The following is a 57,671-nucleotide window of genomic DNA, read 5'->3' on the forward strand; positions in this document are numbered from 1 at the left end:
AACTACCTTGAAAAACGCCGGTTCCCTAAACCTATTTGATTCTATTCTTAATTTTGTTATAGATAACTCTTTTCACGTGAAAATATTATAGTAGTCATTGAATTGAATTTTTAAGACATTTTTCTTTTCAAATTTGGTATTTCTAAGCTTATTTGTCTAAGTTTATTTAATAATAAACAATTGTTTTAGGGTAAAAGCTTGGAATTTGCTTTGTTTTATCACATAGTGTACGGCCCTCAACTGCGGGAACCTTATTAATGTTCAGTAACTTAACTATAAAACAAAAAATTACATCTGGCTTTGCTGCGATAGGTATATTACTCCTTTTAGCATGTGCTCTTGGTTATGTCGCGCTCTCACAAATCAGTGACGCAAATGAAAAAGTAACAGAAGTCACATTACCCAGCCAACGCGCAGCAGATGCTTTACAGCTGCAACAACTCAGGTTGAGCAAGCAAATTGCCCAAGCGTTCAATTTGCAGTCTGTGAATGAGCTCACATTAGCCAAAAGAAGTTTTGAATCTGCGGCATTTGAACAAAGAAACTTAACTGCCCAGTTAAAAAGTACACTTGACTACACGCAATCATTGATGAACTCAGTGCCAGAAATCGAGCAGGTGATTAGTGCCATGGAGCAGACGGGGCATACGATGCTCAATCTTAAAACCAGTGCTTTGGTGGCACAACAAGATATTGGCAGACTTTTGAAGCAATTACTTGAAATAAAAGACAAAGCCAGTATTACTATGCTCGATATTGAACTACTAGAGGGAGTGCCAGGCCGTCAGCTTGAAGAGATGGTTGGAACAGGCATGCGTATTGATGACATGTTATTTAATTTAGAAACAAACGCAAAACAAATCCCCAATCTGTCGCTCAATGATATCTCTGCCCATAAAGATGATATGTCGTTTATTCTAGACAACATGAATAACAATTATGAATTTTTAAAGCGACAAGCGCAGGATGTCGATGCATCTGAAGTTTTTTCAGCGTTTGAATACTCAATGAATGATATAGACAGGTTATTAAAATCACCAGGAAAACTATATGAGGCACTTCAAACTCATCTTCAAGCACAAGCCGATGCTAAAAAAACATATCGTCGGGCTGAAGAGTATTCTGAAAATGTGTTACAAATTTTAAATACCATACAAAATAAAACGAATGCGTCATTTGAAGCGTCGCAGCGTTTTACACAAAATCGCATCGCGCAAGCACAAACAACAGCGATTACGCTGGCAATTATTTTTGTTGGTTTAGCGGCGTTCATTGCTTATTCAACAAGTCGTGCCATGTTATCACCGCTCAAAGCAGTAAATAAAATGCTTAATCACCTAGCCGAAGGTGATTTTTCAAAAAATATGAAAAAACGTAACGATGATGAATTTGGCACATTGATAGATAATATAAATAAAGTAAAAGACAGTCTGAGAAGTTTGTTAGAGGACATAAATACTAAAGTTCATGAATTAGATAGCGTTTCTGAAAGGTCGTTAACGGAGAGTCGATTAGTTGCAGAAACTGCCACTTCCCAGATGCAGAGAATGGATGATGCCACATTGATTGCACAGGGGGTTTCTGGCTCTGCCTTTAATGTCTCAGAAAATGCCAAACAGAGTTTAGACAGTTTATTACACGCTAATGATAGAAAGTCTGAAGCATCTAAATTGGTTATGGATAATCAATCACACATTGAGTCGCTGGATACTAAGATGTCTGAAGCAGTAGACATGATGACGCGCTTGACGTCCCATAGCAATAATATAGGCTCAATTCTTGACACCATCATATCTATTGCAGAGCAGACGAATTTACTCGCTCTCAACGCGGCAATCGAGGCTGCTCGTGCTGGTGAGCAAGGGCGAGGGTTTGCTGTTGTGGCGGATGAAGTGAGAACTTTAGCATCCAGAACACAAGACTCAACTGAAGAAATTAATAAGATGATATCTGCACTGCAAAAAGACACTAAACATGCTGCAGATGCCATTCATGTGGGCCAAACTGATGCTTCTGTGTGTGTTGAGCAAAGTCAGGCATTGGTGGCTGTGATGCAGCAAATTGAAGATGCATTGAATGAAGTGACTCACTTAAGTGAACAGGTAACTCAATCAGCAAAACAACAAGAAGGTGACTGTCAGCGAATTGGACATGTTATTCTTGAAGCTAAAGACTCTGCCAGCAATAACGCTACTTCTATGAAGCAAATGGCCAGTGGCAGTGAGTCGCTAAGCCAATTTGCACATAGATTAGCTGAGTCTGTTGAACGGTTTAAACTCTAATTCACAGCGTGTTGTCTCAAAATTATCAAGTCGTTTTAAACGGCTTTGATTTTTTATAAACCTCTTTACTTTCACAATTTACACCACTTAAATTTAAACTGATATATATGGACACTCCCTAAGCGAACGAGATCATGTTATTACGAAATGGCGAAGTTTCAAACCAGCAAGCTGTCCATTCAGTTACCTACCAATAATAACAAAGGTATTGATATCTGAGAGCTCAAAAATAAATAAGCCGATTAGGCTAGAAGTAATAGCGTTAGATCCAAATTAAGACCCGTTAACTTATTTATGGACTGTGTTAGCTGAAACCAGCGCTACTGCTACTTTGCATAAGGTGACGTTTAATGGTGAGTAAAAGCTGGATAGTATACACGGTAGAAGTACATGCTCATGACGGTAAGGTACAAACAATCTATCCGCATGCAACAATTGCGATTGTAAAAAAGAATTAAATATCACCGTGTTTTGTTTGTTGTAAAGATATATTTTTACAGCGTCATTCACGTCACAAAAAAAACCCCGTCAATGCGGGGTTTTTCGTAAAAGCATTCGTGCTTAGTAGGTTGCACTGCCTTTTGTACGAGGGAAGGCGATAACATCTCGCACGTTACCCATACCGGTTACGTATGCAACTAGGCGTTCAAAGCCTAAACCAAAACCAGAGTGTGGTACTGAGCCGTATTTACGTAAATCGCGGTACCAGCTGTAGTCTTCTTTGTTTAAGCCCATTTCTTCTAAGCGAGCATCAAGCACTTCTAAGCGCTCTTCACGTTGAGAACCACCAATGATCTCACCAATGCCAGGTGCAACAACATCCATTGCTGCCACTGTTTTACCATCTTCATTTTGACGCATGTAGAATGCTTTAATGTCACGCGGGTAGTTCTTAATTACAACCGGTGCTTTAAAGTGTTCTTCAGCTAAATAGCGTTCATGTTCAGACTGTAAGTCTACGCCCCACTCAACAGGGAACTCAAACTTTTTACCACATTGCTCAAGAATGGTGATCGCATCAGTGTAATCAACCTGTGCAAAATCTTTTTCTACAAACTCTTCTAGACGAGTGATGGCTGTTTTTTCAATGCGTTGAGCGAAGAATTCCATATCATCACGACGCTCAGTTAATACAGCATTAAATACATACTTCAGCATGCTTTCAGCAAGGTTTGCAACATCGTCTAAGTCAGCAAAAGCAACTTCAGGCTCTACCATCCAAAACTCAGCCAGGTGGCGAGATGTATTTGAATTCTCGGCTCTGAATGTTGGTCCGAATGTATAGATTTTTGACATCGCACTTGCGTATGTTTCGCCATTTAATTGGCCTGATACTGTTAAAAATGCCTCTTTACCGAAGAAGTCTTCACTGTAATCAACATCGCCTTTGTCTGTGCGAGGTAGGTTATTCATATCAAGCGTTGATACGCGGAACATTTCGCCAGCACCTTCACAATCACTTGCTGTGATAATAGGGGTACTGATCCACATGTATCCTTGCTCATGGAAGAAACGGTGTAACGCTTGAGACAAACAGTTACGAACACGTGTTACAGCGCCCATTACATTTGTACGCGGACGCAAGTGTGCATGCTCGCGAAGGTATTCGATACTATGGCGCTTTGCAGACATCGGATACGTGTCTGGGTTTTCTACCCAACCAAGTACTTCAACCGAGTTTGCTTGGATCTCGAAAGATTGTCCGTTACCTTCTGATTTAACTAAAACGCCAGTTACTTTTACAGAACACCCTGCAGTTAAACTAGTAACTTCGTCATAATTATTGAGCGAATTCGGCACAACAGCTTGAATAGGGTCAAAACAAGAACCGTCATGGACGGCTAAGAAAGAAATACCTGCTTTTGAATCGCGGCGTGTACGGATCCAACCTTTAACTGTTACTTGGCTGTCTACCGCAACGGTGCCTTTTAGTAGCTCCGTTATCGCTATGTGGCTCATCTTCACTCCAATGATATAAGTTACCTAATAATTAATCGAGTGTGCCCGCGAACGTTCGCAGGCACATAAACCATATCTTACCTTTGATACGCCAATAAAAAAACCGCCAAGAGCAACTCTTTTGCAACTTGTTCCATTTTTGTTGAAATCAACGAGTCATAGAGATGTGTTTGTGTGTATTTTGTTCAGTGATGCTTAATTTAATTTGCCGTACAGCTATAGTTCATGATTATTGATAAAATTTATGGCATTATGCTGACAATAATACTCACTTTATTTGCTCATGAGCATAGGTAATAACAATTGTCGATGAAACAAGTTTTTATCCTTCGGGGTTTGCCGGGAAGCGGCAAAAGCCATTATGCTGAATCTTTGTCTGATGAGATGGTTGCAGGTGACGAAAGCCAGTTTTTTATCTGTTCGACCGATGACTATTTTTATAATGAAGACGGTGAATATCACTTTCAAAAATTCAAATTACCACAATATCATAACTTAAACCTAGCCCGGTTTATTAACGCATTGGCGGAAGGGATCCCTTTAATTATTGTTGATAACACCAATATTCGTAAATGGGAATTTGTTGCCTATACCACTGCAGCAAACGCAATGGGTTATCAAGTTAAAGAAGTAATAGTTGGGGAAGTGAAAGATAAATCGCTGCAACATCTTTATGCTAAACGCAATACACATGGTGTTGCGCTAAAAACAATTAGTAAAATGGCATACATGTTTGAGTGGTAGCTGTACTTAAATAAAAGTTTGAAAAGCCAACACGCATGTGCTGGCTTTTTAATATAATAATCTCGTATTACCTTATTAATCTAAGGTGGCTAGCTGCATTCATAAACTACTTCTGCGTTATTAAAGTTGGATAATATGAGATCTTGTTTAGGGACATGTACATACAGTGATCCATCACCAACCGCGTTTTCTATATTTAAGTAATCAAGTTGCAGCACTAACATCATTTCATCTTCCTCAAATGGGTCTTGCACAGCAACTGAATATCCCCCGATTTTACTGTAGGAAGATAAACTGTCGAACTTCTCAATCACTTCTTCAAAGTCACGGTCGGTCATTTTTTGTTCTGTTTGGATCTTGTCTAATAGATCAGACATTGTGTCACACTCTGGTACATTAATAGTGGTGTTATTGAGTGAGTTACCAAAGTCATTTTGTCTTTTGAATCGCAGTTGATGTGTTGGCGTTGCTAAGTATTCATCTTGTGCGATCTCATCAATAAAAGAAAAGTCTGATATGGGGGCTTCTTGCATTTGCTGTGCAGAAATAAATTGAATCATTGCTGATTCATAGATCGTACAGTCATCACTTTCACTAAAAATTTGTAGCAGTCCCGCTGTTGGGAGCCCGTTCAGCTCTGGGAGTTCGCTAAAATTAATTTGTGCAATAAGGTACATAGGCTTTTTATTGTACTTACCAATTGGATAGGCAAGGCTACTAGGGATAAAAGGTTTGCCGCAAAACTTAGATGTAAAAAGGTCTAAAGTATCCTCTTTCAAATGACAGTCACGAGATATCATTTCGATACGAATTGCTTGCTTCTTAATTTGATTAAACTCGTATTTATACATTGAAAGTAAGTCAGATAAATTCATTGATATATTCCTTTAAAACGCCTGAAAATAGAGTGATTACATATAACTATAATTTTTTTATTGTAACATGGTTTATGTGTTGAATGGGAGTGGTGGGAATTTTTTAGTTGTATATTCGGGTTGTTTTTAGCTATTTTATTTTTTGACCGTCGTCTTTACACAGTTGATATGGCGACTATTTTTGTTAAGGAAATAAGAGTTAGCTGAATAGATTATTTTCTAACTTAAGCAGGCGCTTTTGTAGGGGGAGTTACGCTTGAATGCGTGTATCAATTGCTTTTCGTATTTATCGGAATCTAAAAGTCGCAAATATACATTTCTTAAATCAAATGAACCAAGGGGACATTGTACGTACAGTTGTTTAAAATATTGAAAGTATATATTTTCCACATAGCTTAGTCTTAATGGCGAAGATTTATTTATAAGTTAGTTCTTCAGATATAAGCTTTTGGATACAAGTAAAATCGACGAAGGCACAGTATATAAGGGAGATAAACATGCAGATAAGGGAAATACGAGAAAAAGATGCAGAGTATATCAGTATGATTTGCATGCGTTCATTTGAAACATCTATCGCGAGTAGTTTGCCGTGTGAGGGCGTTTTAACATTTACTAAAATAGCCAAGACCAGTGCTTTTTTAGAGAGGATGCAGCAAGATAATATCATACTGGTGGCTGTTGATAATCATCAGTTCTTGGGGGTTATTGAGCTCAAAGCGGGGCATCACATTGCGATGTTTTTTGTTGATCCAGACTTTCAAAATAAAGGTGTTGGTAGAGCACTATTTAGCGCGATATTGTCCCATGTACGCACAGATATTTTAACCGTAAGCGCGTCGCTATCATCAATTGATATATATAAAAAGTACGGCTTTGAATATGCAGGTGAGGTAGGGGAGTCTGTTGGGCTTGTATATCAACCTATGGAACTTGAAGTCTTTCGTTCGGAGTTACTGACATAAAATGCAATCGTTTTCACTTACGCTTGATTTATGTGTTGGTTAAATTAGGCCTCAGGTGGCTAATAAATATACAAAAAGGCTTGCTCGGTTACTAAATAAATTTATATAACCGAGCAAACCTTAATCAACACTAAAAAGCGTATCTGCTACGCTTTTATTTCAGTGGTATTAGCTAGCATCAACAACTTTTACAGGAACTGCTTTTTCAGCACTGAATTTAGTTGTCAGTTCTGCTTCTAACGGGGTAAATGCTGTTAGGTCAATACCATCAACGGCTGCTGTATACTCTTCAATTGTTGGGAAGCGACCCAATACTGTTGAAAGAACAACAAGTGGTGTAGAACCAAGTAGCGATTCACCTTTTTTCTCTGTCGTATCAGCAACAACACGGCCTTGGAAAAGACGCGTAGATGTTGCAATAACGGTATCACCAGGTTCTGCTTTTTCTTGGTTACCCATACATAGGTTACAACCAGGGCGTTCTAGATACATGATGTTTTCGTATTTAGTACGTGCTGCTGTTTTAGGTTTTTCGTCGTCGAATTCGAACCCTGCATACTTAGCAAGAATATCCCAGTCGCCTTCTGCTTTAAGCTCATCAACAATGTTATATGTTGGTGGCGCAACAACCAATGGCGCGTTAAATGTAATTGCACCATTTTTAGCTTCTAGATTTCTTAGCATTTGCGCGATGATCTTCATATCGCCTTTGTGCACCATACAAGACCCAACAAACCCTAAGTCAACTGGCTTGTCGTTGTAGAATGATACTGGGCGGATCACGTCGTGCGTGTAACGCTTTGACACGTCTTCGTTATTAACGTCAGGGTCGGCAATCATAGGTTCATTGATTTGGTCTAAGTCAACAACCACTTCAGCGTAGTATTTCGCAGCGTCATCCGGTGCTAACGCAGGGTTAGTACCTGAGTTAATTTCTTCGATACGCTTATCTGCTAAGTCGATAAGACCTTGTAGTGTTTTAGCTTCGTTTTCCATCCCTTTGTTGATCATGATCTGGATTCGGCTCTTAGCAAGCTCGATAGATTTGATCAGCGTTTCGTCATTTGAAATACAGATTGAAGCTTTCGCTTTCATTTCTGCAGTCCAGTCTGTAAACGTGAACGCTTGGTCAGCCATTAAAGTACCAATGTGTACTTCGATAACACGACCTTGGAAAACATTTTCACCGCTAAATTGCTTAAGCATTTGCGCTTGAGTTGAATGTACTACATCACGGAAGTCCATGTGACCTTTCATGCTGCCTTTAAAAGTCACTTTTACAGACTCAGGAATAGGCATAGCCGCTTCACCTGTAGCCAATGCTAGAGCAACGGTACCAGAGTCAGCACCAAATGCGACACCTTTAGACATACGAGTATGCGAGTCACCACCGATAATAATCGCGCGATCATCAATGGTAATGTCATTCAGCACTTTGTGAATAACGTCAGTCATTGAATGATAAATACCTTTTGGATCACGTGCTGTGATTAAACCAAACTTGTTCATAAACGCCATTAGTTTTGGAATATTAGATTGTGCTTTACTATCCCAAACTGAAGCCGTGTGACAACCTGACTGGTATGCACCATCAACAATAGGTGAGATCACAGAGGCAGCCATTGCTTCAAGTTCTTGTGATGTCATTGGGCCCGTTGTATCTTGTGAACCAACAATATTAACTTTAACACGTACATCAGAACCGGCGTGAAGAGCAGTCTCAGATGCAACACCTACAGAATTGTTGTTAAAGATTTTTTCAACAGCAGTTAGACCTTGATTCTCATGAGAGATCTCTTTTGATGCCGCATATACGGCAGGCGCTTCAATACCTAATGTTTCAGCTGCAAAAGTTTGTAGCTTTTTACCGAATACAACCGCATAAGAGCCGCCAGCTTTCATGAACTCAACTTTTTGAGGTGTAAACGCAGAAGACACATCTACAAGCTCTTTGTCGCCGTTGTATAGCTTTTTCTTTTTGGTATCGATTGTTAAAAGAGTACCGGTTGCAACAGAGTAAGCCTCTTCAAGTACGGGGTCGCCATTTGCGTCAGTGACATTGTTACCATTTTCATCTGTTTTCTTAACCCAGTTTTGAAGGTCAAGACCAATACCGCCAGTTACGCCAACCGTCGTTAAGAAAATAGGTGAGATACCATTTGTACCTGCAACTACTGGTGCAATGTTAATGAAGGGAACATATGGACTTGCTTGTTTACCCGCCCAAAGCGCCACGTTATTAACGCCAGACATACGTGATGAACCAACACCCATAGTGCCTTTTTCAGCAATAAGCATAACTTTTGCGTTAGGGTGTTCTTTCTGTAGCTCTACAATTTCTTGTTGTGCTTCAGGTGTGATCATGCATTTGCCGTGTAATTCACGGTCAGCACGAGAGTGGGCTTGGTTACCTGGAGAAAGTAAGTCAGTTGAGATATCGCCTTCACCAGCGATATACGTAACAACGTCAATTTTTTCTTCAATTTCAGGTAGTTTAGTGAAAAACTCTGCTTGTGCGTAACTTTCCAGAATGTCTTTTGCAATTGTATTGCCCGCTTTGAATGCAACTTCTAGACGTTCAGTATCAGCTTCATAAAGGAATACTTGTGTTTTTAATACGTCAGCTGCTGGTGCAGAAACAGCCGCATTATCGCTTAATGCTAAATCAAGCAGTACTTCAATAGAAGGACCACCTTTCATGTGAGATAGTAATTCAAAAGCGAAAGTAGACGTGATTTCCTCTACAACAGATTCACCAAGAATGATTTCTTTTAGGAATTTTGCTTTTACACCGGCTGCGCTGGTGGTTCCTGGTAGCGTGTTGTAGATAAAGAAATTTAATGAGTCTTCGCGATGCGCATGACCCGTATCTTTAATTTGACCAATAATTTCAGATAGTAAATCCGCACTATCAATTGGCTTTGGATTCAACCCAAGTTCTTGTTTACGGTTTTGGATTTCATCCATGTATTCTGTGTACAAACTCATAGAAACCTCTTTTGCTATACAATGCTCATATATAAAACCGACTTATTTTACCTGATTTGCCTCGCCGAGTAATCATTTAATTGAGGTGTACTGTAATAGTGACGGATTTGTTTATCAGTTACAGCTCAGTTTGATTATTTATCAATCAAGTCAAAAGCCCATGCTCGCTAGTGTTGAATTATAGACTATGAGAATGATTGATCACCGTGAAGTCTTGATATAGTGCGTGATGGCGTGGCTGTACAGTAGGGCACTTTTATAGGCCATTAGAAATGAACGTTAATAAAGTGGAATCGATTTGTATGTCGATGGTGAGTGAGCTTTAGACTAAAGTTTTAAGTGTGTCGACCGTAAGTTTGAGCCATTCAACTCAGTTTGAGCTAACTCCTCACTTGAATGTACTAAGGGCATGGTGCTTTCTCCATTTAGCACCATGCCCTTGATATTTTAACTAAGCTTAAAACTTGTATTTAATGTTTGCTGTTACAGTGCGGCGTTGACCATAAAAACAATCACCGCGATAAAGGCAGCTTGTTACGACTGTTTTATCAGTTAAATTTTTGATATTAAGATTAATATCTATATTGTCAAATTCATAACCAATCATAAAGTCAAATAGGGTATAACTATCGGTGACTTTACGAGTATTTATGGCTTGACTCATGAATGTGATGTCTCGACTGCCATCGTACGTTTCACCCACATACCTAAAGCCAGCACCTACTTTAAACCCTTCAAATGATTGCTCTGGTCTATATGTAACCCATGTATTCAGCATGTGTTTAGGTGTTGCTGACAGTGGTGCTGTATCGGTGAGTGCTTGGCTTAAATAACTTATTTGACCCGATGCATATAATTGTACAAGTTCCGCCAGTGTTTTATCGGATGTTTCTTGCTCAGATTTGGTATAGGCATAAGCAGAATATACATCAAATTGGTCAAACTCTAATTGTGCCTCTATTTCGAATCCTTCTATATCAACACTGCCATCTTGTACGGTGATCTCTGGCGAGACCACACGCTTTTTATTTTTATCCGTGATGTCAAAATATGAAGCTGTGATCAGGTGCTCAGTTCCTTGAGGTTGGAACTTAACACCAACTTCCACTTGCTCACCTTCTTGAGGCTTGAAATCTCCTCCTTGTGGGCGTGAACCATAAATTGGTAGAAAAGATTCTGAGTAGCTGGCATAAGGTGCGATACCATTTTCAAAACTATATAGGATCCCTAGGCGACCTGTTGTTGCAGATTGCGTAGCCTTAACTGAATCAGCGGCATCGCTTTTGCTTTTAACCTTGTCTCGACGCAGTGCGGCATTAAACACCCAGTTATCATATTTAATGGTATCTTGGATGTAGAAACCTAACTGACGATCGTTCTTCCCTGGCGTGTCTGGTATTAGGGCTGTGGTAGGTAAAAACCCTGTTTGACCATAGTCTGGGTTATACAAGTCCAGCGAAGTATTTACATCTAAACCTATTGCTGCTTTTATTGACGCAGGTGTGAGATATAAGCGGTCTGTATCTGTATCTGCGCTTTGATAATCAATACCTAGAACTAAGTTATGCTCAAGGTTTCCGGTATAGATGAGGCCATGAAGCTGCAGGTCAGATGTAATTGTGTCAGATGATGCATCTTGTAAACTGAAGTTACGTTCGATACTGCGCTTATCATCCTGAAGTTTTGGTGGCCATGCATACATGGTGCGGTAAATTGCCTCGCTCTCTAAATAACGCGATGACCAGCTTATTGAGAAGTCCTCATTTAGTGTGTGCTCTAAAATGAGCGTAACTGTATTTTGTTCTGTGTCATATTTATCCCAACCTGGCTCGCTCACAAAACGACGACTGTCGATTTGACCATGCTCTGCTGGTAAAAGTGTGCCTTCATGGGGAAAGAACTGCGTACTCGAGCCTGATTCATTTTTTTGAATATTAGCCAGTACGGTTAAGCTTGTATTTTCATTGATATGCCATGCTAAACTCGGCGCAAAGAAAGTAGCGTCATTATCAACAAAGTCAGTTTGAGTGCCACTTTCTCTATATAGCCCCACAAAGCGTGCTTCAACCGATCCGTCTTCGGTCAATGTTGTGTTGAAATCACCGGCTATTTGTTTACGACCAAAGTTACCGACCTGTGCGATGATTTCTCCTTCTGTTTGCGCATGAGGGCGCTTGGTGACCATGTTTATGATCCCACCCGTTGAACCTTGTCCGTAAAGCATCGATGAGGGACCTTTTAATATTTCAATCCGCTCCATGTTATAGGTATTTGGACGTGCATTATTGTAATAACCAAACATCAACTGCAGGCCGTCTAAGTATTGCACGGGTGCTACGCCTCGAATGTTGGCCCAATCGCCGCGCGTATCTACGCCATACGGGCCGTTAAAAACGCCCGCCACATAACCAATTGCTTCTTGGAGGTTTTCCGCGCCAAGATCTTGAATTCGTTCAGAGGTAAGTACTGAAACAGAGACAGGGCTTTCGATAATTGGCGTATCTGATTTACTTGCTGAGGCACTGACAAATGAAATAAGCCCCGTAGGGCTAACGGTAATTTTTTCAATGTCAACTTGTTTTATTTCATCGGCAAGCGTATTTCCTGAAAGTATGATAAGGGAAGCTGCGAGGACCTTGGGGTATTTTAATTTAAGTTTTTTCATCTATGAACCCAGAATATTAATGAGAGAGTAGGGATTTGATGCGAATTATATAGATAATGAGATGTATTCTCAATTGTGCCATTCAATAAAACGTAATACTGAATTCATGTTTTAGTAATATTTATTGATAGACGATGGTTTTTGGGCATGTAAAAATAGTAAGAATACACTGGCATATCAGAACTTTGATATGCCAATTAAAGTAAAAGGGATCACACTTTAAATTGTTCTAGCATATTTTCTTGATGTGCAATTTTGTCAACTTGACTTTGCATTGTTTCGTTTACTGTATTGGCTTCATTAAACACCATATCAGAGATGTTTCTAATTTCTAATGCATTATGGTTAACGTCATCTACCACTTGACGCTGTTCGTTTAGCATACTGGCTATATGTAAGTTTAAATCAACAATGTGCGCAATAGCACTACGTATTGTATCAAGGGATGATTTTGTTTCATCAGCTTTGCCAACCGTTTTTTCGACCACTGATTGGCTTTGTTTCATAACCTGAACTGCATTAACGGCACCAGACTGGAGTTGGTCAATCATGGTTTTGATTTCAGTCGTTGCTTCTTGTGTACGTTGTGCAAGAGTTCTAACCTCATCAGCAACAACTGCAAAACCTCGACCGGATTCACCTGCTCGGGCAGCTTCTATGGCAGCGTTGAGCGCTAAGAGGTTAGTTTGCTCTGCAATGCCATTAATTACAGATAATATTTTTTCAATTCCACTTGATGATACTTCCAGCTCATTTACAACATTAACTGCAGTGGTAATTTGCTCAGATAAATGGGCAATTGTATCCGTTGTTTCTGTGACAATTTTTTGCCCGTCTAATGCCGCGCTATCTGTACTTTGTATTGCTTGTGCAGCTTCTTGCGCGCTTGTTGCAACTCGCTGCTCTGTAGTTGACATGTTGTCTGTGGCTAAAGCAAGCGCACTAAGTGACTCTAGTTGTCGTGATATGGCAGTACTTGTATGATTAGCACCTGATGAGGTTTGTTTGGCATCAGCAAGGATCTCATGCCCTAATACTTGAATGTCAGCAATGAGTTGTTGAAGTCGAGTTGTGAATAAATTAAAGTTTTTCGCTAAAGACGAAAATTCTGGCTCACTGGCTGTATTTAGACGCACTGTTAAGTCTGCGTTACCTTGTGCAATATTGGCCATTGCATCGTTAATGTCTGCTAGGGGTTTCATAAGGAAGTTTATAACAATCGATAGCACGACAATACTGACAAGTACAAATAGCATGGTGAATACGACGGAGTCGTGGGTTAACGCATCAATAGCTGAAAATACGGTTTTCTTTTCAAGTGCAACGCCCACTAACCAGTCATATCCTTCTACTTCTTTAAAAACAATAATGTGTTCTTTATCGTTTAATCTTAGCGATTGAGTTTTTGTCGTATTAAATGCTAATGAGCCTAGAAACTGAGACGCATTTTGTCCGTTTAACTTAGTGTTTGGATGAGAGATTATGATGCCGTCTTGACTCACCATAAACGCGAAACCAGCATCAAATAAATTAAATGAGTTAATCATGTTGCCGAGCTTAGCCAAACTCACATCAAAAAATATAGCACCATGAAAGTTACCACTTTTCTTCACAGGAGTACCAATAGAGACAACTATTTCGTTACTTACTGAATCTGCGTAAGGTGCAGTCACAATGATTTGACCTGCATTTTTAGCATCAGTGTACCACGGGCGCTTGCGAGGGTCCCAAGTTGGCCCTGGATCCCAAGATGGATCACTCGCGACATATTTTCCTGTTTGCTCTTCTCCATATCCGATGAGAATAAACTGCTCTGTCAGTTTTGGTTGAGAAAGCAAAGGGGCTGCGTTAGGCAATGAGTCAATATTGGCCACTAGCCCGGTAGTTAGGGCCGCCAAATTTATACTGCCATCCATTTGAGCGGTAACTGTGTTACTCATTCCTTGGATAATTTCAGATACACTTTGGTTGACTTGCGTCTCAAGGTTATGTTTGATTGAGAAATATTGTTTTATTGAAAGAACACTCAACGCTAAAAAAAGAACGGCTGATGATACTAAGACAATTTTGTGTTTGAACTTCACGTGATATCTCCAACACTTTACATCATTTAAATGTAAAACATGATCAAAAACTTGCAATAATTAGTTGCGATTACTGTAACAGAGTTTATGAGTTAATTATTATAGTAGTTAATGTTAATCCGCAAAGTTTAGCTATGTAGATATGAAAAATTAGCATTTAATTGCATGTGAATGATCAATACAGCGAGATACAAAAAAGCCTGCTTTATAGCAGGCTTTTAAAAAAGACCGTTGCTTACGCGCTTTCTAGTGCAGCACGCGGGTCAACAAATTCCATGTCAAAGCCTTCTGCAACTTCTTTACATGTGATTTTACCATTAAGAACGTTTAGGCCATTCATGAAGTGTTGGTCTTCAAGAAGTGCGGCTTTATAGCCTTTGTTCGCAAGTTTAATGATATACGGTAACGTTGCATTATTAAGTGCAAACGTTGATGTACGTGGTACAGCACCTGGCATATTAGCAACACAGTAATGTACTACGTTGTCTACGATATAAGTTGGTTCAGCGTGCGTTGTAGCTTTTGAAGTTTCGATACAGCCACCTTGGTCAATCGCAACGTCAACAATCGCAGCGCCTGGCTTCATACGTTTGATATGATCTGCTGTTACAAGCTTAGGTGCAGCAGCACCTGGGATAAGTACGCCACCAATAACTAGGTCAGCTTCTAGTACGTGTTTTTCTAGTGCATCTGCAGTAGAGTAGATAGCCTTAACGCGGTTACCGAATTGAGCATCAACACGACGTAATACATCTGTATTACGGTCAAGGATAACCACGTCTGCACCCATGCCTACAGCCATTTGTGCAGCATTGTTACCAACCATACCGCCGCCGATAACCACAACTTTCGCAGGCTCAACACCTGGTACGCCTCCAAGTAACATACCGCGGCCAGCGTTTGACTTTTCAAGTGCCTGTGCACCAGCCTGAATTGACATACGGCCAGCGACTTCACTCATAGGTGCTAGAAGCGGTAATCCGCCACGAGGATCTGTCACTGTCTCGTAAGCGATACAGATTGATTTGCTCTTAACAAGGTCTTCTGTTTGTGGAAGATCTGGTGCTAAGTGAAGGTAAGTGAATAGGATTTGACCTTCACGCAGCATAGCGCGCTCAACAGCCTGTGGCTCTTTTACTTTTACTATCATGTCTGCCTTAGCAAACACGTCAGCAGCCGTGTCTAAAATTTCAGCGCCTGCCTGAATGTAATCTTCATTAGTGAAACCGATGCCAGTACCAGCATTCGTTTCTACAAATACTTGGTGGCCGTGGTTAATTAGTTCACGAACACTTGCTGGAACCATACCTACGCGGTACTCGTGGTTTTTTATTTCTTTAGGTACACCAATAATCATAATAAATCGCCTTTAATAGAACGGGATAAAATTTTCGACTATTATATTCAGTCTATTGCAGTGTGTCCCACCTTTTTAACTGTAAATAGTAGTGTTATACTCTGTATTAATTAAATAAACAGAATAAGTAACTAGTAAAATGCATCAACAATTAGACCGAATAGATAGAAGTATTTTAGTTGAATTACAAAAAGACGGCCGAGTATCTAATGTAGAATTAGCTAGACGCATTGGTTTAAGCGCAACGCCGTGCTTGGAGCGCGTTAAAAAACTGGAAAGAGAAGGCTACATTAGAGGATATAAAGCGGTAGTGGATCCTGCTAAAGTAGGGCAGGGCTTGTTAGTGTATGTTGAAATAACCATTAGTAAAAACTCTCCAGATGTTTTTGACAAATTTAATCAAGCAGTTAGGCAACATGACGAAATAATTGAGTGTCACCTGGTGTCAGGAAACTTCGATTTTTTGTTAAAAACCCGCGTAACAGATATGTCGGAATATCGTGGGGTATTGGGTGATATTTTGTTAAAATTACCTAATGTGAGTGAAAGTCGCACATATGTTGTTATGGAAGAAGTAAAAGGTGAGGAAGGTGAAATTGTAAAACCTTGTGCACCATAAAGAAATTCTTGCTAAGGTGTGGCATAGAATACAGAGTAAAAGAACAAAATAGAGGAATACGCTCTTATGCGTTTAAATGGTATACAACGCCTCCTTGAAACTGGTTTAATTATGAGCACAGCTGCTGCCATTTTCATTTTATGTGCGTTGGTCAGTTATGATCCTATCGACCCATCCTGGTCTCAAACCGGTGAATTTATTAAAGTTAAAAATATCACAGGGACCGCTGGAGCATGGGTTGCCGATATATTGCTTTTGAGTTTGGGCTGGCTTGCATTTTTAGTACCTGCGGTAATACAAACCTTTGGGTATTTGCTTTTTAAAAAGCCACACAAGATATTGCAATTAGATTATACCACTTTGGGCCTACGCGTAATTGGTATGACGCTGTTTATAGCCTCTGCTAGTGCAATAAGCAGTATGAACTTTGATGATATTTTTCAGTTTCCTTCTGGAGGGTTTGTAGGAGATGTAATCGCGGATGCCATGCTGCCTGCATTTAACTTTACCGGCACATCGATACTATTACTATGTTTCTTTTTTGCAGGTTTAACATTATTAACTGGCGTGTCTTGGGTTGAGTTCGTTGATTATATCGGTGAAAAGGTTGTTGCGTTTTTCCGTTGGGTATCTCGTAAAATTAGTGAAAGAACTGCGAGAGAGAGTTACCCGGTAGGCGATAACACCGGTGTATTAAACGAGCAAGTTGAAGATTCACGTGATGCAGTTCAAGATTTAAAGATTAACGCAACTGAACTGCCGGGGTCGTCACCAGAGAATATTAAAGAGCGGATCAAAGAGCACATTGAAGAGCCTGTTAAACCTATTTTCAGCGATGCCAAAGAGCCTGTAACTGTATCAAATACGCAAAAACTAAAAGATAAGTTATTCAGCAGCAAGCAGACGAACGTAGCACAAGACTCGAAAGCGTCGGCTCTTAGTGAGCCGGTGGTAGATATGTCAGCAGAGTCACCTGTGTTTGATGAATTGGATAATATATTAGAACAAGAGATTAACTTTTCCGCTATCGACGATGAAGGTTTTGATACCGCAGCGGCGCTAAATGCGCTGGATGAATCAGCGGCGCCAGTATTCACAATGGATGAGCAACCACGAGAAACCACCGTAGTTTCTCCTGCTAGGCCAATAAAATCGCAAGTAGGCGCTGACGAAAAAACATTGGTAAAACCTACTAGCACATACACACCACAGCCAACGGCGAAAGAACAGTTTGAAGCATTGCTTGAAGAACGCCCGCCAATGGCACCACTGCCTTCTTTGGAGTTGTTAGACCGACCAGACAAGAAAGAAAACCCGATTTCTCAAGAAGAACTCGATGCGGTTTCTCGGTTAGTTGAAGTTAAATTACTGGACTTTAATATTCAAGCGGCGGTTGTTGGCGTATATCCAGGCCCCGTCGTTACCCGATTTGAATTAGATTTAGCGCCGGGGATCAAAGTCGCTAAGATCACGGGTTTGGCCAAAGATTTAGCACGTTCGTTGTCAGCAGTGAGTGTTAGGGTTGTTGAGGTTATTCCTGGTAAAACCTATGTTGGACTAGAGCTACCTAACAAACACCGTGAGATTGTTCGGTTATCTGAAGTTATTGGGGCACCTAAGTTCACCGAAAATGCATCGCCACTCACGATGGTATTGGGTAAAGATATTGCGGGTGAAGCTGTTGTGGCTGACCTTGGTAAAATGCCACATTTACTTGTTGCAGGTACGACGGGTTCCGGTAAGTCAGTGGGCGTTAATGTTATGATATTAAGCTTACTGTATAAGTCGCCACCTGAAGATGTTCGGATGATCATGATTGATCCAAAGATGCTTGAATTATCTGTCTATGAAGGGATCCCGCATTTATTATGTGAAGTTGTGACGGATATGAAAGAAGCGTCGAATGCATTACGCTGGTGTGTTGGGGAGATGGAGAGACGCTATAAGTTAATGTCGGCGCTAGGTGTTCGAAATTTAAAGGGCTATAACCAAAAAGTTAAAGAGGCAAAAGAAGCTGGCTACCCAATTTTAGATCCTCTATTTAAAGATACTGATGGTATGGCTACCGAAGCTGAAGAATTAGATAAATTGCCAAGTATTGTGGTGGTAATTGATGAGTTTGCTGACATGATGATGATTGTGGGCAAAAAGGTGGAAGAGTTGATTGCGCGAATAGCACAAAAAGCGCGTGCGGCTGGGATCCATCTTGTTCTCGCGACGCAAAGGCCTTCAGTCGATGTTATTACCGGTTTGATAAAAGCGAATATACCAACTCGAATGGCGTTTCAGGTATCCAGCAAGATTGATTCACGTACCATTTTAGATCAGCAAGGTGCAGAGAACTTATTAGGCATGGGTGACATGCTTTATTTACCACCAGGGACCAGTGTACCAATCCGTGTTCATGGTGCATTCGTTGATGATCATGAAGTACACGCGGTGGTAAATGATTGGAAAGCGCGTGGAAAACCAAATTATATTGAAGAAATACTATGCGGAGAGGCAACGGAAGACATTCTATTGCCAGGTGAAGCCGCAGAAAATAGTGACGATGAGTCAGATCCGCTCTATGACGAAGCTGTTAGTTTTGTTATTGAAAGTGGTAAAGTTTCTGTCTCAAGCGTACAACGCAAATTACGTGTTGGTTACAACAGAGCGGCACGTTTAGTAGAGCAAATGGAAACATCTGGTGTTGTTAGTGCACCAGGTCATAACGGTGCTAGAGAAGTATTAGTACCAAAAGGTGGAGTAAATTAATGACCTTTCAAACAAAAACGTTAAATACGATTTTTATTAAACCGACAGTACTGGCCTTTGGATTGATATTCAGTTCACAAGTATGGGCTTCTGCAGCTGATGATTTAAAAGCAAAACTTGCCTTAATGAATAGCTTTGAAGCGAAGTTTAGCCAACAGGTTAAAGATGAGCAGGGTGAATTACTACAATCTGGGCAGGGAACGATCGCATTAGCTCACCCTTTAAAAATTCGCTGGGAACAAGCGTCTCCTGATGAAACTTTATTTGTGTCAGATGGCAAGAAAACATTTTATTTTGATGCGTTTTCGGAGCAGGTGACGATAATGAATACGAATGGGCTTATCGATACCACCCCTTTTATACTCCTTACTACTCGAGAATCAGCGCAGTGGGAAAAATATCAAATTAGTAACATTAAACAAGGCTACAGAATTACGCCAAAACCGGGCATTGATTCTCAGGTAGAGAGACTCGATATTTCATTTAATAAAGTGCAGAACTTGTCTGCTATTAAGGTGACAGATTTGTCTGGACAGGTATCAAGCTTCACTTTTAAAGATAGTCGAGTGAATGGCAAATTAGCAGGTTCATTGTTCTCATTTAAAATCCCTGAAGGTGTTGTCGTTGACGACCAAACTCAAGGTGAGTGATAAAGCGTGACTAATCTTGGATTTAACTTTGCTCCAGATGTTAGGCCATTAGCCGCCCGTATGAGGCCTACAAGCCTGCAAGATTATATTGGTCAAAGTCATATATTAGAGTCTACGCAGCCGTTGTATCAAGCCATACAGGCTGGCCGCTGTCACAGTTTAATTGTGTGGGGCCCTCCAGGCGTTGGCAAAACAACATTGGCTGAAATTATTGCGCATCATGCTGATGCGGAACTGACGCAGTTATCGGCTGTTGCATCGGGTGTAAAAGATATACGTGATGCAGTGCACTTAGCAAAAGAACGATTGATGCAAGGTAAGCGTACTTTGTTATTTGTAGATGAGGTACATAGGTTTAATAAGTCACAACAAGATGCTTTTTTACCGCATATCGAAGATGGTACGTTCATTTTTATTGGCGCTACTACAGAGAACCCCAGTTTTGCACTTAATAATGCCATATTATCAAGAGCGCGCGTTTACATGCTAAAAGCATTAACCGACAGTGAGCTGGAGCTAGTGTTGACCCGCGCAATTGCACAAGACGCGTTATTGAGTGAGCTACAGATCAACATTGAACCCGAAGCTCTGAGCGCCATCGCAAAAGCCAGCTGTGGGGATGCACGTAAAACACTAAACTTGCTAGAGCAAGCAGTTGATTTGGCTGAGCGCAACGATAAAAACGTTGTTATTAACGCCACGGTGTTAAAACATATACTACCAACGCATCTTGCAAAGTATGATAAAGGTGGAGATATCTACTATGACTTGATCTCGGCTTTTCATAAATCGGTACGAGGAAGCAGTCCGGATGCTGCTTTGTATTGGTTTTCTCGAATATTAGCTGGTGGTGGAGATCCTCTATACGTTGCTCGACGGTTACTTGCGATTGCGACAGAGGACATTGGAAATGCAGATCCAAGAGCAATGCAAGTTGCATTAAATGCGTGGGACATATATCAACGAGTGGGCCCAAGTGAAGGGGAGCGTGCGATAGCACAAGCAACCATTTATTTGGCCAGTGCACCGAAAAGCAACGCAGTCTATGTGGCATTTAAGCAAGCCAAACGAGATGCTGCGACGGATCCTGATTTACCTGTCCCACCACACTTACGTAATGCACCTACCGCTTTGATGAAAGAGCTTGGGTATGGTGAAGAGTATCGCTATGCGCATGATGAAATGGGCGCGTTTGCTGCGGGGGAGAATTACTTTCCACCTGAGATACAAGATAGAAGCTACTATCAGCCAACCGATCGAGGGTTGGAAAAGCAGATTAAATCCAAACTAGACTATTTGCAGCAGCAAAACTTGCAAAGTGATAGAAAAAGATATCAAGATGATTAAAATGTATCTTACAATAGCGCTTGGCGGCGCGCTGGGTGCATGCTTACGGTTTTTTATTAGTGATATGACACTAAAACTGCTTGGGAGGGGATTCCCTTTTGGTACATTGACCGTTAATATTCTTGGTTCACTGTTAATGGGAATATTGTACGGTCTTATAGAAAAGCAAGTGATTACCGTAAGCCCAGCTAAATCTTTATTAGGGATTGGCTTTTTAGGCGCATTGACAACGTTTTCAACATTTTCGATGGATTCTGTGCTGTTACTACAGCAAGGTCATATTCTGAAGATGGCTCTTAATGTGACACTCAACGTCGTTGTGTGTATTTTTATGGCTTGGTTAGGCCTTTGCTTGGTCATGCAAAAAGGTTAGAAATAGCAAATGTTAGATTCAAAATATTTACGTCAAGATATTACAGAAGCGGCATCACGTTTAGCGAAGCGTGGTTATGATCTGGATGTGGCGACAATTAATGCTCTAGAAGAACAGCGCAAAGCACTACAAACAAAAACTCAAGAATTACAAAGTGAACGTAATAGTCGTTCCAAAGCAATTGGCCAAGCAAAAGCAAAAGGTGAAGATGTTCAACCTTTACTTGATGCCGTTGCTAACTTAGGTGACCAACTCAGTGCTGCAAAAGTTGAGCAAGATAAGATCTTGGCTGAACTAAATAATATTGCAATGACGTTACCAAATTTGCCTGCTGATGAAGTTCCGGCTGGTAAAGATGAAAACGAGAACGTTGAGGTATTGAAGTGGGGAGAACCAAAGCGTTATGATTTTGAACCCAAAGACCATGTTGATTTAGGTGAAGCGTTAGATAAAGGGCTAGATTTCGAAGCGGGTGTAAAGCTAACAGGTTCTCGTTTTACAGTAATGCGTGGTGGTATTGCACGCATGCATCGTGCTCTTGTACAACTGATGTTGGATACGCATTCAGATAAAAATGGCTATACAGAAATGTATGTGCCTTACTTAGTAAACAAAGACAGTTTGCTGGGTACTGGGCAATTACCAAAGTTTGCAGAAGATTTGTTCCATACCAAAGGTTTAGTGAGTGATGATGGTGTTGAGCAAGATGGTTTTAGCTTGATCCCAACGGCAGAAGTACCACTCACAAACTGTGCACGCGATGAAATTTTTGACGAAAAAGAGCTGCCAGTTAAAATGACAGCACATACTCCATGTTTTAGAAGTGAAGCTGGCAGTTATGGTCGTGATACGCGAGGCTTAATTCGTCAGCATCAGTTTGATAAAGTCGAACTCGTTCAGTTAGTGAAGCCTGAAGACTCTATGGCTGCACTAGAAGAGTTAACAGGGCATGCAGAGCAAATTCTACAAATATTAGAATTGCCTTATCGTAAGGTTGTATTGTGTACTGGAGATATGGGCTTCGGCGCATGTAAAACCTATGATTTAGAAGTGTGGTTACCAGCACAAAATACGTATAGAGAGATATCTTCTTGTTCAAATATGTGGGATTTCCAATCTCGACGCATGCAAGCGCGCTTCCGTCGTCAAGGCGAGAAAAAGCCAGAACTGCTACACACATTGAATGGCTCTGGTTTAGCCGTTGGCCGTACGCTAGTGGCTATATTAGAAAACTATCAGCAAGCTGACGGCAGCATTGTTGTGCCAGAGGCGTTACGTGGTTATATGGGTGGGTTAGAGCTTATCAAATAATTTAAAAAGTTAAATTTTACTCTACACAATAAGCCTAAGCTCAATGCCTAGGCTTTTTTATTTTTAGAGATTAAACCGCAAAATCAAGAGAAGTCAATTTTTCAAATGATGAAACTAAACAGGGCCTTGATTGATTAAAAAGTAAGCGAGTAACTGGCTTTTACATTAATTACTAATTGGTTGAGTCTTAAACATCAAATCTTAAATTTAGAAGTCGAACTCAATAAGTTGTCTGATAATTTATGTAGATTTTGAGCAACATCGCCTACCTGTGATAACGAATTCATGGTTTCTTCAAATGAACTATGCATGCTAGAGACGTTGTCTACCACCATCGCTGCGACAGAGGTTTGTTCTTCAGTGGCTGTAGCAATTTGAGAATTCATGCCATTTATGGCGAGTATTTGCTCTGAAATAAGTTGAATTGATGTCCCTGTTGCTTCAGCTGCTTGCGCATTATTGGTTGCCATATCTCTCGCGCTGTTCATCGCTGTTACAGAGTCAGAGGCCGCCACTGTTAGTACATTTATTAATTCACGAATCTCATTGGTTGATTTGGCAGTTCTTGATGCAAGTTCTCGCACTTCATCAGCTACAACCGCAAAGCCACGACCTTGTTCGCCAGCTCTTGCAGCTTCTATTGCAGCATTGAGCGCCAGTAAGTTGGTTTGCTCTGCAATTGAGGTAATGACGTTTAGAATTTGCGTTACGTTCTGCGTATCATCTGCCAGTTTATTTATGGTGTTTGCCGCTTTATTAATTTCTTCACTTAAGTCTTGTGATTGAGCCACAGACACATTAATTTGCTTCATACTTTCGTCGACCGCGTTTTCCGCTAACTCAGCGGCTTGGAATGCATTAGCCGCTGACTGCGAAATATCGCCAACGCTTTGCTTCATTTCTTCCATCGATTGACGAACAACTTCAGCATCACTTGATTGCTGTTGGGTCGCTTGCTCAGCAGATTGCATCCCTTGTACTAACCGCGTTGAATTTTGTGTTAGTGGCTCTACAACAGCGACAACGTCAACAACGGTGGATCTAAGTAAATTAACAAACGCATTAAAGTTGCGAGATACTTGGCCTATTTCATCAGCAGAATACACGGTAAGTTGTGAACTTAATGACCCTTTACCTTCCGCGAGTAAATGTAAGTTATCAGCTGCTTCTTTAGCCGCTGAACTAATTCCTTTAGCGATTAAAACTGCAAGCACAATAACAATTAATAACGATACAATGGTCACAATGAACATTTTAGTTAGTGCACTGTCTGCATTGGCTTTGGTGTTGTTTACAAGTTCAAAAAAACGATTGTCGGCACGTTTTTGGTCTTGGCTCAACGTGTCGATGATTGACTCAAATAAGTCACTCTTTTGTTTTGCCTTTTGGGGCAGGGTAGCAAAGTCGGCAGTGCCATCGATCATGCTGTTTGCAATGTTTCTGGCGATTGTTTCATACTTCTTAATGTCACTGATGGTGCTGGTAGTCGGGAAATTGTTGCTGAGATCAGGAATTGTTTCGAGGTTTTCGAGTAAAGTTCTACTAACAACTTGTGCTTTATCAATGAGTTCTGCATCTCCAAATGTGACCGACTGAGTGTACGTTTCATCTAATGCTTGCATCATTGTTACATTTTTTGATGTCAATATTAGTAATTTATATGTTTGTTTTTCAAGCTCATCGAGTGATTGCTTATTTGCTTGCATAGAGTTGTAGTTGATCATCACCAACACGACAAATGCAGCTACTGCGACAATCGTTATAGCGTGTATCTTTTTTGAGATACTTAAATTTTTTGAATGCAATAATAATGACATATAACACCTTGTAAGCTAATAATATTACAACATCTTGGTTGTGATATACGACTAGATAAGTGGGTACTTAAGGCTTTGGGCTCTAACTGCTGTATCCAACATATACCTAAAGCTTAGTATCAATCCAATTTTTATCAATAAAACTTTCTTTTTCGGATGTTTAACTATACTTAACGAGTCAATAACCCTAGATTAGCGGAGCTATCTATGAAATTAAAATCTACTCTCTTGATTGCTGCTTTGACTTCAACGGCGCTTCACGCAGAGGTCAATATATCCGGTTTTGCAAGTATTAATGGCGGTAAAGTGCTTAACGGGTCAGGTGTGCCCCAGTTTGGACTCGCCCCTACATTCTTAGCAGATTACCCTATTGTGAGTGCTTACAAAGAAGACTTTTCTTTTTCGCCAGAATCATTAATTGGCTTACAAGTTAGTGGTGATTTAGGAGAAGGCTTAAGTGTTACAGGGCAAATTGTTGCTCGAGGCGCTAACGATTATGATGCCGAATTTGAATGGGCATATGTGTCGTATGACATTAACGATAGTTGGACCATTCAAGCTGGTAAAAAACGTTTACCACTGTTTTATTACTCTGATTTTTATGATGTTGGATATGCGTATGTGTGGATGCGTGCACCTGCTGATAACTATACATGGCAAATATTTAACTACGAAGGGGTCAATTTACTCTACAACGGTTCAATAGGTGATTGGGGTATTTCCGCCAATATTTATACAGGTCGTGAAGATGATGAAGAGAATAAGTTATTATCTGACTTTTTCTTTCAAACACCTACAAGAGAGATCTGGGAAGATATTTTGGGCGGTGTAGTACAGTTTAGCTATGACTGGTTAGAGATCAGAGCAACACATATGCAATATACAAATAGAAGGTTTCGTAATGGTGAAGCTTCGATGTGGGATGGCAAAGATTCTCGGGAAGGTAAGTTTTATGGGTTAGCGGCCAATGCTGATTTCGGAAACTTTTTTGTTTTAACAGAGTTTAATCGGTTGGATCTTGGTGGGAATCTAGATACGTATATGATAAGTGCGGGGTATAGAATAAATGAATTGACGCCTTATGTAATGGTGTCTAATTTTGAGGGTGAAGGCGAAGATGCAGAAAAGCACGACACACAAGCTATAGGTGTTCGTTGGGATTTTCACCCATCTGCGGCATTTAAAGTACAGTACGACAAAGTTAAAGATGACTCAGTATCACTGGCGGTTGCTGGAGATAGTGAAGCTTTGACAATTGGTATTGATGTGGTTTTTTAGGAGAATAGATCATGAAAAAATTAATGTGTTTATTGCTATTAACCACGGCAAGTTCTGCTTATGCGGCTGTGTCAGTCATTGTGCATCCTAGTAACGGTAGCAGTTTTGAATCATCGACCATTAAACGAATTTTTACGGGTAAAGAGAAATCTTTTTCAAATGGTAACAAAGTGATCCCGATATCTCAAGAAGCGGGAAGTGCGGTTACGGATGAGTTTAACGATAAAGTACTAAACAAGTCGTCGGCTCAACTGAAAGCATATTGGTCAAAGTTGATATTTACAGGTAAAGGTACACCACCGAAAGAAGTGTCAAATGATGCTGAGGTAATTAAAATGATATCGGCAAACCCCGACACAATTGGGTTTGTGTCATCAGATGCGGTGACAGATCAAGTTAAAGTAATAAAGCAATTTTAGACTAAGTGGGAAGGCATATAAATGCCTTCCTTTTTATTACTAACTAACTGATATATAGCATCAAAGTAGGCATTCGAATTTTTAAATAATGCACATAATCTAGTTATATAAGGCCTGAACTGTGTTTAGTTTCCCCACGGGTTTTGTGGCGTAGAGCGCTGTTTGCGTGTTCTAGCTCTGTCTTTTGCAGCTTTCTTAGCCTGAATTCGTTTCGCGTCAGTAAAGCTTAATTCACACGGTGTGCCAGGTACTTGTCCCTCAGGTATAATTCGATCGCGTGGCGGTAGTTCGTATTGCACATCGTCAGGTTTTGGTAGGTTCTTAAGACGATATAAATAGAAATTTTCAACTTTTTCTTGTGCCCATACAGTTTTCTTTAAAAACTTTACGGTGGATTCAATACTTGGATTAGTCTTTAGGCAATTTAATTGTAAGTAAGCATGCAAAATCTCCCATCCATACTGGTCTACCAGCTCAATAACAACTTGCTCTAATTTTACCCCAGTTAACGGGTTGCTTGCGTATAGCTCTTTGTTATTCATTTTTACTCACTTACTGATATTAATTGATATAATTATAATGAGAATTAGCAACTAATGAAACCAGATTTATGGCTTTTAAGCTGAGTCGGCAATGACAGACCATTTAAGTATCATTATTTTTGGCACATGGCAGTGCTACGGGGATCCTATGTATGACTTGTTCTCGGATTGGCTCGTGTGGCCGGTCAATAAATATACGCCATGCATTGGCCAGTTCACTATGATTTATAAGATTGATGAACTCAGTGATTGAGGGAGAAATCTCTGTTGTGTGCAGCAGTGGCATACTTTCTTTGAGTCTTTTAACCTGTTTAGTCGTTAGTTTTTTATTCTGGTGTTTGACATTCACGATGAGTTTTTGCCAGTAAAGATACTCAATGAAATCTGGATGCTCACTTTGCTCAACAAATTTACTGACGGCAGGCGCATACCGTGAAAAATCGGACCAGTTTGATGTAGATATCATGGTTTTTAAAAGATTGAGTCCCACACTTGAAGACAGGAATGCGTTACTACTCATACTGTGCATTAAAAATGCTTTTTTATATACGGATTTAGCTTCAATATATCGGTTTTGTAATTGATAAAAATTACCCAAATTGTTGTATAAACCCGCTTTAATGCTCTTTGTGTCGACCACTTTTAACTGTTCTTTAATTAATTTAATCGCTTTGTTGTGCTGTTCAGTATAACGATAGAGAACCGACAAATTGCTAACTACTTTGCTCAGTTGCAGCTCTGACTTAGCCCAAGGTAATGCGCATTTATTTAAGTATTCAGCATAGCTATGATCACCTATTCGGCGATGATAGATCGCCATGGGTACAAATATTTTAAACTCCCCATCTTCTACACTTCTCACCCAGTCATGTTGTGACGTTACTTTTAATGCGGAGCGGACCATAATGTGTGTATCAGTTCGTATTGCAGCTTCCATTCCCGCTAAGTGAATTTCCATCGACCCTTTTGATGGCGCAGTTGGGATGTGTGAATTAATATTTTGGTAGTAACTAATGGCTTGATTAGGTGAGCGTTGATTGAGCGCTTTAAGCTCGTTTAAAGCTCCAAATAGTTGGGCAGGGCTCATGAGTGTTGTCAACATTACACTTAGAGAGCTTAGTAACATATTCGATCCTCAGGAATACCAACTATAAATTTGATTATATCAGTAAATTTAGTTGGCTTGATAGGCTATTGAGAGATGTTACGATCTTTTCATCACTTTTATTGATTGTATTGCGCGGTATCATTAAACACCAGCTTTCTGCTTTTTTATTTTTCTTACTCATAAATGAGCTGTTTTCAGTTAAGTGTGCAATCTACTAAACTTGGTCAATACTATCGCGCATATCAAAGATTTTTTGTGCTTTATCGGAGATTAAGGAGGCATGTTGATACACTGCATCTAACTTTAAAATCAATACATTTACTGATTGTATTGATCCGGTTTATGAATACAGGACGTGCTTCATCTAGTATCTTCACTGTTGTAACCGCGCTGTTTTGTTTGAGAAAATGTGTTCGATAGGTAGAAGTGTTTGGGCTTGGATTGTGTTTTATTCATTTTACTTTCAGTCACATCATAAATACGACCAAACTCATTAATCTTTGCTTTAAATTTGTAACTTTCTTGGGTTGTTCAGGCCATCATGATGCCTTTGATGAAGATAGCCTGCTCGTTTTGGCTAACTTTATATCACTGTGTGCAGAGAGCACATTGGTGATCAAAGGCCGTGTATGCTCAATGAAGGTAACCTTTATAATACCCGTTACGGTGAGTAGGCGTGGAAAACCCAAAAAAGACCCAAACCCTATACCTAACCGCGTTTTATTTTGAGCGTGATAATAAGCCTAATTCGATAGCCACTAAGGCCTTTTAAAACACAATTTTTTGTAGTATTGGTAAAAGGTTTAATACTGTAGGTAAAAAAGAAAGTCATTATGTCACGTTATTTGCGTCATCATGTGATTATTTCTCTTATCTTCATATTTCTAATCAGTTGTGTTAGCTTTTAACATGCTTATCTAGGCTTGTATTGTGTACTACAGTGACTGCGGTTAACTTGACTGCTCCTTAGCTGCAAATGCTTGTTTTTGCGGCCTCTATGCCTTTTCCGCCAGACTTTAAAGCTATTATTGCTGACGTGCTTACGCATAAATGTGACCAATTGGCTGTCTGTTATGCCATATAGTGTGTTTATTGCTTCGTAGGGGGTGCGGTCTTCCCATGCCATTTCTATGATGCGGGAGATATCAGGTTCTTTAAAATGCATTAAAATATAGATGTGTAAAATAATTAATAGGGTCTAATACGTAAATAGAGGTGAGTATCGATCAATGTGTGTACACAGTGAGTTCAAAAAGAATAGCTGAAATTTAAATTTGTCTTTTAAATCAGTTGTTTAGAATTTTAGCTGGCTGATTTGTTCTTTTGTAATTGTTGGAAAGTCAGTACGGGCTTTGTATTTTTGATACAAGTTACTGAATATGGCTGTTTGACTGATTTTGTCGAGCTCAGACATAAATGCGCTGGCTTGCTTATTTTGGCTGCGACAACACTTTTGATATTGCTTTAATAACTCAGACACTGTGTATCGAGGTGAGCGCTGCGAGTTTAGTGCAATTTCGGCTTCTATAAAAAAAGCTGCCCCAGTCCAGTAGACACGTTGTTGAGCATTTAAGGACCACATATTTTCTGTGACCGCGTAAAGTTTATTATTGATGCTACGTGTTTGTAATTTACCGCGTTGCAAACCGCTCCAAAGCCTATGGGTGAACTGTGCACGTGAAATCATACCTGCGTTGAACATAATGACATTTTGTAAATAGGTCGCCAACCCCTCACTTACCCAAAAATCTTGATAGTTAAATAGTGGATGATATAAATGCGCAAGCTCATGATACAAAGTCCAATCTTGTATTAAAGTAGCTGTACTTGCATAGCGATTAAAATGCAATTCAACACCATCTTGGTCGCCTCTAATGACACTCGCCCAGGGCACAGGCTCTAAGGTAAAATACTTAGGGTAGAGCTTGATTGTGATATGGCTTTGCTTGAGCTGCCCAAGCGCATGTTCTGTAGCATTAATTGCGTGGTTTACCCATGTGTTGACGGTCTCCTGCTGAGCTTTTGACAGCCCAGCAAAATTTATATAGTGAGCTTCGGCAGGCTGCGCCTCTTTCATGAGTAAAAAAACAAATGCCCACAATGCCAATAGGTGAGTGATGTGTCTTGTTTTTAATAAATTTGCTTTTGTTATTAGCACGGCCTTTCTTTTTTACTCTGGTTGCTATACCTACTATGTTATAGACCGAATAGATAAAGAAAACTAACAGATGTATGGTTGTGTTGTTCACTATGAAACTATCTCACGTGAATACTCGCAATAAGTATGTAATATTGATTCTAATAATGAATAATAAAATCAGAATATTAGACATAATGTTGAAATTAGTTACCTTCTCTGTGTTGGTGTTAAATTTAAGTATTGCCTCTGCAAACCCTCTAATAGGTACTTGGCAGTTCGTCAAGGGGCAGTATGCAACTGACAACGGACTGGTTGAGGCACAAGCACCCCAATTGAGCTCAGTTAAGATCGTGTCTGATGGCCATTTTAATTACATTACCCAGCGTGACGGTAAGTTTTTGTATGCTGGTGGGGGCACTTACACGCTTGATAAAGGGCGGTTTATTGAGCATGTTAAATATGGCAATGTTGAGTCTATTTTGGGAAAAACCATGGCGTTCACTTATATCGTGGAAGGAGATTTATGGCACCACACATTGCACGAAAATGGAAAGCTGGTCGAAAAAGAGGTTTGGAAACGAATTGATCTATAGCATGCAAGGCCTCCATAATCAGTCTACCGCATTATGTTGAGCTTGGGTACACTAAGACATTTAGCGCATTGATTAACTTAGAGTGATCCTTATAATCAATCGAATAACGATAACAAATACACTTGGGTATTTTTATACAACCGTCAAATGTAGCAGTGAAGTCTGATGCATGTATAATGTATGCCAAATGTAGTTTAAGGGGTACTCATGGGAATAGAGCATAAAACACGCACGCAACTTGTCGCAGAAGCAATCAGAGAAAAGATTTTATCTGGAGAAATTAAAGCGGGTGAGCCATTGCGTCAGGCCGCATTAGCTGAAGAGTTAAATGTGAGCCGTATTCCTGTTAGAGAAGCACTCTTGCAGCTAGAAGCTGAAGGGTTAGTTAATTTTGAAGCCCATAAAGGGGCGACTGCAACAATGTTAAGCGCAGATCAGATTGACGAAATATTTGATTTGCGTGCTTTGTTGGAAGCTGAGCTATTACGCCATTCAATTGTTAACCTTACGCCTAGGGATTTGTTAGAGGCTGAAGCCATCTTATATGATTTAGAAGAGGCGACAGCTGCCGGAGACACCCAGTTAGCTACAGGTAAACTCAATGCTGAATTTCATGTCAAGCTTTACAGTAAAGCAAACCGGCCACAAACCGCAGAATTGGTTGCAATGTACGGCAAAAACTCTGAACGTTATGTACGTATGCATATTTTGTTAGCTGGTGGTATAAAAACAGCACCAGAGGAGCATCGTACTTTACTTGAGTTCTGTAAAGCTAAAGACGTTAATGCAGCTTGTGATTTTTTGAAAAAGCATATCACAGGGGCAAAAGACGACATCAAGAATCTTTTGGTTAAAATGGAACAAAACCAATAGCCGAACGGTTTTTTTGAATATTTAATATTGTATACAATTAAATATTGCGCTATGTTGTGATTCACTCGTACACAATTACATAGCGCAATGGTCACTATTTACTCCAATCGTCAAACCGAGTTTTCTCGTCAACTTGTTAAAAATGATCTTACAGCTATGCTCGTTTTTGGTCATGAAAATATTCAGTATTTAAGCGGATTTACTGGAAATGCTGCTTACTTAATCGCTTCTCATACCTCTTATATTCTGATCACAGATTATCGATATGTTAATCGCGCTAAACAAGAGTCCCATAACTGTAACGTAATATGCCGTGACCGAGAGAATGAAACTTTAGGTGCATGCATTAACAGGCTTATAACTGATGCCGGACTTATTGGGTTTGATGCTGCGTATGTAACAGTCGCGATGTGGCAGGATATTACTCGTGTTTTAAAATGTCCGTTACAGCCTATTACAGGTCTTATCGAGGAACTAAGGTCGATTAAAGATGACTGGGAAGTGAGGTGTATTCGTAAAGCTGCCGAAATAGCAGATGCGGCGTTGGCAGATACACTGGAACAGGTAAAAGCTGGGGTCACAGAGAAAGAGTTGGCAGCGTCACTTGATTATAGAATGCAGCAATTAGGTTCTGATGGGTCAGTTTTGACACTATATTACTTTTTGGTACTCGAAGTGCACTTCCTCATGGCAAACCGAGTGACGTTCAGCTTCGAGAAGGCGATTTTATGCTTGTTGATTTTGGTGCAGTAGTAAATGGGTATCGTTCAGATATGACTCGTACTTATGTATTTAAAACACCAACTAAAGAACAGCAGCATATGTTTGATACCGTGCTCAAAGCACATACGGCAGCGTTGAGTGAGGTATGTAGCGGCACTGAGTGTGCCACTGTAAACGATGCAGCAGCGAACATAATAGACGCTGGTGGCTATCAAAAATATAGTGGCAAAGGAATTGGCCATGGCCTAGGCCTGTTTTTACATGAAGCACCTTTTATCACAACTAAAAACAACACACGGTTGAACACGGGGAATGTGATCACAATTGAGCCAGGAATATATATTCCAGAAATTGGTGGTGTGAGAATTGAAGATGACATATTGATAACACGCGACGGGTATGAACGTTTAACATTTGCCCCAAAAAAGTTCATTTTGGAGTGACTGTAAATGCATATAATTTCAGAGCAACAAGTACATAGCAACTTACATTTTGATGCTGTTATAGCTGCATTGAAAGTTGGACTGTCTCAACCTGCTGGTACGCCACCTCGACAAGTATTTTCACTCAGTGAATGTGAAAATAACCATGATGCATTTGCGGTTCTTCCGGCATGGAATGATGAAGTGATCTCGGTAAAATCGTTTACGTACTTTCCGAATAATGTAGACAGTGGATTTAAAAGTCTTTACTCAAAAATAATGTTGTTTGACCGTACCCATGGTGAACCGCTTGCTTTGATTGACGGAACGAGTGTAACCCTGTGGAGAACTGCGGGTGTGTCTGCATTGGCTTCTGCGTATTTGTCGCGCATCGATAGTCGTCACCTCGTGTTTTTTGGCTCGGGTAATTTGGCTCTTTACGTAATAGAGGCGCATATTAGCGTAAGAGCATTAAATAAAGTCACCTTGGTTGCACGCAATAAAGATAAAGCAACATCGTTGCTACACACCTTAGCAAGTAAGTTTACACATATTGAATTTTGTGTGGGCGTTGCTGACGAAGCGACTTTACGTAGTGCGGACATTGTTAGCTGTGCCACTGGATCACATTCGCCTTTATTTGAGGGAAGTTGGTTAAAGCCTGGGTGTCATGTTGATTTAATTGGTAATCATCACGAGGATGCAAGAGAGTGCGACACAGTTACTATTTGCCGTGCGAAGTTATTTGTTGATAGTAGAGTCAATGTCCTCAATGAGGCAGGTGAAGTGTTATTACCTATTTCTGAAGGGGCAATTGCAAAGTCACATATTATAGGTGAACTCAGTGAACTGCACCGGCTTAATTTTACCCGAATGCCTGAAGATATCAGTGTTTTTAAGTCGGTCGGGATGGCGCTAAGTGATCTGTTGACTGCTCAGTTGGTTTATAGGCTGGTATTATGAACTGGGTACTCACGTTAGTAATCGTGATGCTGGTGTTAACCTCGTTACTGTTTTGGCAAGCGAAGAGGAAGCGTTTGAAAAAGCGGGTGTGGCGTCAAGTTCAGGTGACTAAGTTAGTTAAAATTAAACAGCACAAAGCAGGGCCAATTGAAATACTTGCAGAGCCGAGTTTATTGGTTGAGTTTATGTTTATGGGCGAGTCTTACACGTGCCAAACAGCTTACAGAGAGCAGCTTACTCGTTCTTTTCAGTTAAATGAAGCGACTTTTATATTAATCGACCCAGAACACCCAACTCAGTGTTATTACAATGCTTGTCAACAGAGCAAGTATGCAAAATTATGGTTTATGATGTCTTGTGCGATTGCGATGTGTTTTTTGGCAGTTCAAATTCTCCCGAAAATATCATCGGCCTAGGTTGCACCTGACCTAAAACTAATTATGCTTAGTTAAGTTACAAGATAAGTTTGGATGTGACTAATGAGAAGGCTAATTGCACTGCTATGGTTATATCAAAGCAATGCGTATGCACAAAGCGAAGAATATCGTTTTTGCTTTTCACGGTGGTGACCATTTAGCATTGTGGAACCTGAAGTCGGCGCGAAAGGCATTCAAGTCGATATACTCAAATCTGCGTTGGGTAATGCAAACATTACCGCCTCATTTTCAGAGCTACCTTACCGGCGATATATAGATGACGTACATGCTGGGAGATATGATTTTACTTTACACATAGATAGCTCTGACCCTTTAAATTTAGTAGTGCATACTGTTTCAATATGGGAAATGGCATTAGCGGTCAATGTAAACAACCGTCACTTAACCCTTGAAAAAATTAAATCTCTCCCGTTTTTTAGTGTGGGGATTGAACAAGAGCACCTGTATCCAGACGAAGTCATAGAGGTGTTATCTGACATAAATGCAGTGATTGTTCAGCGCTCTTATTATGAAGGGTCTGACGAAGACGCAAGCGCATTATTTGACATACGGGCTTCTAATCGTGTTGGCACTATATTAATCGATATGTAGTGGATAAGCATGTGAATATAGAATAATAATGTTGGTGTAATGTGCTGTAATTTGGAATTAGAGATTTTTATGTAATTATTTATTTTAAAGCAATTAGCGCTAGCGTAAAACTATGGACTAATTGTGGAGAGGTTTTTACATTTTTTAATTGTGTGGTAAAAGGAAGTTACATGTCTGAACCAGTGTTGGCATTTGCAAAATTAGATTTGTCGATGACAGCGTTGGATTTTTCTGGCGACCTTGAGGAGGCTAGGTCTCACGAATGGATAAGCCACGTAAATACAAAGTGCTATCAAGGTGGATGGGATGTATTGCCTTTAATAATTCCTCAAGAACACTTAAATAACCATATCATTTTACAAGCATTTTCACTCAATTGTGAAACCCCTTGGGTAGAAAGTCAGTATTTGAAACGTTTGCCCTCTATTAGGGCCCTTATAGATCGGTTCGAATGTAACGTTTTGTCTGTACGTCTGATGCGTTTGCATGCTTATTCATCTATTAAGCCCCATCGAGATACAGGGCTTAGTATTGAAGCCTCATCACAAGCACGTATTCATATCCCTTTAGAAATCTCTCCTGACGTTCAATTCAAAGTAGACGGTGTGTCTGTTCCTATGGAAGCAAACAGTGTTTGGTACATTAATGCTGATGCTGTGCATTCAGTGCAAAACAGTGGTGATACGCCAAGAGTTAACCTTGTTGTAGATTGCAATGTTAATGAGTGGCTATTTAAATTAATTATGGCATCAAAAGAAAAAACATATTGCTGTGAAAAATCCGTTAAGGAGATAGCGAGGTAATGAAATTTAATATTCCAAAAGGGCTCAATATAAGACCCTCAAATACAGCAGATCAACCTTTTTTAGAAAAGCTGCACCATTCGATGCGCCAAGATTTACAGCTAATAGATGGTGAAAAAGATTTTGTTGAGTCAATTGTGGAATTGCAATTTCGGGCTCAAACCCAAGGATATGGGGACAAGTTTCCCAATGCAATGTACTTTATTATTGAAAAACACCATGAAGCAATAGGTAAAGCAACAATCGATTTTGGGCCAAACGAAATTCGAATCATCGACATTGGCTTTTTACCAAGTGCCAGAGGGCATGGCTTTGGCTCGGCAATAATTCAATCATTTCAAAGTGCTGCGTTGCAGTCAGGTGCGCCTTTAACACTTACCGTTGAACAACATAATTATGCAGCTAAGCAATTGTATGTGCGTTTAGGGTTTCAAGTTGAATCAATAAGCCCGCCATATGAACTTATGGCGTGGTACCCGCACCCAGTGAAGGTAATGAGTGGTGTGTGACTAAGGTGAAATTTAAAAGAGGGGCGAATATGGAAAAGTTCACGTTTGACAATCTTAAAAGTGCACAAGGTACATCTTTAAAAGTTGTGGGTCAAAATGGTGAGGTAGAGCTGGATATATCATCAGTTCAAAAATCAAAGCTTGATGGAGACGAGTGGAATGCGTTTAGGGTGCTGTTAAACGGCAAAGCTAATGATCCTCTAGGCCAAGGTACCTATAGGCTCGTTCACGAGGCATTCGGTGAAGCTGAATTGTTTCTATCGCCAAATAGTGAGACTGAGTATGAGATACATATTGCTCAAAAGAGGTAATTGGCGTGTTAAGTCAATGAATAAAGTAAATTATCCGTTTAATTAAGTGAGTAAGGAGATTTTTATGGCTGACCCCTTTACGTGTGAAATTCGACCATTCGCATTCAATTTTGCCCCAAAAGATTGGGCATTGTGTAATGGTCAGGTGATTCAAATTTCTCAAAATGGGGCATTGTTTGCATTAATTGGAACGCAATTTGGAGGCGATGGGAGGAGTACATTTAAATTACCGGACCTACGAGGGCGGACGCCAATTGGAGAAGGCGCTCTGAGAAGTGAGCCTGGCAGGCTATTTCAAGCAGGTGAACAGTATGGCGTGGAAAACGTCACGATCAGTATTGCTGAAATGGCTGGCCATTCCCACGGTGTACAAGCGACTACAACTGAGGCAATAAATAACCCTACTTTTACCGATAGAGTGTTTTCTAATTCAAAGGATGCTTTTAACGGACCTGAGCCTTTCATGTACAGCAGTTCTGAAAATTTAACCGGACTGGCGCAAGATGTTGTTTCTAGCGCGGGGGGAAGTCAGCCCCATACGAATATTCAGCCTTTGTTAGCGCTGAACTTTTGCATGGCGCTTGACGGTATTTTCCCATCAAGAAATTAATAAGGAGACAGCATGTCTGAATCATTTATAGGTGAAATAAAAATGATGGCCACGACCTTTGCACCGCGGCAATGGGCAATGTGTGATGGCGCCACGATGGCGATATATCAGAACCAACCTTTGTTTGCGCTTATAGGGACGCAATACGGGGGAGATGGACGCTCATCATTTGCGCTACCTGATATGAGGGGTCGTATACCTGTACATTTTGGTCAAGGGCCGGGCTTACAAAACTATCCAATTGCAGCTAAAACGGGTGTAGAGGAGGTTACCTTACAAATGAGTCAAATCCCTGCGCATACTCATACTCTGCAGGCAAGTACTAACAGTGCAAATACATCTTCTGCAATCGGTAATGTGCTTGCAAAAAGCCCACAAAATGAAACTGCGTATCTAAACGGTGCCGTAGTAAGAACTGTGCAAGCGTTGAGTGAAGAAGCGGTCGAGTCAGCAGGAGGTAACATGCCTCATAATAATATGATGCCTTACTTGGCCATCCATTTTGTCATTTGCCTGCAAGGCATTTTTCCATCAAGAAACTAGAGGAGAATAAGAAATGGCAGTTCCATTTATTGGAGAAATTCGTATTTTTGGCGCGACATTCAGTCCTCGAAATTGGTCATGTTGCTGTGGCCAAATTGTAAGCATTGGACAAATGCCTGCTTTATTTAGTTTATTAGGGTCTAATTTTGGGGGGGACGGTAGAACATCATTTGGCCTTCCCAATTTAGCAGGCCGTGCGCCTATGCATGCAGGTCAAGCCCCTGGGTTATCCTTGCGGCCATTTTCTTATTTTGGCGGATCTACTAAAGAAGCTTTGGTCGAGTCTCAGTTACCTGAGCATACACACCGTATTTCGGGTGTGCTGCAAGCAGGTGATACAGGGGAACCAAGCAATAATAAGTTGGCACTCGATAATGCCACAGGTGGTGGCGTGTTGCGGTATACCGCCCCACTTGATAATGATGTCGGTTTAATGAGTAGCTCGAGTCTTTCTATCGCGGGGGCTGGTCAACCTCATGAGAATATGCAACCCGCATTGGCACTTAATTTTTGTATTGCACTAGATGGAATTTATCCGCCACGAAATTGATGTGTAGATGCACAGGGTTTAGTTAATGAATCTGTATCTCTCATTATTGCATAGGAAGTGTGGATATTGTTTTTGTATCACGTCGACAATATCTAGCAGGGTTCTCCAACTATGGTAACTGCGTTGATTATTATGCGCCTTCATCAGTGAGGTAGACGTCGCTGGGTGGATATACCGATTTCGGAGTTACCTTCTCATCTGCTGCGATTGTCTCTGGCATTATTGGGCAGTTAAGAGTATGTGGTGTCGCGCGGTCATTAAGCCAATCACATTTAGTTGAGCACATAAAATCAGTACGTAGCTTATTAAAAGGCAGAGCTAAAGAAAGCAGCAAAGGCCATTACTAGAAAAAAGTACTAAATGAATAACGGAGAATATGATTTTGAGTACATCAAATCCGAGTGGGAATTGTAAAACTGAAAATTTAGATTTTAGTAGCACCTACAGTGATAACTTACCAGAAATATTGTCTCAGCTCGGTATTTCATTGCTGGCTACCAGTTATCACTCGCAAAGGCTTATTGTAGTGCGACCAAAAAGTGGCAAGCTTGAAACAAAACTAAAAGCGTTTCCAAGGCCCATGGGGCTTTATGCCGATGATAACCGGGTCACTCTGAGTACATTAAACCAAGTGATTGATTTTAAAAAATCTAAAAACGGGCACAGGGCAATTGTGAACGGTGAGTTTGATAATTATGAAGCGCTGCCAAGCAAGTTACAAGATACTGAGCTTAAAGAACTGACTCAGTTTAGGCGCGAATTGGATGAACAAGTTCAAAGTGTCAAATCAGCAGATAGCTTGTTCGTTGAAAGGGCCAGTTTGTCGACAGGCTTGATTAATACCCATGATATAGCTTGGGGTAACGAAGGGCTATGGGTGGTTAATTCAGTATTTTCATGTTTGTGCAAGCTCAGCCCTGACTATAGTTTTATTTCAGCTTGGAAGCCTTCATTTATTTCTGAATTAAAGCCTGACAACCGATGCCATTTAAATGGCATGGCCATGCTCGATGGTGCTCCTCGTTATGCGACTGCCTTTAGTCAATCGAATACAGAAGAAGGGTGGCGAGACGAGTTAGGCAGTAATGGGGTACTTATTGATGTACTCGAAAATAAAGTTATTAAATCGCAGATCTCAATGCCGCATTCACCGAGGTGTCATTTGGGGAAAGTCTATTACTGTGCATCTGGCGATGGGGCTATTCATGTGTACGACACAAAAACAGGCACTACACGTGTTTTGGCTGAGCTTCCAGGCTTCACGAGAGGGATGACATTCTTTGGTGATTTAATGGTTGTGGGCACAAGCACACTGCGTACATCCGACGGAAAAATGAACTTTACAGGAAACGAAAGGCTGTTAGAGGAAAACCAGTGTGGCATTTGGCTGTTAGATATTAATACAGGGAAAGTAATCAGCAGTTTAATTTTTTCAGGGGATGTAAAACAAATTTACGATATTGCAATTGTCACCAATAGCACTGCACCCGAGGTGCTTCAAAGCTCAGACGCACTATCTAGTTTCATTTTTGAAATTTGTCAGGAGTAATAATCATGGAACGTACAAGTCTTAACAAAAGCATTTTGGCACTCGCTGTACCATCCTTGATTGCCAGTGGTGCGTATGCTGATACAGTAAACGACCCTTCAAATAGTCAGCATTTGTATGGCACAGAGCACATGGAGGCCGTAACTGAGAGAGTTGATACCGCGAATAGTAATCCATTTAATCCCTTCGGTAGAGTAACAAGTGAAAGAAAGAATAATTCAAGTTCCGACGTACGCAGTACATTAAGCTTTTTGAACGCGCAAGGGTTACTCAAACCGAGTACTCAACGAGTAACGATTGTATCAGGCGAGAGTACACAAGCTGATAGTGATTTATTAATGCGAAAGGTATTTGCCGCGGGTGTCTCTTGTTTGTTACCGAATGGAACTTGTCAATTGGTTGCATCTGCCTTTAGCTGCACTGGGCTTTTTTCTGGCACGGTTGTTGATTCTTGCAATGCAAACGATGCGCCTGTGGTTGATTTAAATAGTGGTATATCGGGTAATGATACAACCGCGTCATTTTCTGAGGGGTCTGGGGATGTCAGTATTATTACCAGCCCAACGGTTACTGATACAGATACAATCACAACGATTACAGTGAGTCTCACGAATGATCAAGATGGCGCATCGGAAGGACTTAATGTTTCTGCAAGTGCGCAAAATGCACTGACAGGGATAAGTGGCGCTTCAGATATTTCACTGCAAGATACACTCTCTATAACAGGTGCAACAGCTACAACGGCTGAAGTGGCGACATTTTTACAAGCGGTGACTTATAATAATACCAGCTCAACGCCTAATACCACCTCGCGAACGGTCACTGTCGTGGTTAACGATGGTACCGATAATAGTGATACACGCACTGCTGTGATTAGTGTGGCCAATCTAACCGCGGCCATTACTTCCGCAGCATCATTTAACACCACATCGGGCGCAAACCTAAGCCCTGCTATAACATTTAGTGGTGACAATGAAACACTTACCATAGCATCCGCGAGTCATATTGCAGGATCAACCGCGCAAGGTGGGGGTGGGACAGATGAAATTGTTGTAATAGATGGCAGTGATCTGACGCAATTTGCCAGTTTGACCACCTTTGAAACGCTTTCGACTTATAACAACGGCTCATTAACGCTCAGTGAGTCTCAACACGATACGTTTACAACCATAAATGCTAGCGGAACAAATACGTTTACGTTGGCAAGTGCCGATGACGATAGTACGGTAACTGCTGATGCAGACATAGAAACATATATTCTTAATGCTGGTTTTAACATTACCTTATCTGGTGCAGCGCAAAATATTACCGGTAGTAGTAGTGCAGATACCGTTAATATTGCAGGGTTAAGTGTTACGGGGACGCTTGCTGGTGGTGGCGATACCGATGTGCTGCAAATGAGCTCAGGGGCTAATATCAGCAATGCAACAGTCAGCGCGTTCGAGTCTTTAACATTGAGCGGTGGCGCATCGGTCACAATGACGGAAGCGCAACACGATGGCTTTTCAACGGTCACTGCAAGCGGCACTGATTCAATTACCCTAAGCTCAGCGACCGATGGCTTAACAGGGAACAGTGCGGTTGAAACGTATGTGTTGAGTACAGCGAATACATTTACGTTAGGCAGCGCGTCACAAAACCTAACAGGGAGTGGTAACGATGACACGGTTAATGTGAATGCACTGAGTGCGACGGGGACTTTAGCGGGTGGAAGTGGCACAGACACATTGGTTGTTACCAACGGCGGAAACATATCGGGTGCGACAGTCAGTGGCTTTGAGAATTTATCGGTTGCAGCTGGTGGTACTGTAACAATTAATGCAGCCCAACTGTCTAGTTTTACTGGAGCGGTATCTGGCAGCGGGACAGAAACAGTATCTGTTGCTGGTGATGGCAATGTGAGCACCGTATCTGCTATTGAGAATTATACCTTAAATGATGACAGTACGAATGCTCGGTCGGTGACTGTTACCAGTACTGGGCATTCTGTTACAGCAACCTCAGCGACTGATGCCATTACGTTTGACTTAGGCACGCTTGCGTTTACCGGCACTATTACAGGTGACAATACCGTTGCAGATACGCTCAGCTTAAGCAGTGGTGCGGATATATCAGCAGGGTCTATTTCTAATGTGAATAACCTCACTGTAGCGTCGGGCGCCTCAGTGACTATGACGGCAAGTCAACACAACGCGTTTGGTGGCATAATTACGGCGCCAGGCTCTGAGACAATTATTATCAGTGGGGATGGTAACTTAACCACTTATTCGTCGGTAGAGTCGTATACTATTGGGGATGACAGTACCAATACCCGAACTGTTACTGTGAGTAATGGGTCGACGAATGTGACCGCTAATTCATCAACTGATGCAATCACATTTGATATTGGCTCAAGTGCCTATACAGGCACACTGACCGGTGACGCAACTCAAACAGATATTCTTTCAGCTTCTAATGGCGCAGATGTCTCGGGTGGTAGCTACTTTAATATAGGTACTCTGAGCTTAAGTAGCGGTGCAACCGTTGCCATTGATGCTGCTAATATTGGTAATTTTAGTACATCGATAACTGGTGGCGCTGGGAGCGAAATACTAAAGGTCATGGATGGTGGGACGTTTGATTTTAGTGGAACATCCGTGTCGTCAGTTGAAGGTATCACTGTAGGCACTAACAGTAACTTTACGCTTACTTTAACAGATAACTTTGCTTCAGATGGCGGCACGGTTGATATAACCAATTTAACAGGTAGTGCAATTACCGGAGCCATTACGTTGAATGCGAGTGCGCTTAGCGGTGATGTATTAACTATATCAGCCACCGACTTTAATGGTGCGGATACTTATATTGGTGGCTCTGGTGCCGACACTATCCGTCCTGGTGGTGGCACAGATGCAATGACAGGGAACGGGGGGAATGACAACTTCATAGGCGGTGTGTCTGACCTCTCGGGTGATACCATCACAGATTTAGCAGTTGGAGATATGATCACGTTAACCGGTGTGACTGGGTTATCGACTAACAACGTACGTTTTAATGGCTCAAGTACATTAGAAATTGATACAGATGCAACTGACTTTAATATATCCGAGTTGTCACTTTCACTGACAAACGCACCCTCAGCGGGTTTAGCATTTACAGTTGCGGATAGCGGCGCTAATACGGTGATCACCTTTATTGCTAGTAATGATGCGCCTGTTTTCTCTTCACTCAATGGAGGGGCTACATACACAGAAAACGGCAGCGCAGTAACGATAGATAGTGATGTCACCGTTGCTGATACTGAACTTGATGCGCTTAATGGCAATACAGGGGATTATAATAACGCCAGTTTGACCATAGCAAGAAATGGGGGGGCAAATAGTGCCGATGTATTTGCTAACACGGGCTTATTAGGAACATTAACGCAAGGCAACAGCTTTACTTATAATAGTGTGTCAGTGGGCACTGTAACGACCAATTCTGCAGGCACCATTAAACTCACATTTAATAGCAGTGCAACGTCAAGTATTGTTGATTCGGTTATTTCATCACTTACTTATGCGAATACGTCTGAAGACCCGTCAAGTAGCGTGACGTTAGATTACACCTTTAATGATGGTACGTCTGACAGTTCAGGTACAAACCAAGCCGTTGTGACAATTACTGCGGTAGATGATGCGCCAACAGATATTGCTTTAACCTCATCAAGTATGGCTCAATCAAATACCAGTGTGGGGGCAGATGTTGGCACGTTAAGTACCACAGATGTGGATGACAACAGCCATACTTACACGTTAGTTGATGCGGGCACATCTACCAATGGCACATGTACTGCTAACAGTGGTAACTCCAGCTTCCAAATTAATGGCAGTTTATTAGAAACGCAGGCTGCGATGAGTGCTGGTAGCTATATTGTTTGTGTACAATCTCACGATGGTACCTCTTCATTTCAAGAATCGTTTACTGTAACTGTCAGCGATGATGTAGCACCTAATGCGCCAATATCTCTTGATTTGAATGCAGCGTCAGACAGCGGGGCTTCAAACACAGATAATTACACTAATGATACAACGCTGACATTGACTGGAACAGCAGAAGCAGGGGCTACGGTTAAGTTGTATAGTAGTGTATCTGGTGGAACTGTAATTGGAACAGGTACCGCAACCGGTGGTACATGGGAGATAACAACAAGTACGCTAACATCTAACACATTACACACGATCACCGCGACAGCAACGGATGCTAGTAACAATACATCGTCAACTTCAACGGGTTTTAGTGTCACATTAGATACAACAGCTCCAAGTGTACCAAGTACCCCAGATTTAAACAGTGCAAGTGATACAGGGAGTTCAAATACAGATAATATTACTTCAGATACCACACCAACCATAGAGGGAACGGCGACAGCTGGAGACACCATAACATTTACCTCAGATAAAGATGGCGTGCTAGGATCTATCGTTGTGCCTGCGGGAGGAAGCTGGAGCTTTACACCAACATCTGCGATGTCTGCAAACACCCATTCTATCACGGTTATTGCGACGGATCAGGCGGGTAATAATAGCAGTGCCTCAAGTGCACTTTCTATTACAATTGATACCAGTGTGAGCATACCCAGTATTACAACACCGATTGAAACAGATAACATCGTTAACGCAGCCGAGGATAACGATGTGTTAATTCAAGGTCGTGGTGCAGAGTCTGGTGCTACGGTTGTAGTTAATATTGATGGTGTGAGTCAGAGTACGACGGCAGATTCAAGCGGAAATTGGACTCTGTTAGGCAATGAATTAGACATCAGTGCGCTCAATAACGGCAGTTTAACAGTATCAGTGACTCAAACTGATATTGCGGGTAATACGTCGACTGCTGACACAACCTCCATTACGCTAGATAATCAAAGCCCCAGTGCAGTGACGATTACTACACCGATAGAAGGGGATGGTATTGTTAATGCAAGTGAAGATAATGATGTATTGGTTCAGGGCAGTGGCGCGGAGTCAGGTGCATCAGTTTCGATAGATATTGGTGGTGTGAGTAAAACAACAACAGCAGACTCAAGTGGGAATTGGACGTTATCGGGCAATGAGCTTGATATTAGTGCGTTGAATAATGGCAGTTTAACGGTATCTGTAACTCAGGCTGATGCAGCGGGTAATACCTCTACGGCAACAACCACTGCTATTACCTTGGATAATGCAGCGCCGGGCGCTTTAACAATCACTACTCCAATAGAAGGTGATGGGGTTGTGAATGCCAGCGAAGACAATCATGTATTAGTACAAGGCAGTGGTGCCGAATCTGGTGCGACAGTGACGGTAGATATTGGGGGAGTTAGTCAAAATACGACAGCGGATTCCAGTGGTAATTGGACACTATCAGGTAGCGAACTGGATATTAGTAGTTTGAACAATGGCTCTCTCACGATAACAGCCACGCAAGCTGATAGTGCAGGGAATACCTCTAGCTCAGCAACAGGGACTATTTCATTAGATAACATAGCTCCCACAGGCCATACAGCCGCTATTGATCAAAGCTTAATTAATGCTAGTAATGAAACGGCTTTAAGCTTTACCTTGACAGGGCTGGAAAGCTCAGGTTCTTTTGTGTATCAGATAAGTGATGGTGCAAACACGGTAAGCAGTAGTTCAGCGACGACGATCACAGGGACCACAGCACAAATAAGCAATGTCAATGTTGCAAACTTAAATGAAGGGACCCTTACCTTATCGGCGACAGTCAGTGATACTGCTGGTAATGCAGCAACGGCGGTGACTGCGACAACCACAAAACGCTATAATGCCAAGCCTGTTCTTTCGGGGACATTGATCACTTCGATTAATGAAGATGCTGCATATAGCTTTACACCCACACTCACCGATACTGACGGTGGCGATTCGCATACTTACTCAATTACAAATAAACCGAGTTGGGCTGCGTTTGATACCAATACGGGGGCATTAACCGGCACACCCGCAGATGAGCATGTTGGTACGACGAGTAATATATCAATCAAAGTGTCTGATGGGACCGAAGACAGTGATCCTTTGACATTTAATCTTGAAGTAGTAAATACCAATGATGCACCAGTCGGCAATGATTTTACTTTTACTCTAAATGAAGGCGCTGTATTGAGTAAAACGGCTACTGAGGGTGTATTAAGTAATGCAACTGACGATGATACCGATAGCAATGATGTATTATCTGCGGTTAAGGTAACAGATCCTCAATACGGTACGTTGACATTTAATAGTGATGGTAGCTTTAATTATCAGCATGGTGGTAGCGAAAATCATAGTGATAGTTTTACTTATAAGGTGCAAGATACATCAGGGGCTCAGTCTGAGGCTAAAACCGTTACGATGACGATAAACGCCGTTGAAGATGCACCACAGGCGGTTGCGGACTCTGCGTCTACTGATGAAGATACACCGATTACATTCAGTGTGGTTGCGAATGACACCGACGCTGAAAATAATATGGTCGTTGCATCGGCGGCTATTGTTGATTCTCCATCGAAGGGAACTGTCACTATTGCTAACGGAATTGTTACTTATACGCCTACAGCAAATGCAAACGGTGCAGACACATTTACTTATACCGTTAAAGACAGTACAGGTTTAACATCGAGTAAAGCTACCGTTACGATGATCCTTAATGCGGTTAACGATACGCCAATTGCAGCAAACTTTACAGAAACGGTGAATGAAGATACACCGACGAATGATCTGACGGTGAGGTCAAATGCAAGCGATGTTGAAGATACCAATCCATCGGGAGCAATCACGCTTGTTACCCAACCAACAAAAGGGGCTGTGGCTTTAAATCAAACCAATGGCACCATGGTATATACACCAAATGCCAATGAAAATGGCACAGATACATACACCTATACTATTGCTGATTCTCATGGACTGGTTTCAAATACCGCGACAGTGACGGTGAATATTGGTGCGATAAACGACCGGCCTACCGCAGGGGACGATACAGTAACCACCAATGAAGATACTGCCACAACGCTTGCGATATTGAGTAATGACTCAGATATAGAAGACAGTAGTTTTGATGGTACAAATATAACCCTTGAAAACAAAGGTCAAGGTGTTGGTGAGTATACAGAGGCGACAGTCACAGTTAATACTGACGGCTCGTTAAATATAACGCCAAAAGAAAATCAAAATGGACAACTGACATTTACTTATACGTTGACAGACAGTGACAACCTAGCTTCATCTGCGGCAACCGTGACGGTAAACATCACCGCGGTGAACGATGCGCCAGTCGCTGTAGATAATACAGCCCAGCTACAAGAAGATGGTCAATTTGAAGTGAACGTATTAGGTAATGATACGGATGTTGATAGTACACTAGATGCAAGCTCCGTAAAGGTAGTATTGCAACCTAGTAATGGTCAAGTCTCGATTAACGCAGCAGGCGCTATTACGTATACTGCTGTCGCAAATTACTTTGGCACAGATTCATTCACTTATACCGTCGATGATCAGCAAGGCCTAACATCAAATGCGGCAACTGTCACGATGACCATTGCAAGTGTGAACGATGCGCCGGTTATCTCTGGAACACCATCAACGCAATTAGATGAAGATGTTTTATTTAGCTTTACGCCAACAGCAAGTGACGCTGATCAAGATAACCTGAGCTTTTCAATTACAGGGCAACCAGCTTGGGCAACGTTTGACGCAACGAGTGGCACATTGAGTGGCACACCGGGTAACGATGACGTGGGTGATTATGCCAATATCATTATTAGCGTGACTGATGGTCAGCAAACCGCGACATTATCAAGCTTTACACTGACAGTGCGCAATGTGAATGATGCACCAATAATTACTGGTACGCCTTCACTGAGCGTACTACAAGATGAAACTTACTCATTTACGCCTCAAGCTAGTGATGAAGACTCAACAGAACTTACATTCTCTATTTCTGGCCAGCCACAATGGGCCTCTTTTGACAGTGTGAGTGGCTCTTTAAGCGGCACACCGAGAAGAGAAGATATCGGCGTTTATTCATCGGTAACAATCGGTGTATCTGATGGGGCGCTGAGTGCTTCGTTAGAAAGTTTTGATATTACTGTGGAAGCGGTAAATGCAGCGCCTACCACCAGCGATATGCAAATTACTTTAAATGAAGACACTAGCTCGACGGTCAGTGCGTCTGTAGAAGATAGTGACAATGATGTTGTAACCATCGCGGTTGTTACGCAGCCACAAAATGGGTCTCTCACGGTTCAATCAGGCTTGTTTACCTATCAACCAATCCCCAACTTTTTTGGTACTGATAGTTTTACGTATAGCGCCAGTGATGGTGAGTTGACATCAAACACGTCTACGGTATCAATTAACGTTACTGCGGTAAACGATGCGCCTGTTGCACAAAACGACGTATTTAACCTAACTCCTGCCCCAAATAATGTGTACTTACTTGATGTATTGCAAAATGATTCAGACATTGAAAATCAAACTTTAACGATTATTGGCTCAAGCGTATTAATTGGGCAAGTTAATGTCGTAGATAATCAAATACAATATACAGGCAGTGATAATACACAGGGTCTTGTTATTGTTAAGTATATGATTGAAGACTCGCAAGGGGCACGCAGTGCCGCAGCTGCAAATATAACATTCTCGGCATCTAATGCGGTTGATGTGCCAAGCATTGTGCCTCCTACTGATGTTGTAGTAAATGCGACGGGGCTGTACACAAAAGTGGCGCTTGGAACTGCAATTGCATCAGATAGCAATGGCAATCCTTTAGCTGTTTCATTTATGGGTGGTCAACCCATTTTCTCACCAGGGGAGCATCTTGCTTATTGGCAAACGACAGACGAGCAGGGACAGCAAGCTGTCGCGACACAATCTGTATCTGTAAACCCGCTTATTTCTTTACAAAAAGACAGTCTGGTAGCGGAGGAAAAAACCCATACTGTTGACGTTTACCTAAATGGCCCAGCAGTCTCTTACCCTGTGAGGATACCTTATAGTGTAAGTGGCTCGGCGGATGGTAACGACCATGATCTCGAATCTGGAGAGCTTGTCATTGAATCTGGTGTTCAGGGACAAATTTCGTTTAACGTTTTTGGTGATAATCTTTCAGAGGGTTCTGAAACCATCATTATAAGCTTAGACAGCGGGCTAATAAATACAGGGGCTAAATCGACCTCAACAGTGACTATTATTGAGGAAAATGTCGCACCATCAATAACAACCAGGGTTGAACAATCTGGTGAACAGCGTTTAACGTTAACCTCAGATCAAGCATTGGTAACGGTGAGTGCAGACACGTTTGACGCGAACCCTGCAGATATCGTGACATTAACATGGCAAGCAGATGCTGCACTTGTTAATCAAAGCAGCCAAGCTAATCAATTTGTATTTTCGCCTGAAGAGCTTGCCTCGGGTATTTATAAAATTACGGTTAGCGCTGCGGATAATGCATCGCCAAGTCTATCAACTCAGCAGGATTTGTATTTAGAGGTTATTCCTGAGCTTCTGGTGCTGGGTAATAACGATACTGATGGCGATTTAATACCTGATGAACAAGAAGGGTATATAGACTCAGACGGTGATGGTATTCCAGATTTCCAAGATGCGATCAGTGATTGTAACGTGATGCAAGAGCAGGCAAGTGAATCACAGCAATTTTTGGTGGAAGGTGACCCTGGTGTGTGTTTACGTAAGGGGGCGACCGTATCGGAAAATAGTACTGGTGGCATACAATTGTTAGAAAGTGAATTGCCAAAAGACGCAGCTGCGAAAAACATCGGCGGCTTGTTCGATTTTATCGCCAGTGGATTACCGCAATCAGGTGACACATATAGCTTGGTCATTCCACAAAGAAGCCCAGTGCCAGCCAATGGCGTTTATCGGAAACTCAGAGACGGTCAGTGGGTTGACTTTGATACGTCTGGTAATAATGCAATTTTATCAGCTCAAGGAGAGCCCGGGTTTTGTCCTCCTCCAGGCAGTAGTATTTGGCAAAGCGGATTAACAGAAGGGGCGTGGTGTGTTCAGTTACAGATTGTAGATGGCGGGCCAAATGACGACGATGGCTTGGCGAATAGAACGGTAATTGATCCAGGTGGTATTGCTGTGCCAATTACAGAAAATGCACGTCCAGAGGCAGTTGCTGATGAAGTTGACGTCTCGGTAGGACAAGAAATTATCATTGATGTGCTAGCAAACGATAGTGATGCTGATGGAGACACATTGTCTATCACTGGGGCAACAGTGGATTTTGGGGTTGTGAATGTCATTGACAATAAATTGGTGTATTTACCACCGGTTAATTTAATCGGTGTTGCTGTTATCCAATATAGTATTAAAGATGGCAATGGTGGAACGTCAAATAGTACTGCAATAGTTACCCTAACGAGCAACTCAGCACCCGTTGCAACCGCTGATTCAGCGCAAGTTATGGGTGATAGTAGCTTGATTATTGATGTGCTGTCCAACGACTTTGACGCTGATGGAGATGTATTATCAGTTGTATCAGCACAGGCACAAACAGGGACTGTAAAAGTCAATGTCGACAATACATTGACGTATACACCGCAACAAGGCTTTGAAGGGCAAGATACAATTACGTATCAATTAAAAGACGAAAAGGGTGGGCAATCACAAGGGGTTGTGACCATTACAGTACAAGCTTTGACTGCTGTTACTGTAGAAAATAAATCATCTGGAAGTATGGGAGGAGTGTTGTTACTCATGATATCTGCATTAGTTATTCGCCGTAGGAAACTGGCATTACCAAGTTTTGCGCTGATCTCAACGACATGTTTGGTGAGTGTCCCTACGGCTGCAAATTCTTGGTCAATACAAGGAATGGTCGGTAAATCTAGCGCGGATTATAGCCAACCAAATACAAACTTAAATGTCAGTAATGTTGATGATAGCAGCGATAGTTGGTCTGCTGGCCTGTATTATGAGTTACTGCCTCAGTTTACGATTGGTGTTCGTTATATTGATTTGGGGCAAGGACGAGTAACCTTTAGTGGTAACGTATCTTCGCCTGATGCCGTGCAGGCCTATTTGAGTCGTGCTGCACCAATATTACCTGAAGGGTTTGCGCTACAAGTGGGCTATGATGCGTTTAAATATAACACCTTTGAAGGTAAAGTATTTCTAGGCGCATTTGATTGGAAGTACCATCTAGACAGCACGCGTGATGGTCGATTCCATTCACGATATGAAGATCAGCAAACAGACATATATTATGGTTTAGGGTTTACATACAACCTTTCTGACTCTGTGGGGGTTGATTTACAATATTCGCGTTATCCATTATCAGAAAATGATATTGATGAAGTATCTCTAGGGTTAAGCTATCAATTTTGATAATTTGAGTAACTTATGAGTGTATAAAAGCCTCTAAATGGGGCTTTTATACACGTGACTACGCATGTATATCACTATTTGTATAAAAGCTATGATGAAGGTTTATAACTTACGTCAACCGTCAAAAGGCTTGGTGTTTCACTCTAATAGAGGCTCGCAGTATATTAGCTTTGCATTTTTTTATCACAAATGTAAGCGGTTTTATTCGCTGGAATAAAACCTCGTAATAATCGTCTAATCAATGGCAGCGTTTAACTTCTTCAATAAGTGCTGTTGCCAGTGGGGAACTTATACTGTTCTTTGAAGTTATAAGCGCAACGGGTATTTGGTAAAAGTACTTGTTGGGTAAAATAGGCTTAAATAGACCTTTATCGACCCAGTAGCTTGCATAGTGCTCGGGCAAGTAACCGATAAATTCACCGGATAGTATCAAATGTGCAATGCCTTCATCATGATAGGCAATAGCACTGTTTTGATAATTAAGGCCGTCATTACGCGTTTCTTTATCTCGCATATAGTTGCTGGTAATGACTTCAGCTTCGCTAAGAAATTGCTCAATTACAGTGTCATGACAATTAAATAATGGATGACCGGTCGCACAATATAAATAGTTATTCTCGTTATGCAGCGGGTAGTAATCCAATCCACGAATATGATGGCGGCTTACGCCAAGCCCAATTAATGACCGGCCATTGATCACTGATGTTTCAACTTCACGTGCTTCACAGACGTTTATATCAAATTGAAGTTTGTTACTTTTCGCTTTGAGTGCAGAAATTGCACGAGCAACGCCACACCGAGGATCACTTACCATTGTATCTATTATTGCGATAGTGACACGCCCAGATAGTTCGTTTTTTGAACTGGCTATGGTTGTAGTAAAGGCTTCGCATTGCTGGAGTAGTTCCAATGACGCTTGATAAGTAATTCGCCCAGACTCGGTGAGTTCGAAGCCGCTTCTGCCGCGTTTGCAGAGTTTGATACCTAGCCTGACTTCCAGATCGGATAGGTGGGAGCTAATGGTTGAGCGCCCTATATTTAAACGTGACTCTGCAGCTGATAATCCGCCACACTCTACAATAGCAACAAAAATCCTTAGGAGTCTTAGATCAACATCTTGAACTTGCATGGCACTCTTTTTTTATTTAGTTCGATAAATCCGGAATAAATGTCGATTATTATGCATTTATAAAACATCAAGCGCAAGTTAGCATAATAAATATATAAGCGTATATATACGCAAGAATATGATATATGGAGAATAAAATGACGTTTAAGTATGGTATTGATCGCCTAGATGTTAACATCGTAAATGCCATTGCCGATGGCAGTGTAAAAGCGCATTTGTGTCAAGAAGCCTCAGACAAGGTAAATAAAAGTCGCCAAAATGTTGATAAAATGGCGAGCTCAGATAAGGCTATTTATGGTATTAATACGGGATTTGGCCCTCTTTGCGATACACAAATATCTCCTGAAGAAACACATTTACTGCAAAAGAATCTTTTGATCACGCACGCGGTTGGTGTGGGTGACCCAATTGCAAAACCTATTTCAAAATTAATGCTCATTACTAAAGTCCATGCTCTTAGTCAGGGATTTTCGGGCATACGTCTTGATGTTATTCAAAGAATGTTGGCATTCATTGATTTAGACCTTATCCCTGTGGTACCAGAGCAAGGCTCAGTTGGGGCATCAGGAGATCTAGCTCCTTTATCTCATCTATTTCTACCTCTAATAGGTGAGGGCGAATTTTGGCAAAATGGTGAAGTAGTACCCGCAGCACCGCTATTAAGCGAACATGGTTTAGAGCCATTAGAGTTGCATGCCAAAGAAGGACTTGCACTTATCAATGGCACGCAATTTATTTTGTCTCACGCGATCACTGCACTAACGAAAATGCGTTATTTGCTAGATTTAGCCGATGTAACCGGTGCAATGAGTATTGAAGGTATGCAGGGCAGCGAGTCTCCATTTAGAGCAGAACTACATGAGATCCGTGCATTTGAAGGCAACGTTGAAGTGGCTAAGAGGATGCGTCGCTTTTTCAACGGATCAGAAAACATGGCCGCTCACCAAGGGTGTGACCGTGTTCAAGACCCTTATTCGCTGCGCTGTATTCCGCAGGTACACGGTGCATCACGAAATGCGTATTATCATTTAAAAGAAATGGCTGAGATAGAAATGAACTCAGTGACAGATAACCCTATCGTTGTTAGCGAAGAAGAAGCAATTTCTGGAGGTGGTTTTCATGGCCAACCGCTGGCTATGGTGCTTGATTATGCGTCAATTGCCGCTTCAGAATTAGGTAATATTTCAGATAGACGCTGTTATTTGTTACTAGAGGGCTTACATGGGTTACCAAGGTTATTAACTAGCTCGGGAGGGCTAAATTCAGGCATGATGATCCCACAGTATGCCACAGCAGCGCTTGTTACTGAGAACAAGTCTCTGTGTTTTCCACCATCTGCCGACAGTGTTCCTACTTCAATGGGTCAGGAAGATCATGTATCAATGGGGAGTATTTCTGGGCGTAAACTTAATCAAATACTGGGCAATATCGAAAAAATATTTGCGATAGAATTGATGTATGCGGCACAAGCAATTGAATTTAGGCGGCCAAATAAATGCTCAGATCTCATTGAGCAAAACCTAAAAGTGATCCGAGCAAAAGTCGCAAAATTAGAAGAAGACAGGTTACTTAAGCCTGATATTGATGCCATGATCACCTTAGTTAAAACACAAGCATTTACTGTAAATTAAGAGGAATAGCGATGAACTTTCAAGAATTAATTAAACAAGGCATTCCATCTGAACTTCCACCAGTGAAGCCTTATCCAAATGATGCGAACCGTGCGCCAAAACGTAAAGATATTTTGAGTGCTGATGAAAAGCAATTAGCAGTAAGAAATGCGCTGCGCTACTTTCCAAAAGAGTGGCATAAAGAGTTAGCTCATGAATTTGCTCAGGAGCTTAAAGACTTTGGCCGCATTTACATGTATCGCTTTAAGCCTAACTACGAGCTTAAGGCCCGCTCCGTAGGGGACTATCCAGCTCAGTGTGCGCAAGCAGCTGCAATCATGCTGATGGTTGACAATAACTTAGACCCGGCGGTTGCCCAGCACCCTGAAGAGTTGATCACTTACGGTGGTAATGGCGCTGTTTTCCAAAACTGGGCGCAATATTTACTGACAATGAAGTATTTAAGTGAAATGCAAAGTGATCAAACACTGCATATCTATTCAGGTCACCCCATGGGGCTATTTCCATCGTCGGAAGATGCCCCGCGCGTTGTAGTGACCAATGGTATGATGATCCCTAATTATTCTAAACCGGATGACTGGGAAAAGTTTAACGCATTAGGTGTGACACAGTATGGACAGATGACTGCCGGTTCATTTATGTATATTGGCCCACAAGGCATTGTACATGGCACGACCATCACAGTGATGAACGCATTCCGCAAAGTATTGAATAAGGGAGAAACCTCACAAGGTAAGATATTCTTAACCGCAGGTCTAGGTGGCATGAGTGGTGCACAGCCTAAAGCAGGTAACATTGCAAAATGTATTACGGTTTGTGCAGAGGTAAATCCAAAAGCGGCTACTAAGCGGCATCAACAAGGGTGGGTTGATGAGCTTATTGATAATATGGACGAGTTAATTGCACGTTTGAAAGTAGCGCAAGCCAATGAAGAGATCGTGTCTATTGCATATATCGGAAATGTTGTTGATATATGGGAAGCGTTTTATGAACACGATATTTTTGTGCATTTAGGATCAGACCAAACTTCATTACATAACCCGTGGTCAGGTGGTTATTACCCAACAGACATTAGCTATGATGAAGCAAATCGTTTGATCAGAGAAGAGCCTGAAGTATTTAAAAATAAAGTTCAAGCTACGCTTAAGCGTCACGCTGATATTGTGAATAAACATACAGCAAAAGGAACTTACTTTTTTGATTATGGCAATGCATTTTTACTTGAATCTTCTCGCGCTGGCGGAGAGGTGATGGCCGACAATGGCATAGACTTTAAATATCCATCTTATGTACAAGATATCTTAGGACCGATGTGTTTTGATTATGGTTTTGGACCATTCCGCTGGGTGTGCGCGTCTGGGAAACCAGAAGATTTAGACAAAACAGATACAATTGCAGCAAATGTATTGAATAAACTTATGGAAGAGTCGCCAGAAGAAATTCAACAGCAAATGCAAGATAACATCACTTGGATCAACAATGCAAAACAGAATAAGTTAGTGGTCGGTTCTCAAGCGCGGATTTTGTATGCAGATGCACAGGGCCGTATGGAAATTGCAAAAGCTTTTAATGATGCTATTAACCGTGGTGAGATAGGGCCTGTGGTCTTAGGACGTGACCACCATGATGTAAGTGGCACAGATTCACCGTTTAGAGAAACCTCAAATATTTATGATGGTAGCCGTTTTACCGCTGATATGGCAATTCACAATGTCATCGGTGATAGTTTTAGGGGCGCAACATGGGTGTCAATCCACAATGGGGGGGGCGTTGGCTGGGGCGAAGTGACAAATGGCGGCTTTGGTATGCTGTTAGATGGCACACCTGCTGCGGAACGTCGTTTGAAGTCAATGTTACTCTTTGATGTTAATAATGGTATTGCACGACGCAGTTGGGCACGTAATGATGAAGCTGACTTTGCAATTAAACGAGAAATGGCACGTACACCAAAATTAAAAGTGACGCTGGCTAATCGAGTTGATGATGAGCTATTAGACAGCTTATCGTTCTAATTAAGTTATCGTTATTTCGACAGTGACTCTATTGCGAGTCGCTGTCTAGTTGGTTTACAGCGATAAATTTAGACGACAAATTTTGGATTTACTGCGCTTCGCTATCTTTTCCTTATTTAGTCAATTATACACGTATGTTGAAAGTGCTTCAGGCTACGTTACCCGCTCTGTGTAGTTATTTAAAGTAGCGCTTCGATAAGCCAACAGGCATCACATTTATTGATTCAACTAAGCCGAGTATAAAAGTGACTCGGCTATAATTCTTATGCAGAACTGACGCTACTTAGTTATTTGAACAAGCAGGCCTGCGAAAGCTCAATATAAGCGCACTCAACATCGTTTTAACGCCAGATTATTGATAGCCCAAATACGTTGAGAAGATGTGTTTAGTGACGGCGTAATACACGACCGTTGAGTCGACCGGTATACTGGCCTTGAATGATGGCTATCTGCCCGTTGATCAATACGGTATTGACGCCAGTTGATAAACGGTCCCACTGTTGATAATTGGCTTTGCCATGAAAAGTGTCGGGGTCAAAGACAATCAGATCAGCGATATAACCGGGCTCAATTTTACCTCTTTTGCTCAGTCCAAGAATATTTGCGGTGAGTGTACTGCTACGATAAAGAAATTCTGGGATAGTCAGCAAGCGCTGTGTTTTAACATATTGATGGTATTTTTGGGCAAAAGAGGCGTATTTTCTAGGGTGCCCATTGGTACCATCAGAAGATGTCACAACCCATGGTTGTGTCATAAATGCGGTTAAATCTGACTCAGCCATGTTAAATGATGCAACGCGAATATCATCTTGTTGTACTAATTTTATGGCGGTATCAATTGCAGATAAGCCAAGTGATTCTGAAACATTGGCAAGTGTTTTACCGACATAGTTACAGTTTTTGCACGCGGTGATAAGTAGCGCATCAGCACCGCCTCGCATACGTAAATTTTCACTGATCTCACGTTGTAACTTAGGTTGAAGCTCTGTCGTGTTTAATCTTTTATGAAATGCGGCGGTTGAATCAGCCATGGCCCACTTAGGCATGATCGCATTATGTAACTTAGTTCCCGATGCTAGCCAAGGGTACTGATCTGCTGTAACTTGAAGCCCAGCCAGCCTAGCTTGTTCAATGAGTTGAATAACGGGTTTACTTTCTCCCCATGCATCAACACCAAGTGCTTTGATATGCGCAATGTGCAATGGTAATTTTGCGGTTTTGGCAATGAGTATTGCTTCTTCGACTGCTGCAACGATACCGATAGAAAAGGTGCCTTCATCTCGCAAATGAGTTTCATATATCCCGCCATATTCTGCCGCGATTTTAGCAAGCGCGATCACTTCTTGTGTATCAGCATAAGTTTGAGGTACGTAATATAAGCCACTTGAAAAGCCCAACGCACCAGATTGCATTGCTTTTTTTACGAGTGCTTGCATCTTTTTTATTTCAATGTCAGTTGCTGTTCGTTTTGCTTTGCCCATGACCGCTTTTCTGACGCTGCCATGCCCGACAAAAAAAGCGACGTTTGTTCCAATACCTTGTGCCTGTAAAGTGTGTTTGAGTTTATCGATCTGGTGGGTGCCTCCACCGTCGTTACCATTAACTACCGTGGTGACACCTTGTGTTAGGTAATTAACATTGGCGTTTTTTGTCGGATCTGTGAGTTCTGATAAAGAATGTGTGTGTGGGTCTATAAACCCTGGTGATACAATATATCCGCTGGCATCAATGATCTTTTTCGCTTTGAGAGACTTAGTATCTGGCGCGTATAATTCGCATATGCGATCGCCACAAACACCGATG

General features: G+C 41.3%; 41 protein-coding genes and 1 pseudogene (1 of these 42 running past the window's edge). 29 read left to right on the forward strand and 13 right to left on the reverse strand.

The genetic code is table 11. From position 1 onward, the window contains the following. Positions 1-257 precede the first annotated feature (257 nt). The gene (locus tag CWC18_RS02500; protein WP_138674635.1) at positions 258-2,282 is read left to right on the forward strand and encodes a methyl-accepting chemotaxis protein; all 2,025 of its coding nucleotides are present in this window, start codon (positions 258-260) and stop codon (positions 2,280-2,282) included. Positions 2,283-2,843: 561 nt separating this feature from the next. Here the strand turns inward: CWC18_RS02500 and asnS are convergent. Further along, positions 2,844-4,241 (reverse strand): asparagine--tRNA ligase, encoded by a 1,398-nt coding sequence (gene asnS, locus CWC18_RS02505; RefSeq protein WP_138591252.1) that lies wholly within the window; start codon positions 4,239-4,241, stop codon positions 2,844-2,846. A gap of 309 nt (positions 4,242-4,550) precedes the next feature. Between asnS and CWC18_RS02510 the strand changes: the two genes are divergently transcribed. Beyond that, complete coding sequence (locus CWC18_RS02510; protein ID WP_138591253.1) at positions 4,551-4,985, forward strand: AAA family ATPase; 435 nt, start codon at positions 4,551-4,553, stop codon at positions 4,983-4,985. 89 nt (positions 4,986-5,074) lie between these two features. Here the strand turns inward: CWC18_RS02510 and CWC18_RS02515 are convergent, their stop codons facing one another. Further along, positions 5,075-5,860, reverse strand: coding sequence for a DUF1963 domain-containing protein (locus CWC18_RS02515; RefSeq protein ID WP_138591254.1), 786 nt, complete (start codon positions 5,858-5,860; stop codon positions 5,075-5,077). A gap of 497 nt (positions 5,861-6,357) precedes the next feature. Between CWC18_RS02515 and CWC18_RS02520 the strand changes: the two genes are divergently transcribed. Next, the gene (locus CWC18_RS02520; protein ID WP_171041018.1) at positions 6,358-6,822 is read left to right on the forward strand and encodes a GNAT family N-acetyltransferase; all 465 of its coding nucleotides are present in this window, start codon (positions 6,358-6,360) and stop codon (positions 6,820-6,822) included. Between the two features lie 168 nt (positions 6,823-6,990). Here the strand turns inward: CWC18_RS02520 and CWC18_RS02525 are convergent, their stop codons facing one another. The 4 genes from CWC18_RS02525 to ald form a co-directional block, all read right to left on the reverse strand. Further along, a complete protein-coding gene (locus CWC18_RS02525) occupies positions 6,991-9,810 on the reverse strand; it encodes a bifunctional aconitate hydratase 2/2-methylisocitrate dehydratase (RefSeq protein ID WP_138674636.1) in 2,820 nt (939 codons plus the stop codon). 457 nt (positions 9,811-10,267) lie between these two features. Beyond that, positions 10,268-12,475 carry a TonB-dependent siderophore receptor gene (locus tag CWC18_RS02530; protein WP_138674637.1) on the reverse strand — a complete coding sequence of 736 codons (2,208 nt, stop codon included), beginning with the start codon at positions 12,473-12,475 and terminating at the stop codon, positions 10,268-10,270. 212 nt (positions 12,476-12,687) lie between these two features. Next, a complete protein-coding gene (locus CWC18_RS02535; protein ID WP_138674638.1) occupies positions 12,688-14,559 on the reverse strand; it encodes a methyl-accepting chemotaxis protein in 1,872 nt (623 codons plus the stop codon). Positions 14,560-14,794: 235 nt separating this feature from the next. Continuing rightward, positions 14,795-15,916: an alanine dehydrogenase gene (gene ald / locus CWC18_RS02540; RefSeq protein ID WP_138591258.1), complete on the reverse strand. Its 1,122-nt coding sequence runs from the start codon at positions 15,914-15,916 to the stop codon at positions 14,795-14,797. 139 nt (positions 15,917-16,055) lie between these two features. Here ald and lrp point away from each other — a divergent pair, with 139 nt between their 5' ends. From lrp to serS, 6 genes are all read left to right on the forward strand, one after another. Further along, the gene (lrp, locus tag CWC18_RS02545; protein WP_010363289.1) at positions 16,056-16,535 is read left to right on the forward strand and encodes a leucine-responsive transcriptional regulator Lrp; all 480 of its coding nucleotides are present in this window, start codon (positions 16,056-16,058) and stop codon (positions 16,533-16,535) included. 66 nt (positions 16,536-16,601) lie between these two features. Beyond that, the gene (locus CWC18_RS02550) at positions 16,602-19,292 is read left to right on the forward strand and encodes a DNA translocase FtsK (protein ID WP_138674639.1); all 2,691 of its coding nucleotides are present in this window, start codon (positions 16,602-16,604) and stop codon (positions 19,290-19,292) included. Further along, the gene (gene lolA, locus CWC18_RS02555; RefSeq protein ID WP_138674640.1) at positions 19,292-19,942 is read left to right on the forward strand and encodes an outer membrane lipoprotein chaperone LolA; all 651 of its coding nucleotides are present in this window, start codon (positions 19,292-19,294) and stop codon (positions 19,940-19,942) included. Before CWC18_RS02550 ends, lolA begins: the two co-directional genes overlap by 1 nt. Positions 19,943-19,948: 6 nt before the next feature. Further along, positions 19,949-21,289, forward strand: a complete 1,341-nt coding sequence (locus tag CWC18_RS02560) for a replication-associated recombination protein A (RefSeq protein ID WP_138591261.1) — start codon at positions 19,949-19,951, stop codon at positions 21,287-21,289. Beyond that, the gene (gene crcB / locus CWC18_RS02565; protein ID WP_119860268.1) at positions 21,282-21,662 is read left to right on the forward strand and encodes a fluoride efflux transporter CrcB; all 381 of its coding nucleotides are present in this window, start codon (positions 21,282-21,284) and stop codon (positions 21,660-21,662) included. The genes CWC18_RS02560 and crcB overlap by 8 nt, the downstream gene beginning before the upstream one ends. 9 nt (positions 21,663-21,671) lie before the next feature. Next, entirely contained in the window at positions 21,672-22,973 is a 1,302-nt protein-coding gene (gene serS, locus CWC18_RS02570; RefSeq protein WP_138591262.1) for a serine--tRNA ligase, read from the forward strand. Positions 22,974-23,167: 194 nt separating this feature from the next. Here the strand turns inward: serS and CWC18_RS02575 are convergent, their stop codons facing one another. Beyond that, positions 23,168-24,790 carry a methyl-accepting chemotaxis protein gene (locus CWC18_RS02575; RefSeq protein WP_138674641.1) on the reverse strand — a complete coding sequence of 541 codons (1,623 nt, stop codon included), beginning with the start codon at positions 24,788-24,790 and terminating at the stop codon, positions 23,168-23,170. A 207-nt stretch (positions 24,791-24,997) separates the two neighbouring features. Here CWC18_RS02575 and CWC18_RS02580 point away from each other — a divergent pair, with 207 nt between their 5' ends. Next, on the forward strand, positions 24,998-26,068 hold the full coding sequence (locus CWC18_RS02580) for a porin (RefSeq protein WP_138591264.1): 1,071 nt from the start codon (positions 24,998-25,000) through the stop codon (positions 26,066-26,068). Between the two features lie 11 nt (positions 26,069-26,079). Then, entirely contained in the window at positions 26,080-26,487 is a 408-nt protein-coding gene (locus CWC18_RS02585; protein WP_138591265.1) for a phosphate ABC transporter substrate-binding protein, read from the forward strand. Between the two features lie 125 nt (positions 26,488-26,612). On the opposite strand, the gene CWC18_RS02590 is transcribed toward CWC18_RS02585, so the two are convergent. The 4 genes from CWC18_RS02590 to CWC18_RS02605 form a co-directional block, all read right to left on the reverse strand. Then, positions 26,613-27,029 carry a VF530 family protein gene (locus CWC18_RS02590; RefSeq protein WP_138591266.1) on the reverse strand — a complete coding sequence of 139 codons (417 nt, stop codon included), beginning with the start codon at positions 27,027-27,029 and terminating at the stop codon, positions 26,613-26,615. Positions 27,030-27,132: 103 nt separating this feature from the next. Further along, on the reverse strand, positions 27,133-28,155 hold the full coding sequence (locus CWC18_RS02595; protein ID WP_138591267.1) for a tetratricopeptide repeat protein: 1,023 nt from the start codon (positions 28,153-28,155) through the stop codon (positions 27,133-27,135). An 895-nt stretch (positions 28,156-29,050) separates the two neighbouring features. Beyond that, complete coding sequence (locus CWC18_RS02600) at positions 29,051-29,302, reverse strand: TIGR03643 family protein (protein ID WP_138591268.1); 252 nt, start codon at positions 29,300-29,302, stop codon at positions 29,051-29,053. Positions 29,303-29,431: 129 nt separating this feature from the next. Further along, on the reverse strand, positions 29,432-30,295 hold the full coding sequence (locus CWC18_RS02605) for a hypothetical protein (RefSeq protein ID WP_249348255.1): 864 nt from the start codon (positions 30,293-30,295) through the stop codon (positions 29,432-29,434). 146 nt (positions 30,296-30,441) lie between these two features. Between CWC18_RS02605 and CWC18_RS02610 the strand changes: the two genes are divergently transcribed. From CWC18_RS02610 to CWC18_RS02675, 15 genes are all read left to right on the forward strand, one after another. Continuing rightward, the gene (locus CWC18_RS02610; RefSeq protein WP_249348254.1) at positions 30,442-30,870 is read left to right on the forward strand and encodes a hypothetical protein; all 429 of its coding nucleotides are present in this window, start codon (positions 30,442-30,444) and stop codon (positions 30,868-30,870) included. Positions 30,871-31,077: 207 nt separating this feature from the next. Next, positions 31,078-31,743: a GntR family transcriptional regulator gene (locus CWC18_RS02615; protein ID WP_138591269.1), complete on the forward strand. Its 666-nt coding sequence runs from the start codon at positions 31,078-31,080 to the stop codon at positions 31,741-31,743. 87 nt (positions 31,744-31,830) lie between these two features. Beyond that, positions 31,831-32,496 carry an aminopeptidase P family protein gene (locus CWC18_RS21815; protein WP_349666239.1) on the forward strand — a complete coding sequence of 222 codons (666 nt, stop codon included), beginning with the start codon at positions 31,831-31,833 and terminating at the stop codon, positions 32,494-32,496. Further along, on the forward strand, positions 32,397-32,909 hold the full coding sequence (locus tag CWC18_RS21820; RefSeq protein ID WP_349666240.1) for a M24 family metallopeptidase: 513 nt from the start codon (positions 32,397-32,399) through the stop codon (positions 32,907-32,909). The genes CWC18_RS21815 and CWC18_RS21820 overlap by 100 nt, the downstream gene beginning before the upstream one ends. A gap of 6 nt (positions 32,910-32,915) precedes the next feature. Next, positions 32,916-33,851 (forward strand): ornithine cyclodeaminase family protein, encoded by a 936-nt coding sequence (locus CWC18_RS02625; RefSeq protein WP_138674642.1) that lies wholly within the window; start codon positions 32,916-32,918, stop codon positions 33,849-33,851. Then, a complete protein-coding gene (locus CWC18_RS02630) occupies positions 33,848-34,267 on the forward strand; it encodes a hypothetical protein (RefSeq protein WP_138591272.1) in 420 nt (139 codons plus the stop codon). The genes CWC18_RS02625 and CWC18_RS02630 overlap by 4 nt, the downstream gene beginning before the upstream one ends. A gap of 165 nt (positions 34,268-34,432) precedes the next feature. Then, the gene (locus tag CWC18_RS02635; protein ID WP_138591273.1) at positions 34,433-34,879 is read left to right on the forward strand and encodes a hypothetical protein; all 447 of its coding nucleotides are present in this window, start codon (positions 34,433-34,435) and stop codon (positions 34,877-34,879) included. A gap of 170 nt (positions 34,880-35,049) precedes the next feature. Beyond that, positions 35,050-35,682 carry an aspartyl/asparaginyl beta-hydroxylase domain-containing protein gene (locus CWC18_RS02640; RefSeq protein ID WP_138591274.1) on the forward strand — a complete coding sequence of 211 codons (633 nt, stop codon included), beginning with the start codon at positions 35,050-35,052 and terminating at the stop codon, positions 35,680-35,682. Beyond that, a complete protein-coding gene (locus CWC18_RS02645; RefSeq protein ID WP_138591275.1) occupies positions 35,682-36,191 on the forward strand; it encodes a GNAT family N-acetyltransferase in 510 nt (169 codons plus the stop codon). The genes CWC18_RS02640 and CWC18_RS02645 overlap by 1 nt, the downstream gene beginning before the upstream one ends. A gap of 29 nt (positions 36,192-36,220) precedes the next feature. Then, positions 36,221-36,502, forward strand: coding sequence for a DUF6916 family protein (locus tag CWC18_RS02650; RefSeq protein WP_138591276.1), 282 nt, complete (start codon positions 36,221-36,223; stop codon positions 36,500-36,502). Between the two features lie 64 nt (positions 36,503-36,566). After that, entirely contained in the window at positions 36,567-37,112 is a 546-nt protein-coding gene (locus CWC18_RS02655; protein WP_138674643.1) for a phage tail protein, read from the forward strand. 12 nt (positions 37,113-37,124) lie between these two features. Beyond that, on the forward strand, positions 37,125-37,655 hold the full coding sequence (locus CWC18_RS02660; protein ID WP_138591278.1) for a phage tail protein: 531 nt from the start codon (positions 37,125-37,127) through the stop codon (positions 37,653-37,655). 13 nt (positions 37,656-37,668) lie between these two features. After that, a complete protein-coding gene (locus tag CWC18_RS02665; protein WP_138591279.1) occupies positions 37,669-38,205 on the forward strand; it encodes a phage tail protein in 537 nt (178 codons plus the stop codon). A gap of 376 nt (positions 38,206-38,581) precedes the next feature. Next, positions 38,582-39,754 (forward strand): TIGR03032 family protein, encoded by a 1,173-nt coding sequence (locus CWC18_RS02670; RefSeq protein ID WP_138674644.1) that lies wholly within the window; start codon positions 38,582-38,584, stop codon positions 39,752-39,754. A gap of 5 nt (positions 39,755-39,759) precedes the next feature. Further along, positions 39,760-51,096 carry a tandem-95 repeat protein gene (locus CWC18_RS02675; RefSeq protein ID WP_138674645.1) on the forward strand — a complete coding sequence of 3,779 codons (11,337 nt, stop codon included), beginning with the start codon at positions 39,760-39,762 and terminating at the stop codon, positions 51,094-51,096. A gap of 238 nt (positions 51,097-51,334) precedes the next feature. Here CWC18_RS02675 and CWC18_RS02680 read toward each other — a convergent pair whose 3' ends face one another. Continuing rightward, positions 51,335-52,225, reverse strand: coding sequence for a LysR family transcriptional regulator (locus CWC18_RS02680; protein ID WP_138591282.1), 891 nt, complete (start codon positions 52,223-52,225; stop codon positions 51,335-51,337). A 137-nt stretch (positions 52,226-52,362) separates the two neighbouring features. Here CWC18_RS02680 and hutH point away from each other — a divergent pair, with 137 nt between their 5' ends. The 3 genes and pseudogenes from hutH to CWC18_RS21905 all read left to right on the forward strand — a co-directional run. Beyond that, complete coding sequence (gene hutH / locus CWC18_RS02685; protein WP_138591283.1) at positions 52,363-53,856, forward strand: histidine ammonia-lyase; 1,494 nt, start codon at positions 52,363-52,365, stop codon at positions 53,854-53,856. Between the two features lie 11 nt (positions 53,857-53,867). Continuing rightward, entirely contained in the window at positions 53,868-55,868 is a 2,001-nt protein-coding gene (locus CWC18_RS02690) for a urocanate hydratase (RefSeq protein ID WP_138591284.1), read from the forward strand. Positions 55,869-55,975: 107 nt separating this feature from the next. Then, positions 55,976-56,116 (forward strand): annotated as a pseudogene (locus CWC18_RS21905) (IS982 family transposase); the annotation flags it as partial. A gap of 138 nt (positions 56,117-56,254) precedes the next feature. On the opposite strand, the gene CWC18_RS02695 reads toward CWC18_RS21905, so the two are convergent. Further along, positions 56,255-57,671, reverse strand: partial view of an N-acyl-D-amino-acid deacylase family protein gene (locus tag CWC18_RS02695; protein WP_138674646.1) — the 3' portion only. It continues 146 nt past the right edge of the window; 1,417 of the gene's 1,563 nt are visible here — the last part of the coding sequence; its start codon lies beyond the right edge, outside the window; its stop codon occupies positions 56,255-56,257.

The sequence above is a fragment of the Pseudoalteromonas aurantia genome, from assembly GCF_005886875.1.
GTDB classification, from domain to species: domain Bacteria; phylum Pseudomonadota; class Gammaproteobacteria; order Enterobacterales; family Alteromonadaceae; genus Pseudoalteromonas; species Pseudoalteromonas aurantia_A.

Coding starts and splice junctions, on each gene's coding strand:
- CWC18_RS02640 (WP_138591274.1), top strand. CDS start 35,050: ATGTCTGAACCAGTGTTGGCATTTGCAAAATTAGATTTGTCGATGACA.
- CWC18_RS02595 (WP_138591267.1), bottom strand. CDS start 28,155: ATGTTACTAAGCTCTCTAAGTGTAATGTTGACAACACTCATGAGCCCT.
- CWC18_RS02675 (WP_138674645.1), top strand. CDS start 39,760: ATGGAACGTACAAGTCTTAACAAAAGCATTTTGGCACTCGCTGTACCA.
- CWC18_RS02515 (WP_138591254.1), bottom strand. CDS start 5,860: ATGAATTTATCTGACTTACTTTCAATGTATAAATACGAGTTTAATCAA.
- CWC18_RS02665 (WP_138591279.1), top strand. CDS start 37,669: ATGGCAGTTCCATTTATTGGAGAAATTCGTATTTTTGGCGCGACATTC.
- CWC18_RS02600 (WP_138591268.1), bottom strand. CDS start 29,302: ATGCATTTTAAAGAACCTGATATCTCCCGCATCATAGAAATGGCATGG.
- CWC18_RS02690 (WP_138591284.1), top strand. CDS start 53,868: ATGAACTTTCAAGAATTAATTAAACAAGGCATTCCATCTGAACTTCCA.
- CWC18_RS02615 (WP_138591269.1), top strand. CDS start 31,078: ATGGGAATAGAGCATAAAACACGCACGCAACTTGTCGCAGAAGCAATC.
- CWC18_RS02630 (WP_138591272.1), top strand. CDS start 33,848: ATGAACTGGGTACTCACGTTAGTAATCGTGATGCTGGTGTTAACCTCG.
- CWC18_RS02550 (WP_138674639.1), top strand. CDS start 16,602: ATGCGTTTAAATGGTATACAACGCCTCCTTGAAACTGGTTTAATTATG.
- CWC18_RS02585 (WP_138591265.1), top strand. CDS start 26,080: ATGAAAAAATTAATGTGTTTATTGCTATTAACCACGGCAAGTTCTGCT.
- hutH (WP_138591283.1), top strand. CDS start 52,363: ATGACGTTTAAGTATGGTATTGATCGCCTAGATGTTAACATCGTAAAT.
- CWC18_RS02625 (WP_138674642.1), top strand. CDS start 32,916: ATGCATATAATTTCAGAGCAACAAGTACATAGCAACTTACATTTTGAT.
- lrp (WP_010363289.1), top strand. CDS start 16,056: ATGCATCAACAATTAGACCGAATAGATAGAAGTATTTTAGTTGAATTA.
- asnS (WP_138591252.1), bottom strand. CDS start 4,241: ATGAGCCACATAGCGATAACGGAGCTACTAAAAGGCACCGTTGCGGTA.
- CWC18_RS02575 (WP_138674641.1), bottom strand. CDS start 24,790: ATGTCATTATTATTGCATTCAAAAAATTTAAGTATCTCAAAAAAGATA.
- CWC18_RS02590 (WP_138591266.1), bottom strand. CDS start 27,029: ATGAATAACAAAGAGCTATACGCAAGCAACCCGTTAACTGGGGTAAAA.
- CWC18_RS02650 (WP_138591276.1), top strand. CDS start 36,221: ATGGAAAAGTTCACGTTTGACAATCTTAAAAGTGCACAAGGTACATCT.
- CWC18_RS02680 (WP_138591282.1), bottom strand. CDS start 52,225: ATGCAAGTTCAAGATGTTGATCTAAGACTCCTAAGGATTTTTGTTGCT.
- serS (WP_138591262.1), top strand. CDS start 21,672: ATGTTAGATTCAAAATATTTACGTCAAGATATTACAGAAGCGGCATCA.
- CWC18_RS02530 (WP_138674637.1), bottom strand. CDS start 12,475: ATGAAAAAACTTAAATTAAAATACCCCAAGGTCCTCGCAGCTTCCCTT.
- CWC18_RS02610 (WP_249348254.1), top strand. CDS start 30,442: ATGAATAATAAAATCAGAATATTAGACATAATGTTGAAATTAGTTACC.
- crcB (WP_119860268.1), top strand. CDS start 21,282: ATGATTAAAATGTATCTTACAATAGCGCTTGGCGGCGCGCTGGGTGCA.
- CWC18_RS02670 (WP_138674644.1), top strand. CDS start 38,582: ATGATTTTGAGTACATCAAATCCGAGTGGGAATTGTAAAACTGAAAAT.
- lolA (WP_138674640.1), top strand. CDS start 19,292: ATGACCTTTCAAACAAAAACGTTAAATACGATTTTTATTAAACCGACA.
- CWC18_RS21815 (WP_349666239.1), top strand. CDS start 31,831: ATGGTCACTATTTACTCCAATCGTCAAACCGAGTTTTCTCGTCAACTT.
- CWC18_RS02510 (WP_138591253.1), top strand. CDS start 4,551: ATGAAACAAGTTTTTATCCTTCGGGGTTTGCCGGGAAGCGGCAAAAGC.
- CWC18_RS02655 (WP_138674643.1), top strand. CDS start 36,567: ATGGCTGACCCCTTTACGTGTGAAATTCGACCATTCGCATTCAATTTT.
- CWC18_RS02525 (WP_138674636.1), bottom strand. CDS start 9,810: ATGAGTTTGTACACAGAATACATGGATGAAATCCAAAACCGTAAACAA.
- CWC18_RS02580 (WP_138591264.1), top strand. CDS start 24,998: ATGAAATTAAAATCTACTCTCTTGATTGCTGCTTTGACTTCAACGGCG.
- CWC18_RS02660 (WP_138591278.1), top strand. CDS start 37,125: ATGTCTGAATCATTTATAGGTGAAATAAAAATGATGGCCACGACCTTT.
- CWC18_RS02500 (WP_138674635.1), top strand. CDS start 258: ATGTTCAGTAACTTAACTATAAAACAAAAAATTACATCTGGCTTTGCT.
- CWC18_RS02520 (WP_171041018.1), top strand. CDS start 6,358: ATGCAGATAAGGGAAATACGAGAAAAAGATGCAGAGTATATCAGTATG.
- CWC18_RS02645 (WP_138591275.1), top strand. CDS start 35,682: ATGAAATTTAATATTCCAAAAGGGCTCAATATAAGACCCTCAAATACA.
- ald (WP_138591258.1), bottom strand. CDS start 15,916: ATGATTATTGGTGTACCTAAAGAAATAAAAAACCACGAGTACCGCGTA.